General features: G+C 57.3%; 54 protein-coding genes and 1 other RNA gene (1 of these 55 only partly in view). 28 read left to right on the top strand and 27 right to left on the bottom strand.

The window, feature by feature from the left end; all coding sequences use genetic code 11:
* Positions 1–21: 21 nt before the first annotated feature.
* The gene (locus tag B4M48_RS17680; RefSeq protein ID WP_175540481.1) at positions 22–687 is read right to left on the bottom strand and encodes an OapA family protein; all 666 of its coding nucleotides are present in this window, start codon (positions 685–687) and stop codon (positions 22–24) included.
* Between the two features lie 185 nt (positions 688–872).
* On the opposite strand from B4M48_RS17680, the gene fklB reads away from it, so the two are divergent.
* Positions 873–1,493: an FKBP-type peptidyl-prolyl cis-trans isomerase gene (gene fklB / locus B4M48_RS17675; RefSeq protein ID WP_071669180.1), complete on the top strand. Its 621-nt coding sequence runs from the start codon at positions 873–875 to the stop codon at positions 1,491–1,493.
* A gap of 138 nt (positions 1,494–1,631) precedes the next feature.
* On the opposite strand, the gene B4M48_RS17670 is transcribed toward fklB, so the two are convergent.
* The gene (locus B4M48_RS17670) at positions 1,632–3,563 is read right to left on the bottom strand and encodes a bifunctional 2',3'-cyclic-nucleotide 2'-phosphodiesterase/3'-nucleotidase (RefSeq protein ID WP_276524716.1); all 1,932 of its coding nucleotides are present in this window, start codon (positions 3,561–3,563) and stop codon (positions 1,632–1,634) included.
* Positions 3,564–3,857: 294 nt separating this feature from the next.
* On the opposite strand from B4M48_RS17670, the gene cysQ reads away from it, so the two are divergent.
* A complete protein-coding gene (gene cysQ / locus B4M48_RS17665) occupies positions 3,858–4,604 on the top strand; it encodes a 3'(2'),5'-bisphosphate nucleotidase CysQ (RefSeq protein WP_039380590.1) in 747 nt (248 codons plus the stop codon).
* Positions 4,605–4,633: 29 nt separating this feature from the next.
* Here the strand turns inward: cysQ and B4M48_RS17660 are convergent, their stop codons facing one another.
* Positions 4,634–5,191: a YtfJ family protein gene (locus B4M48_RS17660; RefSeq protein ID WP_039380588.1), complete on the bottom strand. Its 558-nt coding sequence runs from the start codon at positions 5,189–5,191 to the stop codon at positions 4,634–4,636.
* 311 nt (positions 5,192–5,502) lie between these two features.
* Here B4M48_RS17660 and B4M48_RS17655 point away from each other — a divergent pair, with 311 nt between their 5' ends.
* Positions 5,503–5,709: a DUF1107 domain-containing protein gene (locus B4M48_RS17655; RefSeq protein ID WP_039380586.1), complete on the top strand. Its 207-nt coding sequence runs from the start codon at positions 5,503–5,505 to the stop codon at positions 5,707–5,709.
* Positions 5,710–5,807: 98 nt separating this feature from the next.
* Here the strand turns inward: B4M48_RS17655 and B4M48_RS17650 are convergent, their stop codons facing one another.
* A complete protein-coding gene (locus tag B4M48_RS17650) occupies positions 5,808–7,145 on the bottom strand; it encodes a hemolysin family protein (protein WP_039380584.1) in 1,338 nt (445 codons plus the stop codon).
* Between the two features lie 451 nt (positions 7,146–7,596).
* Here B4M48_RS17650 and tamA point away from each other — a divergent pair, with 451 nt between their 5' ends.
* The 3 genes from tamA to B4M48_RS17635 are packed head-to-tail and all read left to right on the top strand — an operon-like array spanning position 7,597 to position 13,459.
* Complete coding sequence (tamA, locus tag B4M48_RS17645) at positions 7,597–9,336, top strand: autotransporter assembly complex protein TamA (RefSeq protein ID WP_039380582.1); 1,740 nt, start codon at positions 7,597–7,599, stop codon at positions 9,334–9,336.
* Positions 9,333–13,103 (top strand): autotransporter assembly complex protein TamB, encoded by a 3,771-nt coding sequence (gene tamB, locus B4M48_RS17640; RefSeq protein ID WP_283341419.1) that lies wholly within the window; start codon positions 9,333–9,335, stop codon positions 13,101–13,103. The genes tamA and tamB overlap by 4 nt, the downstream gene beginning before the upstream one ends.
* 2 nt (positions 13,104–13,105) lie before the next feature.
* Positions 13,106–13,459 (top strand): gamma-glutamylcyclotransferase family protein, encoded by a 354-nt coding sequence (locus B4M48_RS17635; RefSeq protein ID WP_039380578.1) that lies wholly within the window; start codon positions 13,106–13,108, stop codon positions 13,457–13,459.
* Positions 13,460–13,531: 72 nt separating this feature from the next.
* Here the strand turns inward: B4M48_RS17635 and ppa are convergent, their stop codons facing one another.
* Together ppa and B4M48_RS17625 are read right to left on the bottom strand one after the other, a co-directional pair.
* Entirely contained in the window at positions 13,532–14,062 is a 531-nt protein-coding gene (gene ppa, locus B4M48_RS17630) for an inorganic diphosphatase (RefSeq protein ID WP_039380576.1), read from the bottom strand.
* A 101-nt stretch (positions 14,063–14,163) separates the two neighbouring features.
* Positions 14,164–14,613: a DUF441 domain-containing protein gene (locus B4M48_RS17625; protein WP_039380575.1), complete on the bottom strand. Its 450-nt coding sequence runs from the start codon at positions 14,611–14,613 to the stop codon at positions 14,164–14,166.
* A gap of 260 nt (positions 14,614–14,873) precedes the next feature.
* Here B4M48_RS17625 and B4M48_RS17620 point away from each other — a divergent pair, with 260 nt between their 5' ends.
* Positions 14,874–16,433: a methyl-accepting chemotaxis protein gene (locus B4M48_RS17620; protein WP_039385652.1), complete on the top strand. Its 1,560-nt coding sequence runs from the start codon at positions 14,874–14,876 to the stop codon at positions 16,431–16,433.
* Between the two features lie 55 nt (positions 16,434–16,488).
* On the opposite strand, the gene fbp is transcribed toward B4M48_RS17620, so the two are convergent.
* Entirely contained in the window at positions 16,489–17,496 is a 1,008-nt protein-coding gene (gene fbp / locus B4M48_RS17615; RefSeq protein ID WP_039380574.1) for a class 1 fructose-bisphosphatase, read from the bottom strand.
* 168 nt (positions 17,497–17,664) lie between these two features.
* On the opposite strand from fbp, the gene mpl reads away from it, so the two are divergent.
* Complete coding sequence (mpl, locus tag B4M48_RS17610; protein WP_039380571.1) at positions 17,665–19,020, top strand: UDP-N-acetylmuramate:L-alanyl-gamma-D-glutamyl-meso-diaminopimelate ligase; 1,356 nt, start codon at positions 17,665–17,667, stop codon at positions 19,018–19,020.
* Between the two features lie 55 nt (positions 19,021–19,075).
* On the opposite strand, the gene yjgA is transcribed toward mpl, so the two are convergent.
* A complete protein-coding gene (gene yjgA / locus B4M48_RS17605; protein WP_065648113.1) occupies positions 19,076–19,618 on the bottom strand; it encodes a ribosome biogenesis factor YjgA in 543 nt (180 codons plus the stop codon).
* 115 nt (positions 19,619–19,733) lie between these two features.
* Here yjgA and pmbA point away from each other — a divergent pair, with 115 nt between their 5' ends.
* The 11 genes from pmbA (at position 19,734) to B4M48_RS17550 (ending at position 29,304) form a co-directional block, all read left to right on the top strand.
* Positions 19,734–21,074 (top strand): metalloprotease PmbA, encoded by a 1,341-nt coding sequence (gene pmbA, locus B4M48_RS17600; protein WP_094111026.1) that lies wholly within the window; start codon positions 19,734–19,736, stop codon positions 21,072–21,074.
* Positions 21,075–21,146: 72 nt separating this feature from the next.
* Positions 21,147–21,533: a cytochrome b562 gene (cybC, locus tag B4M48_RS17595; RefSeq protein ID WP_071669184.1), complete on the top strand. Its 387-nt coding sequence runs from the start codon at positions 21,147–21,149 to the stop codon at positions 21,531–21,533.
* A 254-nt stretch (positions 21,534–21,787) separates the two neighbouring features.
* On the top strand, positions 21,788–22,117 hold the full coding sequence (locus B4M48_RS17590) for a glycine dehydrogenase (RefSeq protein WP_071669185.1): 330 nt from the start codon (positions 21,788–21,790) through the stop codon (positions 22,115–22,117).
* A gap of 17 nt (positions 22,118–22,134) precedes the next feature.
* Positions 22,135–22,491: an SFCGS family glycine-rich protein gene (locus tag B4M48_RS17585; RefSeq protein ID WP_039380562.1), complete on the top strand. Its 357-nt coding sequence runs from the start codon at positions 22,135–22,137 to the stop codon at positions 22,489–22,491.
* Positions 22,492–22,494: 3 nt separating this feature from the next.
* Positions 22,495–22,794, top strand: coding sequence for a DUF4312 family protein (locus B4M48_RS17580; RefSeq protein WP_071669186.1), 300 nt, complete (start codon positions 22,495–22,497; stop codon positions 22,792–22,794).
* 77 nt (positions 22,795–22,871) lie between these two features.
* On the top strand, positions 22,872–23,648 hold the full coding sequence (locus tag B4M48_RS17575) for a DUF4311 domain-containing protein (RefSeq protein WP_071669187.1): 777 nt from the start codon (positions 22,872–22,874) through the stop codon (positions 23,646–23,648).
* A gap of 10 nt (positions 23,649–23,658) precedes the next feature.
* Complete coding sequence (locus B4M48_RS17570) at positions 23,659–24,306, top strand: DUF4310 family protein (protein ID WP_039380556.1); 648 nt, start codon at positions 23,659–23,661, stop codon at positions 24,304–24,306.
* Between the two features lie 90 nt (positions 24,307–24,396).
* The gene (locus B4M48_RS17565; protein ID WP_071669188.1) at positions 24,397–25,530 is read left to right on the top strand and encodes an amidohydrolase/deacetylase family metallohydrolase; all 1,134 of its coding nucleotides are present in this window, start codon (positions 24,397–24,399) and stop codon (positions 25,528–25,530) included.
* Positions 25,514–26,635 (top strand): DgaE family pyridoxal phosphate-dependent ammonia lyase, encoded by a 1,122-nt coding sequence (locus tag B4M48_RS17560; protein ID WP_039380551.1) that lies wholly within the window; start codon positions 25,514–25,516, stop codon positions 26,633–26,635. The genes B4M48_RS17565 and B4M48_RS17560 overlap by 17 nt, the downstream gene beginning before the upstream one ends.
* Positions 26,632–27,372 carry a 2-dehydro-3-deoxy-phosphogluconate aldolase gene (dagF, locus tag B4M48_RS17555; protein WP_039380549.1) on the top strand — a complete coding sequence of 247 codons (741 nt, stop codon included), beginning with the start codon at positions 26,632–26,634 and terminating at the stop codon, positions 27,370–27,372. Before B4M48_RS17560 ends, dagF begins: the two co-directional genes overlap by 4 nt.
* A 21-nt stretch (positions 27,373–27,393) precedes the next feature.
* A complete protein-coding gene (locus B4M48_RS17550) occupies positions 27,394–29,304 on the top strand; it encodes a BglG family transcription antiterminator (RefSeq protein WP_071669189.1) in 1,911 nt (636 codons plus the stop codon).
* Here B4M48_RS17550 and B4M48_RS17545 read toward each other — a convergent pair whose 3' ends face one another.
* Positions 29,305–30,210 (bottom strand): LysR family transcriptional regulator, encoded by a 906-nt coding sequence (locus B4M48_RS17545; protein ID WP_039380543.1) that lies wholly within the window; start codon positions 30,208–30,210, stop codon positions 29,305–29,307.
* A gap of 129 nt (positions 30,211–30,339) precedes the next feature.
* On the opposite strand from B4M48_RS17545, the gene B4M48_RS17540 reads away from it, so the two are divergent.
* A complete protein-coding gene (locus tag B4M48_RS17540; protein ID WP_071669190.1) occupies positions 30,340–31,041 on the top strand; it encodes a pirin family protein in 702 nt (233 codons plus the stop codon).
* A 40-nt stretch (positions 31,042–31,081) separates the two neighbouring features.
* On the opposite strand, the gene dolP is transcribed toward B4M48_RS17540, so the two are convergent.
* The 4 genes from dolP to B4M48_RS17520 are packed head-to-tail and all read right to left on the bottom strand — an operon-like array spanning position 31,082 to position 34,654.
* Positions 31,082–31,654, bottom strand: a complete 573-nt coding sequence (dolP, locus tag B4M48_RS17535; RefSeq protein WP_039380536.1) for a division/outer membrane stress-associated lipid-binding lipoprotein — start codon at positions 31,652–31,654, stop codon at positions 31,082–31,084.
* A gap of 14 nt (positions 31,655–31,668) precedes the next feature.
* Positions 31,669–32,256 carry a DnaA initiator-associating protein DiaA gene (gene diaA, locus B4M48_RS17530; protein WP_039380533.1) on the bottom strand — a complete coding sequence of 196 codons (588 nt, stop codon included), beginning with the start codon at positions 32,254–32,256 and terminating at the stop codon, positions 31,669–31,671.
* A 14-nt stretch (positions 32,257–32,270) separates the two neighbouring features.
* Positions 32,271–32,666 (bottom strand): YraN family protein, encoded by a 396-nt coding sequence (locus B4M48_RS17525; protein WP_071669191.1) that lies wholly within the window; start codon positions 32,664–32,666, stop codon positions 32,271–32,273.
* The gene (locus tag B4M48_RS17520) at positions 32,624–34,654 is read right to left on the bottom strand and encodes a penicillin-binding protein activator (RefSeq protein WP_104085392.1); all 2,031 of its coding nucleotides are present in this window, start codon (positions 34,652–34,654) and stop codon (positions 32,624–32,626) included. The genes B4M48_RS17525 and B4M48_RS17520 overlap by 43 nt, the downstream gene beginning before the upstream one ends.
* A gap of 62 nt (positions 34,655–34,716) precedes the next feature.
* Here B4M48_RS17520 and rsmI point away from each other — a divergent pair, with 62 nt between their 5' ends.
* A complete protein-coding gene (gene rsmI, locus B4M48_RS17515; protein WP_039380525.1) occupies positions 34,717–35,580 on the top strand; it encodes a 16S rRNA (cytidine(1402)-2'-O)-methyltransferase in 864 nt (287 codons plus the stop codon).
* Between the two features lie 33 nt (positions 35,581–35,613).
* An RNA gene (rnpB, locus tag B4M48_RS17510) (RNase P RNA component class A) lies at positions 35,614–35,990 on the top strand.
* Between the two features lie 209 nt (positions 35,991–36,199).
* On the opposite strand, the gene B4M48_RS17505 is transcribed toward rnpB, so the two are convergent.
* From B4M48_RS17505 to B4M48_RS17455, 11 genes are all read right to left on the bottom strand, one after another.
* Positions 36,200–37,174, bottom strand: a complete 975-nt coding sequence (locus B4M48_RS17505; protein WP_150018068.1) for a glutathione S-transferase family protein — start codon at positions 37,172–37,174, stop codon at positions 36,200–36,202.
* A gap of 79 nt (positions 37,175–37,253) precedes the next feature.
* The gene (locus tag B4M48_RS17500; RefSeq protein WP_039380520.1) at positions 37,254–37,664 is read right to left on the bottom strand and encodes a DoxX family protein; all 411 of its coding nucleotides are present in this window, start codon (positions 37,662–37,664) and stop codon (positions 37,254–37,256) included.
* 203 nt (positions 37,665–37,867) lie between these two features.
* Positions 37,868–38,155: a YqjK-like family protein gene (locus tag B4M48_RS17495; RefSeq protein WP_039380518.1), complete on the bottom strand. Its 288-nt coding sequence runs from the start codon at positions 38,153–38,155 to the stop codon at positions 37,868–37,870.
* Positions 38,152–38,550, bottom strand: a complete 399-nt coding sequence (locus tag B4M48_RS17490) for a phage holin family protein (RefSeq protein ID WP_039380515.1) — start codon at positions 38,548–38,550, stop codon at positions 38,152–38,154. The genes B4M48_RS17495 and B4M48_RS17490 overlap by 4 nt, the downstream gene beginning before the upstream one ends.
* A 1-nt stretch (position 38,551) precedes the next feature.
* A complete protein-coding gene (locus tag B4M48_RS17485; protein ID WP_039380513.1) occupies positions 38,552–38,857 on the bottom strand; it encodes a DUF883 family protein in 306 nt (101 codons plus the stop codon).
* 35 nt (positions 38,858–38,892) lie between these two features.
* On the bottom strand, positions 38,893–39,264 hold the full coding sequence (locus B4M48_RS17480) for a DUF1090 domain-containing protein (RefSeq protein ID WP_139239686.1): 372 nt from the start codon (positions 39,262–39,264) through the stop codon (positions 38,893–38,895).
* 171 nt (positions 39,265–39,435) lie between these two features.
* Positions 39,436–39,804, bottom strand: a complete 369-nt coding sequence (gene mzrA, locus B4M48_RS17475) for an EnvZ/OmpR regulon moderator MzrA (RefSeq protein WP_039380508.1) — start codon at positions 39,802–39,804, stop codon at positions 39,436–39,438.
* Positions 39,804–40,478, bottom strand: a complete 675-nt coding sequence (locus B4M48_RS17470; RefSeq protein ID WP_039380506.1) for a DedA family protein — start codon at positions 40,476–40,478, stop codon at positions 39,804–39,806. The genes mzrA and B4M48_RS17470 overlap by 1 nt, the downstream gene beginning before the upstream one ends.
* A 558-nt stretch (positions 40,479–41,036) precedes the next feature.
* On the bottom strand, positions 41,037–42,272 hold the full coding sequence (sstT, locus tag B4M48_RS17465) for a serine/threonine transporter SstT (protein ID WP_039380504.1): 1,236 nt from the start codon (positions 42,270–42,272) through the stop codon (positions 41,037–41,039).
* Between the two features lie 229 nt (positions 42,273–42,501).
* The gene (locus B4M48_RS17460) at positions 42,502–43,470 is read right to left on the bottom strand and encodes a TerC family protein (RefSeq protein ID WP_039385651.1); all 969 of its coding nucleotides are present in this window, start codon (positions 43,468–43,470) and stop codon (positions 42,502–42,504) included.
* Between the two features lie 256 nt (positions 43,471–43,726).
* Positions 43,727–44,713 (bottom strand): Gfo/Idh/MocA family protein, encoded by a 987-nt coding sequence (locus B4M48_RS17455; protein WP_039380502.1) that lies wholly within the window; start codon positions 44,711–44,713, stop codon positions 43,727–43,729.
* A gap of 137 nt (positions 44,714–44,850) precedes the next feature.
* On the opposite strand from B4M48_RS17455, the gene B4M48_RS17450 reads away from it, so the two are divergent.
* Positions 44,851–46,539 carry a chloride channel protein gene (locus B4M48_RS17450; RefSeq protein WP_288657503.1) on the top strand — a complete coding sequence of 563 codons (1,689 nt, stop codon included), beginning with the start codon at positions 44,851–44,853 and terminating at the stop codon, positions 46,537–46,539.
* Here B4M48_RS17450 and B4M48_RS17445 read toward each other — a convergent pair.
* On the bottom strand, positions 46,536–47,036 hold the full coding sequence (locus B4M48_RS17445; RefSeq protein ID WP_039380498.1) for a M48 family metallopeptidase: 501 nt from the start codon (positions 47,034–47,036) through the stop codon (positions 46,536–46,538). The genes B4M48_RS17450 and B4M48_RS17445 overlap by 4 nt on opposite strands.
* 82 nt (positions 47,037–47,118) lie before the next feature.
* Between B4M48_RS17445 and rlmG the strand changes: the two genes are divergently transcribed.
* Positions 47,119–48,237 carry a 23S rRNA (guanine(1835)-N(2))-methyltransferase RlmG gene (gene rlmG, locus B4M48_RS17440; protein WP_250341126.1) on the top strand — a complete coding sequence of 373 codons (1,119 nt, stop codon included), beginning with the start codon at positions 47,119–47,121 and terminating at the stop codon, positions 48,235–48,237.
* Here the strand turns inward: rlmG and B4M48_RS17435 are convergent, their stop codons facing one another.
* Positions 48,238–50,235, bottom strand: a complete 1,998-nt coding sequence (locus tag B4M48_RS17435) for an NADPH-dependent 2,4-dienoyl-CoA reductase (protein ID WP_288657502.1) — start codon at positions 50,233–50,235, stop codon at positions 48,238–48,240.
* Positions 50,236–50,931: 696 nt separating this feature from the next.
* Between B4M48_RS17435 and B4M48_RS17430 the strand changes: the two genes are divergently transcribed.
* From B4M48_RS17430 to idnO, 3 genes are all read left to right on the top strand, one after another.
* Positions 50,932–51,630: a response regulator transcription factor gene (locus tag B4M48_RS17430; RefSeq protein WP_039380492.1), complete on the top strand. Its 699-nt coding sequence runs from the start codon at positions 50,932–50,934 to the stop codon at positions 51,628–51,630.
* 159 nt (positions 51,631–51,789) lie between these two features.
* Entirely contained in the window at positions 51,790–52,821 is a 1,032-nt protein-coding gene (gene idnD / locus B4M48_RS17425; protein ID WP_071669196.1) for an L-idonate 5-dehydrogenase, read from the top strand.
* 9 nt (positions 52,822–52,830) lie between these two features.
* Positions 52,831–53,595, top strand: coding sequence for a gluconate 5-dehydrogenase (gene idnO / locus B4M48_RS17420; RefSeq protein ID WP_039380488.1), 765 nt, complete (start codon positions 52,831–52,833; stop codon positions 53,593–53,595).
* Positions 53,596–53,738: 143 nt separating this feature from the next.
* Here idnO and B4M48_RS17415 read toward each other — a convergent pair whose 3' ends face one another.
* Positions 53,739–54,452, bottom strand: a complete 714-nt coding sequence (locus B4M48_RS17415; RefSeq protein ID WP_039380486.1) for a polyphenol oxidase family protein — start codon at positions 54,450–54,452, stop codon at positions 53,739–53,741.
* Positions 54,453–55,383: 931 nt separating this feature from the next.
* Between B4M48_RS17415 and B4M48_RS17410 the strand changes: the two genes are divergently transcribed.
* On the top strand, positions 55,384–55,932 hold the start of the coding sequence (locus tag B4M48_RS17410; protein WP_039380484.1) for a SulP family inorganic anion transporter. Its footprint extends 927 nt past the window's final position; only the first 549 of its 1,476 coding nucleotides appear in the window; its start codon is at positions 55,384–55,386; the stop codon falls past the right edge of the window.

Raw genomic sequence — 55,932 nt, 5'->3', positions numbered from 1 at the left:
CGGCGTTTTTGTTTCCGGCGCTTACTGAGCGCGGATAAAGGTGCCGTCGGGCTGACGGGTAAACAGCACCGGACCGTTACTGCCATCAACGGTAAGACCGGTCACTACGCCGTCGCCATTCTGCCGAATCTTCACCTGCTGACCGCTCTGCAGCGAGCTCAGCGGCGAGCCTTCTCCCTCTACGCGCGCCATCGCAAACACATCATTAACCGGCAGATTATTGTCCCGGAACAGCTGCGCCAGCGTCTGGCCCGAGGCTACGCTGTAGCTGCGCCAGGTGCCCTGCGCATCAATAGCCGGCTGGCCGTTTTGCGGCGCAGAAGCGCTATCCTGATTACCAGAAAGCTCCGCCTGCATTGGTACCTCTTTCGGCTGACTCTCAACCGAACGTTCAACCGGATATTTGCCGTTGCTGGTCGGCCAGAGAAACGCCAGCAGCACGATTATCAGGGCAATAACGATGCCGCGGCGATGAAGCGGCGGCAGGGGATCCATCCAGCGTACATCATCCAGCAGGTGCCAGACGCGCTGCAGGGCAGCAGGCATGCGGGACGGGGTATCTGTGGCCATAGGTGAATCCTCCTCGCCAGCGGTTTTATGCAGTCTGGCTGGCAGCCAGCGTTGCAGCCAGGGTAACAGCGTTCGCGTGGTGCGCGTCCGGCGACGTCGCGGGGCAATCTGGCCCATGTTATCTCTCTTGTTTTACAGTATGGGCAATGACAGCAGGAAGTGCCCGCCAGCATTGAAAAATTTGACCTGCGTATTGTTTCTGTTTCGTCGCCAAATGTCATCACGCACCGCGTGAGATTTTACGCCAGCCGCGTGCGCTGCTATGCTGCCGGTTCAATTTTATCCGGGATTAAGGAATCAAGATGACGACCCCTTCATTTGACAGCGTCGAATCACAAGCAAGTTACGGTATCGGTTTACAGGTTGGTCAGCAGCTGCAGGAGTCTGGACTGCAGGGTCTGCAGCCTGAAGCACTGCTGGCAGGTCTGCGCGACGCGCTGGAAGGGAACTCACCGGCGGTTCCGGTTGATGTGGTACACCGTGCGCTGCGCGAAGTACACGAGCGTGCAGAAGGCGTGCGCCGCGAGCGCACCGAAGCGATGGCCGCACAGGGTCAGCAGTTCCTGGAGCAGAATGCCCAGCGTGAAGGCGTAAGCACGACGGAGTCAGGTCTGCAGTTTAGCGTGATCAAACAGGGCGATGGTCCGATTCCGTCACGTCAGGATCGCGTACGCGTGCACTACACCGGTAAGCTTATCGACGGCAGCGTGTTCGACAGCTCCGTTGCCCGCGGTGAGCCAGCAGAGTTTCCGGTTACCGGCGTTATCGCTGGCTGGATCGAAGCATTAACGCTGATGCCGGTTGGCTCAAAATGGGAGCTGACTATTCCGCACAACCTCGCCTACGGTGAGCGTGGTGCCGGCGCCTCAATCCCGCCATTCAGCACCCTGATTTTTGAAGTTGAGCTGCTGGAAATCCTGTAATAGCTTCGCCGCCAGGGGCGTATAAATGCGCCCCTACGGGTTGGCCGATGTAGGGGCGCCATTAATGGCGCCCTTGTTGCGTGTGGGGATCGAATGTAGGGGCGCCATTAATGGCGCCCTGGTGACAGGCGGGCGGGGTCAGGGATGCTGCAGGTTGACCTGCCAGATAGCAAAGCCCGTCTCGTCTGTGCTTACTGGCTTCATCGGATAGTCGGCATACTGGTTTATAAACTGCGTTGCTTTACTACCCGGTGCCGTTTCAAAGCGAATATCCAGCGGCGTCTGGCTCTTTATGGGCGCTAAACGCCAGTTATGATCTGCCTGCGGCTGCACGGCGCCCTGTTGCTTACTTTGGCTGCTGATATAGGCTGCCACCACGGCGCGATTCTCATCCGGTGAGGCAAAGGCGACAAACGGTTCGCCGGTACCGGCAAACTTACCGCCCCAGGCGCGATAATTATTGGTCGCCACAAGGAAGGTTGCCGCAGGATCAACCGGCTTACCCTGCCACGTAAGCTGGCGGATGCGTGACGCATTTTGATTAATCAGGGCACATTCGCTGTCGTAGCGGGCGGGCTGCGTCACATCAATCTGATAATTCACGCCATCTATTACGTCAAAATTGTAAGTGCGAAAATCCCAGTTAATCAGCGACTGCGGCTTGCTGCTGTGTGGGTCAATCTGATTAAACTGCCCGGCTGAGCACTCCAGCCACTCCTTAACCTGAGCGCCGCTCACTTTCATTACAACCAGCGTATTGGGATAGAGATACAGATCGGCGGCGTTACGAAACGTCAGCTCTCCTTTCTCAACCTCCACATAGCTTGCGGGATCGTTTTTGCGGCCGCCCACCTTAAACGGAGCGGCTGCCGACAGCACCGGCAGACCTCCCAGATCGGGATCGCCCTGAATAAAGCGTTCGGTATAGGCGCGCTGCGCGTTATTCACAATCTGCACGGTGGGATCGTCCTGCACCAGCGCCAGATAGCTGTACATCACATCGGCCGATTTGCCGATCGGTTTGGCGACAAACTCGCGCGTGGCGCGATGATCTTCAGCCAATACCGCAACCAGCGCGGGATCTTCTGCCGCCAGCGATCGTTTCGCCGCTGCGTCATAAATCGGCCGGGCAGCGGCGGTTCCCTGCGTCACCTGCCACGGCCCGCGATCGTTGCTCAGCACCAGATCGACCACGCCAAGATGATCGCCCCACATCCCCGGCATCACCGCGGGGATGCCATTCAGCGTCCCCTGAGTGATATCCGCACCTTTAATGGCAGCAAACTCTTTAGAGGGAAATACGGCATGTGCATGACCAAACATAATCGCGTTGATACCCGGCACCTGGCTCAGATACCACACCGAGTTTTCCGCCATCGCATGATAGGGCTCGCTGCTCAGGCCGGAGTGGGGAATGGCAACAATAATGTCAGCACCTTTAGCGCGCATTTCCGGCACATAGCGTTTGGCGGTTGCGGTAATGTCATCAACCCGCACTTTACCCTGCAGATTATTGCGATCCCATACCATAATCTGCGGAGGCACAAAGCCGATATAGCCAATCTTAAGCGTGTGCTGAGCGCCGCTGCGATCGGTTACCAGGGTCTTTTTAATCAGATAGGGCGTAAACAGCGGCTTACCACTGGCTTCATCAATGATATTGGCATTCACATAGGGAAAGCGTGCACCTGCCAGCGCGCGCTGCAGATAAGGAAGGCCGTAGTTGAACTCGTGGTTTCCCAGGTTGCCGACCGCGTAATCCAGCGTGTTCAGCGCCTTATAAACCGGATGCACTTCGCCTGGCTGCAGCCCCTTTGCCGCCATATAATCGCCAAGCGGGCTGCCCTGAATGATATCGCCATTATCGACCAGCACGCTGTTTTTGCGCCCGGCGCGCGCTTGCTGAATCAGCGTGGCGGTACGCACCAGACCGAACTTCTCCGTGGATTTATCTTTGTAATAATCAAAATCCATCATATTGCTGTGCAGATCGGTGGTTTCCAGAATACGCAGATCCACAGTCGCAGCCTGAGCGGTAGCGGCTGCCAGACACAGCGCCAGTAACGACATGTTCACTCTGAACACGGCTCTCTCCTTGTTTACCAAATAGGCCTCTCAAAATAATGTAAAACCATGACAAATTATCAGTTCAATTTGTGATAGATATCGGGGTTTTGCTTTTTTTCCGCGACCTCAGGCGATTCAGCAATGCGCCATAGTTACCCTTTGCAATCTATGGTATTGATATTACGATCTATTATTGAACACGATGCCGGGCAACAGACAGGCGGGGCTTTACCTGCCAGACTTTGAAGAGCAACAGTCCGGGTCGGAACGTGCATTTCTGCGAAAATGAGGTGAAGCATGTTAGAGAAAATTTGCCAGCTGGCGCGTGACGCAGGCGATGCAATTATGCAGGTCTACGACGGCGCGCAGCCGATGAACGTGACCAGTAAAGCGGATGATTCACCCGTTACCGCGGCGGATCTGGCCGCACATGATGTGATCATGCAGGGCCTGAAGACGATCTCGCCCGATCTGCCGGTGCTGTCTGAAGAGGATCCGCCAGCGTGGGCGATCCGTCAGCAGTGGCAGCGTTACTGGCTGGTTGATCCGCTGGATGGCACCAAAGAGTTTATCAAGCGTAACGGTGAATTTACCGTCAACATTGCCCTGATCGATCAGGGTAAGCCGGTGATGGGCGTCGTTTATGCGCCGGCGCTGGGCGTGCTCTATTCAGCGGCAGAGGGTAAAGCGTGGAAAGAGGAGGCGGGGCAGACTACCCGCATTCACGTGCTGGATGCGCGGCCACCGCTGGTCGTCGTCAGCCGCTCGCACGCTGACAACGATCCGGAGCTGAAGGAGTACCTGACGCAGCTGGGCGAACACCAGACCACGGCTATCGGTTCATCGCTGAAGTTCTGCCTGGTGGCCGAAGGTAAAGCGCAGCTCTATCCGCGCTTCGGGCCTACCAATATCTGGGATACCGGTGCAGGCCATGCGGTTGCGCTGGCGGCGGGGGCCCATGTGCATGACTGGCAGGGGCGTACGCTTGACTATACGCCGCGCGAATCCTTCCTGAATCCCGGTTTCCGCGTTTCTCTGTTTTAATGCATCGGGAGGCGTACGCCTCCCATTATTTACGGCTGCAGCAGAGAGTGAAGCAGCGTCATCACCTCTTTAACTTCATCCTGCGTCAGCGCTCCCTCTTTCGCAAAACGGATATGTGCCGTTTTATCCAGCACCACTACGGTCGACTCCCCTTTTCCCAGCTGCCAGGCTTTTCGCGCGCTGCCGTTGCTGTCGATAATGAACTGCGACCAGGGGAACTGCGCTTTGTTACTTTCAATGCTATTGCGCACAAACATGCCGGTCCCCGGAATGGCGTCATCGGTATCGACCAGCGTGGTGGTCTGATAGCGATCGTGCGGTAGCTGGGCTGCTTTGATCGCCTCAATCAGCGCCGCGTTTTGCTCTTTAGCTGAGATGCGTCCGGCGAGATGCAGGATCACCCGTACTTTGCCGCTAAGCTGAGCGCTGTTCCACGGCTGATAGCTGAACTTATCCTGCTGATACATCAGCTCGCCCCGATCGGCAACACCCACCGGCGGCACGCGTTCGCCGGTTTTAAAAGCGTGTGCTGCTGCCAGGCCAGGCAATAGCAGGGCGATCGCAAGCAGGGGAAGGGCCAGACGCATAGAGTGCTCCTTAGTGATCAGACCAGTTGGTCATATTTTTGTCATGGTAAGCGCGGATGATGCGCCTGTCGCGAAAACCTGGCAGCTTTGCAACCTGCGCCACAAATCTGTAACCAACAAAGGTTTATACTGGATTTTGTGAGCTGAATGACAGAGTTGTCTGTAATGATGTGTCAATTCAGTAAAAAATTCATGTTTCCGGAACCCGGATCAAAAATCCTGTTCTATATTTAGGCCTCATTTGCGCTTCATGAGTTCGTACCCATTTGGCAACGGCGAAGCGTATTACATCTGTTCAGGAGTTAAACAGCATGAAGATCTTCCAGCGATATAATCCGCTGCAAATTGCGAAATATGTGAAAACGCTATTTAAAGGAAGGTTGTATATCAAGGATGTTGGCGCGTTTGAGTTTGATAAAGGCAAAGTGATTTTGCCACGCGTTAAAGATAAACAGCACCTCAGCGTGATGTCAGAAATCAATCGTCAGGTGCTGCGACTGCAGGCTGAGTATAACTAAGCGTTAAAATCAGGCAGTAAAAAGGGCGCCGCTGGCGCCCTTGATGTTTCTGCTGTTTCTGTTTTAGCGCTGTAGTTTCACGGCCATGCGCTTATCGATCAGGAGAGCGATGGATTTTCATCATCACTGGTTTTCACGCTGAGCGCCGGCGGGCGTTCATCAATACGCGTCACCAGCAGCTGATCGATACGGTAACTATCGATATCCACCACCTCAAACTTATAGCCGGAGAACTTCACGAAGTCGGTGCGCTTCGGGATTTTGCGCAGCATATACATCATAAAGCCGCCGATGGTCTCATAGTTGCCGGACTGTGGAAATTCATCAATATCCAGCACGCGCATAACATCATCAATCGGGGTGCCCCCTTCGACCAGCCAGGAGTTTTCGTCGCGCGCGACAATCTGTTCTTCCAGCCCCTGACCCACCAGGTCGCCCATCAGCGTGGTCATTACGTCATTCAGCGTGATGATACCTACCACCAGCGCATACTCATTCATGATCACGGCAAAGTCTTCGCCGGCGGTTTTAAAACTCTCCAGCGCTTCCGACAGCGTCAGCGTATCCGGCACAATCAGCGCCGAGCGGATCTGGACGCCGCTGTTAAGCGCCATGCTCTGATTACCCAGTACGCGCAGCAGCAGCTCTTTAGAGTCAACGTAGCCGACGATATGATCGATATCGCCGTCGCACACCAGGAACTTTGAGTGCGGGTGCTGGGCGATTTTGGTTTTCAGGCTCAGCTCATCTTCACGCAGATCGAACCAGACGATGTTCTCGCGCGAGGTCATGGAAGAGGGAACGGTGCGCGACTCCAGCTCAAACACATTCTCAATCAGCTCATGCTCCTGCTTGCGCAGCACGCCGGCCAGCGCACCCGCTTCTACCACCGCATAGATATCGTCAGAGGTAATATCATCTTTGCGTACCATCGGCAGCTTAAAGAGACGGAAAAAGACGTTGGCGAGGCCGTTGAACAGCCAGACCAGGGGCCGCATGACCAGCAGGCAAAAGCGCATCGGATTGATGATACGCAGCGCGACGGCTTCCGGGGCGATCATGCCGACGCGCTTGGGCGTCAGGTCAGCAAACAGAATGAACAGGCTGGTTACGATAGTAAAGGAGCAGATAAAGCTGAGCTTTTCCGCCAGCTCAGGCTCCACAAAGCGGTTGAACAGGCTGCTGAAAGCGGGGGAGAACGCTGCGTCACCAACGATACCGCCCAGAATCGCTACCGCATTCAGGCCGATCTGCACCACGGTAAAAAACATGCCGGGCTGTTCCTGCATCTTCAGCACGCGCTGCGCGTTGATATTGCCTTCATCAGCCAGCAGTTTAAGTTTGATCTTGCGGGCGGCCGCCAGCGAGATCTCCGAAAGAGAAAAAAAGGAACTGATGACAATCAGTAAAAGTATGACAAGCAGGCTATCTAGCATAAAAGATCCGTTGAGTTAATCACTTGTCATTTTTGGCCTGGGCAGCGCGAAGAGGGGTACGTCCGGTACACACCAGTCTGACAGGGCTATCCGTGCCAAAAATGTCTGCGCCAGTTCGACAATAGAAAGTAACGTCGGGGCAGAATTGAATGCAGGCAGGGCCTGCTGGTCGGTGATTATAGCAGCAGCGCCTGTCATGCCGCCAGAGGCACGATCGGTGACATCAGATTTATCCGGCAGCAGCGCAGCGGCGCACAGAAGCACGGCATCCCGGTTGTATCACCGCGATCAATTACCGACAATAGCGATCAATTTGGCTTAGTCGTGGGTTTAACGTAGCCGCTTGCCCTAAAAGATGGCTATGCTGATGGGTAAATGGGGGAAGTGAAACCCTGCCTGACTGATTAACGCCCCTGCGGAAGGGGGGCAGGCATTGATAACAGGAGTACGCGTGCCGCGATTTCATGCTTATTGTTTGGCCAGCCTGCTGCTTGCTGCGCCTGCCGTTGAGGCAGCGAAAGTGCGACTGCAGGTAGAAGGTCTTACCGGGGATTTAGAAAAAAATGTCAGGGCGCGCCTGTCCACTATTGGCAGCGATGAAGTCTCCAGTGACGGGCGCTTTCAGGCGCGCGTCTCAAATGCCATTAAAGAGGGACTGCGCGCGCTCGGCTACTATGAACCGCAGATTGACTTTGAATCGCGTCCACCCCCGCCACAGGGTGGTCGTCCGGTTCTGATTGCCCATGTGACAGCCGGCGAACCGGTAAAAATCGGCGGCAGCACCATTGTGATCGAGGGTGAAGCGAAAGAGGATCCGGACTACCGGGCGTGGGTAAAGCAGGGCAGACCAAAAGTGGGCTCGCAGCTGAACCACGGCACCTACGATAAATTCAAAAGCGGTTTCTCTAACCTGGCGCTGCGTAACGGCTATTTTGATGGTGATTTCAAAAAGAGCCAGCTCGGCGTCTCCGCAGAGCGGCGGCTGGCTTTCTGGGATATCGATTACGACAGCGGCCCGCGCTACCGCTTTGGCGACGTCAGCTTTGAAGGCTCGCAGATAGATGAAGCTTACCTCCATAATCTGGTGCCGTTTAAGAAAGGCGATCCCTACAGTTCACGCGAGCTGGCTGAGCTGAATCGCCGCCTTTCCGCCACCGGCTGGTTTAACTCTGTCGTGGTGGCCCCGGAGTTTGATAAAGGGCGTAAAACCAAAGTGCTGCCGCTCAGCGCTGCACTTTCGCCGCGCGTGGAAAATACCATCGAAACCGGCGTAGGCTACTCCACTGACGTCGGCCCGCGCCTGAAAGGCACCTGGCGAAAACCCTGGGTTAACGATCGTGGCCACAGTCTTGCGGCCAGCGCCTATGTCTCCGCGCCGGAGCAGCAGCTCGATCTCAGCTACAAAGTGCCGCTGCTGAAAAGCCCGCTGGAGCAGTACTACACCTTTTCCGGCGGCCTGAAACGTACCGATCTCAACGATACGAAATCGGATACCACAACGCTGGCGATGTCGCGTAACTGGGACAGCAGCTCCGGCTGGCAGAAAGCGGTTAACCTGCGCTGGAGTCTCGATCACTTTACCCAGGGTAACGTGACCAATACCACCATGCTGCTCTATCCGGGCCTGAGCCTGAACCGCACGCGGTCGCGCGGCGGGCTGATGCCCACGTGGGGCGATTCACAGCGCTATTCGGTCGACGTTTCTGATACCACCTGGGGTTCCGATGTCGACTTCCTGATCCTGCAGGCGCAGAACGTCTGGATCCGTACGCTGGCGGATAAACATCGCTTTGTGGCACGCGGTAACCTGGGCTGGATTGAAACCAATAATTTTGAAAAAGTGCCGCCCGACCTGCGTTTCTTTGCCGGCGGGGATCGCAGCATCCGCGGCTATAAATATAAAAATATCTCGCCGCGCGACGAAGAGGGCAAGCTGACCGGTGCCTCGAAACTGGCAACCGGATCGCTGGAGTATCAGTACAACGTCTCCGGCAAGTGGTGGGGCGCAGTATTTATCGACTCCGGGGAAGCGGTTAATGATATTAAGCAGAGCAACTTCAAGACGGGTGCAGGCGTAGGCGTGCGCTGGTCTTCGCCGGTCGGGCCCATTAAGTTTGATATCGCCCGGCCCGTTGGCGATGACAAGGAGCATGGATTGCAATTTTATGTCGGACTGGGGCCGGAACTATGAAGCTGTGGAAAAAGGTCCTGATTGGCCTGATTATTTTTCTGGTCGTTCTGCTGGGCAGCGTGGCGCTGCTGGTTGGCACGACGCCGGGTCTGCATCTGCTGCTGAAAGGGGCTGACCGCTGGGTGCCCGGTCTCTCAATCGGCAAGGTTGACGGCGGCTGGCGCAATCTGACGCTGAATAATGTGAAATATGAGATGCCGGGCGTCAGCGTGGATGCCGGGCGCTTTCATCTCGCGCTGGATCTCAACTGCCTGCTGCACTCCTCGGTCTGCGTCAACGCACTCGCGCTGCAGGATGTCAGTGTGGTGGTCGACAGCAAAAAAATGACGCCGGCCAGCGAGCCGCCGCCACCGGAGGAGTCGGGCAGTACTAATCTCAGCACGCCTTACCCGATCGCGCTGCGGAATGTCGCGCTGCACAATATCAACGTTAAAGTTGATGATACGGCGATTTCACTGCTCGATTTCAGCACCGGTCTGCAGTGGCAGGATCGGGCGCTAACGCTCTATCCTACCCGTATCCAGAGCCTGCTGATTGCGCTGCCAAAAGCGGCTCAGGTGGCGAATGAAGAGATTGTTCAGCCGAAAGTTCAGCAGCCGCAGCCGGACGAAAAACCGCTGGGCGAAACGCTGCAGGCGCTGTTTGCCAAACCGCTGCTGCCGGAGCTGCCTGACTTCCGTCTGCCGCTGGATATTACCGTCCAGTCGCTGCTCGGCGAGCAGCTGCGCATTACCGGGGATACGGATCTCACTCTCTCGCGCCTGCTGGTAAAAGCCAAAACGGCAGATACGCATCTGCAGCTGGAGACGTTTGATATCGATTCACCCCAGGGCCAGGTGAGCGCCCGCGGTGACGCGCAGCTGGCGGGCAACTGGCCGGTTAACTTCACGCTGAACGGCGCGCTGAATATCGATCCGGTAAAAGGCGAAAAAGTGAAGCTGACGCTGGGCGGTGAAATGCGCAACGAGCTGCAGCTGGGGCTGAACCTCTCCGGACCGGTGCGCGCGCAGCTTGCGGCGACGGCACAGCCTGCCGTCGCTGAACTGCCGCTGTCGCTGACGCTGACCAGCCCGCAGCTGCGCTGGCCGCTGACCGGACCGGTGCAGTACCAGGCAGATAATTTCGACTATCAGTTCAAAGGCAAAGCCACCGACTATGTGATGTCGCTGCGTACGGCGGTAAAAGGCGAGGCGATCCCACCGGCAACGATTACGCTCGATGGCAACGGCAACGAGCAGCAGTTTACGCTGGATAAACTGCGCGTCGCCGCGCTGCAGGGCAACATCGATCTCTCGGCGCTGGTGGACTGGCGCAAAGCGATTAGCTGGCGCAGCGAGCTGACACTGGCCGGTATCAATACGGCGAAGCAGTATCCTGACTGGCCTGCGAAGCTGGATGGCAAAATCACCACGCGCGGCAGCCTTTACGGCGGCAGCTGGCAGCTGCGCGTACCGCAGCTGGAGCTTAACGGTAACGTGAAGCAGAATGCCGTACGCGCGCAAGGCTCCCTGAGCGGTAACAGCTACAACCAGTGGAAAATCCCGGGCCTGAATGTGGCGCTGGGACGTAACTATCTGGATGTAAAAGGCGAACTGGGCGATACGCTGAATCTGGATGCGATTGTGGATGCACCGCGTCTCGACAATGCGCTGCCGGGCCTTGGCGGCGTCGTTAAAGGTGCTATCAACGCGCGCGGCACGCTGCAGGCGCCGCAGCTGCTGGCCGATCTTACCGCTACCGGCCTGCGCTGGCAGCAGCTGCTGATCCGTCGCGCCACGCTGCAGAGCGACATTAAGTCGGGTGAGCAGGTGGCCGGCAAGCTGCAGCTGCGCGTGGAACAGCTGCAGCAGGAGGCGCTGAAAATCAACCTGCTGACGCTGAACGCCGACGGTAGCGAGAAGCAGCATCAGCTGAAACTCAATGTTCAGGGTGAGCCGGTTTCAGGTCAGCTGGCGCTGAACGGCAGCTTTGATCGCCAGGCTGGCCGCTGGCAGGGGGCGCTGAATAATACCCGCTTTGATACGCCGGTCGGTGAGTGGCGCCTGACGCGCGCCATGGCGATTGACTATCTCAACAGCAAGCAGAGCGCAACCATTGGCCCGCACTGCTGGCAGAACCCCAATGCACAGCTCTGCGTACCGGAACCGATTGAGGCGGGCGCGAGCGGCCGGGCGCACGTTGTGCTGAATCGCTTTGATCTGGCGATGGTGAAGCCGTTTCTGACCGATGCCACCCGGCTTAGCGGTCTGTTCAGCGGGGATGTGCGCGTTAACTGGAGCGCGGACGGCGCGCTGCCAACCGGCACCGTGGCGCTGAAAGGCAGTGGCGTAAAAGTCGTGCAGGATGTGCAGGGCAATGCGCTGCCGATAGCGTTCGATACGCTGAACCTCAACGCGGCACTGCGTGACGGACGCGCGCAGCTCGACTGGTTGATCCGTATTGCTAACAATGGCCAGCTTAACGGCAACGTGCAGATCAACGATCCGCAGAACCGGCGACAGCTCTCCGGCAACATCGGCATCAGCAACATCTCCCTGGCAATGCTGAATCCGGCGCTGTCGCAGGGCGAGAAAGTGCAGGGCAGGCTCAACAGCAATCTGCGGCTGGGCGGGACGCTGCAGCGTCCGCAGGTGTTTGGCCAGCTCGGCCTGAGCGATGTCAACGCCCAGGCAAGCTTTATGCCGGTGACGCTGACGTCGGCTAACCTGAACATGGTATTCAACGGCATGAGCTCTACGCTGAATGGTCTGATTCAGACGCAGCAGGGCAGCCTGAATCTGGGCGGAAATGCTGACTGGAGCCAGCTCGATAACTGGCGTGCGCGTGTCACGGCGCAGGGCAGCCGCATTCGCGTTACCGTGCCGCCGATGGTGCGCATGGATGTCTCGCCGGATCTGGTTTTTGAGGCGACGCCTGCCGCGTTCAGCCTGGACGGTAAAGTGGATGTGCCGTGGGCGCGTATCACCGTACAGGAGGTGCCGGCGAGCGCTACCGGCGTCTCATCGGATGAAGTGATGCTGGATGAGAACCTCAAACCTATAGCGCCAAAAACGGCTGCCATCCCGATTAACAGTAATCTGGTGATCCACGTCGGCAATGATGTGCGCCTCTCCGCGTTTGGCCTGAAAGCGCGCCTCAGCGGCGACCTGAAGCTGGTACAGGATAAAACCGGACTCGGCCTTAACGGGCAGATCAATATTCCGTCAGGCCGTTTCCACGCCTATGGGCAGGATCTGATCGTCCGCAAAGGTGAGCTGCAGTTTGCCGGCCCGCCGGATCAGCCGTATGTTAATCTGGAAGCGATCCGCAACCCGGATGCCACTGAAGATGATGTCACGGCGGGTCTGCGCGTGACCGGTCTGGCGGATGAGCCGAAAGTGGAAGTATTCTCCGATCCGGCCATGTCGCAGCAGGAAGCGCTCTCTTACCTGTTACGCGGTCAGGGACTGAACAGCGACGGTGACAGTAATGCATTAACCTCCGCGCTGGTGGGGCTGGGGGTTGCACAAAGTGGGCAGGTTGTGGGTAAAATCGGTGAGACGTTTGGCGTCAGTAATCTTGCGCTTGATACCACAGGCGTAGGTGACAGCCAGCAGGTTCAGGTCAGCGGCTATGTGCTGCCGGGGCTGCAGGTGAAATATGGCGTAGGTATCTTTGACTCACTGGCGACGCTGACTCTGCGTTATCGCCTGATGCCAAAACTCTATTTGGAAGCTGTGTCTGGTCTCGATCAGGCGCTGGATTTGCTCTATCAGTTTGAGTTCTAGCAATGCGAATAATTGTCTACGGCAGTTTACGGCGCAAGCAGGGAAATAGTCACTGGATGACCAATGCGCAGTGGCTCGGCGAGCACCAGATTAAGGGGTTTGACCTCTATAATCTGGGGCTTTACCCGGGTGTGGTGGAGGGCGAAGGAACCGTCCTGGGTGAGGTATACCGCATTGATGCCAGCACGCTCGGTGAGCTGGATGCCCTGCGCTGCAAGAACGGCGAGTATAAGCGTCAGCTTATTCAGACGCCTTACGGCAGCGCCTGGCTGTACGTCTACCAGCGCTCAGTCGCGGGGCGACCGCACATTGCCAGCGGCGACTGGCTGCAACGCGATGACGCTGCAGATGCATAAATAAAAACACCGCCGTAAAGGCGGTGTTTTTTTATCGGTAACGCGCATCTCAGCCGGTCTGCCCGGCAAAGATTATTTCTGCTGCGCGCGCTCGAAAGAGGTGATGATTTCAGCTTTGGCCGCTTCTGCGTTATCCCAGCCGTCAACCTTCACCCACTTGCCTTTTTCCAGATCTTTGTAGTGCTCAAAGAAGTGGGTGATCTGCGCTTTCAGCAGCTCTGGCAGGTCGTTCACATCTTTGATGTGATCGTACTCTTTGCTCAGTTTGGTATGCGGCACCGCCACCAGTTTGGCATCTTCGCCAGACTCATCGGTCATCTTCAGAACGCCAACCGGACGGCAGCGGATCACTGAACCCGGCACCAGCGGATAAGGGGTTGGCACCAGCACGTCAACCGGGTCACCATCCAGTGACAGCGTGTTGTTGATGTAGCCGTAGTTGCACGGATAGAACATGGCGGTAGACATAAAGCGGTCTACAAACAGGGCGCCAGACTCTTTATCCACTTCATATTTGATCGGATCGGCATTCGCCGGGATCTCAATAATTACATAGATATCTTCTGGCAGATCTTTACCTGCAGGCACCTGGTTCAGACTCATCTGGCTTTCCTTCATTAGTCGTATGTTGAGTGACGGCTATTATAGCCAACTGACTCTGAAAGTATGCCCCCTTTTTGGCGTTTCGGAATGCTCCAAGCCCGCTACTTCGCCGTCACAAATAGCGAGACAATGCCCGCCGCAATCAGCGGCCCTACCGGCACGCCGCGAAAGAACGCCACGCCAATCACGGTACCAATCAGCAGCCCGGCAACCACCGATGGCTGAATGCTCATAAAGCTGACGCCGCGCCCGCCGAGCCACGCAACAAATACGCCAACCAGAATTGCCACGATGGACTGCCAGCTGGCAAATGATTTCAGCAGGGCGCTCACCGGCAGGGTGCCGCTCGCCAGCGGTGCCATGACGGCGACGGTCAGAATAATAATTCCCATCTGAATACCCTGTTTCTCCACGTAAGGGAAAAACTGCGCCAGCGGCGTGAGCTTGATGGCCAGCAGGATCAGAATCGAAATCGTCACAGCGCTGTTATGAACAAAATAACTCAGTATGGCGAGACAGATAAGGATCAGCGTTGAGGCGTAGGGGGCCATGATTTCTCCATAAATAATCAGCAGGCTGACAATGAGCCATGCAACGGTTTGTCTGCTGTCCTTTATCAACCATCAGAAAAAATGGCGCAACCGGCTTATGCATAATTATCTCTGCTGCAGTAAAGAAAATTCACAGCATGAGCGATCATCATTCGCCCGATCGTCAGGCACCGGTAAAGTTTCCGCACGTCACAGCCGATAATTTCTTCGTTTAGGGTCACTGGATTCTCCCTTTTTTACCGCATACGGGAATTATCATGATTGCTCAGCTCTCGCTTCGCACTGCCTTACTTTCGCTGCTTATCTGCATGACGCTGCTGCTGCTGGCCGTCAGCGGCATGGGCATTTACGCCATCAATGCCGGTAATCAGTCGCTTAACGCCATCAATCGTATTCAGGGAATTGAACTGAACAGCCTTTATCAGAGCAACGCCGACCTGATGCGCGCACGCGCCAGCGCCGCGCTGGCGGTGCGCAAAATTGAGATTGGTCTGCTGGATGAGGGGACCGCCGTCACGAAGCAGGCCGCCGCGGACGTCGCCAGCTCGCAGCGGCATCTGCAGGCGTTTATCGACGCCGGCACCGTAACGGCTCACGGCAAAACGCTGGCGGAGGCGATCGCCGCCGCCTATAAAGCGTATCAGCAGGGTGCAGTTGCGCCGATGATGGCCGCGCTGGAAAAGCAGTATACCGATGAATATTACCAGGTACTGGAGGGCAATGTATCGCAGCTTGCGGCCCGCTATGCCGGTGCGGTTAACGCATTCAGCCTCTACGCCGATGAGGTCTCTGCCGCACGGCTGGCGCAGGCGGCGCACAATGAGTGGCAGATGAAAATCCTGATCGGCATTGCGGTGGCGCTCACCCTGCTGCTGACCGGCCTGGCCTGGCTGCTGCTGCGTCAGGCGCTGCTGCGTCCGCTGGAGAGCGCCGTCCGGCATCTGGAGCAGGTGGCTGCGGGCGATCTGTCGCAGCCGCTGCCGGCTGCCGGTCACAATGAGATTGGCCGTCTGAATCAGGCGCTGGCCGTTATGCAGCGCGCGCTGCGCCACTCTGTCAGTCAGGTGCGCGAAGCCAGCCTGCAGATCGATACCGGCAGCCGCGAGCTGGCGGCCGGTACGGTGCATCTCTCACAGCGTACCGAGGAGTCTGCCGCATCACTGGAGCAGACTGCTGCCAGCATGGAACAGCTCACCGCCACCGTGCGGCTCAACGCCGTTAATGCGCAGCAGGCAAATCAGCTCGCCAGCAGCGTCTCTGACACCGCCGGCCGCGGTGCCGAAGTGGTGTGCTACGTTATGGAGAAGATGCAGGAGATCACGCAGAGTTCCAACCGCATCGCAGATATTCTCAGCGTGATTGACGGTATTGCCTTTCAGACTAATATTCTGGCGCTTAACGCCTCGGTAGAAGCGGCGCGCGCTGGCGAGCAGGGCCGGGGCTTTGCCGTGGTGGCGAATGAAGTACGTACGCTGGCAGGACGCAGCGCCAGCGCGGCGAAAGAGATCCGGACATTAATCAGCGAGTCGCAGACGCGGGTGAAAGAGGGCAGTGAGATGGCGACGCGCGCGGGGGCGACCATGGATGAGATCGCCGGTGAAGTGATGCGCGTAACGACGCTGATGAAAGAGATCTCCGGTGCATCTGACGAGCAGAGTCGCGGTATTGAGCAGGTCAATATGGCGGTGACGCAGATGGATGAAGCGGCGCAGCAGAACGCGGCGCTGGTGGAGCAGGCGGGAGCCGCCACCCGGCTGCTGGAAGCGCAGTCGCAGCAGCTGCAGGCCTCAATGGCGCAGTTCCGCATCGCCGCGGCGTAAGCGCAAACCATAAAAAACCCGCTCAGCGGCGGGTTTTTTTACTGTCCGGCACGGCTCAGGCGCCGTGGTTATCCGGATATTCGCGGATAAAGCGCTCAACATCATCGACCATCGCTTCGTTACCACAGAAGAACGGGCAGCGCTGGTGCAGCGTTTCAGGCTGCAGGTCAAGAATACGGTTTTTACCGTCGCTGGCTTTACCGCCCGCCTGCTCGGCGAGAAACGCCATCGGGTTGCACTCATACAGCAGGCGCAGCTTGCCGTTGGGATGGCTGGCGGTGCTTGGGTAGAGGTAGATGCCGCCTTTCAGCAGGTTACGGTGGAAGTCTGCCACCAGCGAACCGATATAGCGCGAGGTATAAGGACGATGCGTGTCGATATCCTCTTCCTGGCAAAACTTCAGGTATTTCTTCACGCCCTGCGGGAAGCGAATGTAGTTACCTTCGTTAATGGAATAGGTGTAGCCCTTTGCCGGATAGGTCATGCGCTCGTGGCTCAGGCAGAAAACGCCGAGCGACGGATCATAGGTAAAGGCGTGCACGCCGACGCCGGTGGTATAGACCATCATGGTTGAGGAGCCATACACCACATAACCTGCGGCCACCTGCTGATTCCCCGGCTGCATAAAGTCCGCTTCCGTGATCGGCGTACCGGGTTCACTGATGCGGTGATAGATAGAGAAAATGGTTCCGACAGAAACGTTTACGTCAATGTTGGATGAGCCATCCAGCGGATCCATCAGCACCACATATTTGCCATCTTCCGAGCCTTCAAAGATAACAAACTCATCCTCTTCTTCAGAGGCGATGCCGGCAACCACACCACGCGCTTTCAGGGCAGCTTTCAGTTTTTCATTCGCGAAGAGGTCCAGCTTCATCTGCTGTTCGCCCTGCACGTTTTCCACGCCGCTGGCACCCAGAATATCCACCAGACCCGCTTTATTAATATCGCGGTGAATGATTTTAGCGCCCAGCTTAATGGAGGAAATCAGCGCCGTCAGTTCACCTGTGGCGTGAGGAAAGTCGTGTTGCTTCTCGACGATGAATTCGCCTAACGTTTTCATAACACATTCCCTGAATCTACGATGGAGTGGCAGCAGCTGTAACAAACTGCCAACGTATGCGTACGCAGTTTAGCCGATTGAACTTTAAAAACCATAGTCCTAATCCGTTTCTTCCCTTCAGACTCGGGGTTACACTGTGCGCCGAACTTTCAGTTAATGGATCTATTTATGCGCATTCACATCCTCGGCATTTGTGGCACTTTTATGGGCGGCCTGGCTATGCTGGCGCGTTCGCTGGGACATCAGGTAACCGGCTCGGACGCAAATGTTTACCCGCCGATGAGTACGCTGCTTGAGCAGCAAGGCATTGAATTAACTGAGGGTTACGAGGCGTCGCAGCTCGATCCGGCGCCAGACCTGGTGATTATCGGTAACGCCATGACGCGCGGTAATCCCTGTGTTGAAGCCGTGCTGGAGCGCAACATTCCCTACCTCTCCGGGCCGCAGTGGCTGCACGATTTTGTGCTGCGCGATCGCTGGGTGCTGGCCGTAGCCGGAACGCACGGTAAAACCACTACTGCCGGCATGGCAGCGTGGATCCTCGAGGCGTGCGGCCTCGAACCAGGCTTTATTATCGGTGGCGTGCCGGGCAACTTCGACGTCTCGGCAAAATTAGGAAAAAGCCCATTCTTTGTCATTGAAGCGGATGAGTATGACAGCGCCTTCTTCGACAAGCGCTCCAAGTTTGTGCACTACTGCCCGCGTACGCTAATCCTCAATAACCTTGAGTTTGACCATGCAGATATCTTCGACGACCTGCGCGCTATCCAGAAGCAGTTCCATCATCTGATCCGCATCATACCCGGCCAGGGCAAAATCCTGCTGCCGGAACACGATCACAACCTGAAGCAGGTGATGGCGATGGGCTGCTGGAGCGAGCAGGAGACCACAGGCGAACATGGCCACTGGCAGGCGAAAAAGCTGACGCCAGACGCCGCCCGCTGGGAAGTCTGGCTGGAGGGGGAAAAAGTGGCCGAGGTGAACTGGGGGCTGGTCGGCGAACACAATATGCATAACGGCCTGATGGCGATTGCCGCCGCGCGCCACGTGGGTGTGAAACCGGCAGATGCGGGCGAGGCGCTCAGCAGCTTTATCAACGCGCGCCGCCGGCTGGAGCTGCGCGGTGAGGTCAACGGTATCAAGGTCTATGACGATTTTGCCCACCACCCGACGGCGATACACGCCACGCTGGCGGCGCTGCGCAGCAAAGTAGGTGGCAGGGCGCGCATCCTCGCGGTACTGGAGCCCCGCTCCAACACCATGAAAATGGGGGTCAGTAAAAACGATCTGGCGCCGTCGCTGGGTCGGGCAGACAAGGTTTTCCTGCTCCAGCCGCACCATATTCCGTGGCAGGTCTCCGACGTGGCAGACGCCTGTATTCCGCCTGCGCAGTGGAGTGCGGACGTCGATACGCTGACGGAAATGATTGCGAAAGAGGCGCAGCCAGGCGACTCAATTCTGGTGATGAGCAACGGCGGGTTTGGCGGGATCCATCAAAAACTGCTGGAGCGACTGGGACGCTAAGGCCGTGGCGTCCTGCAGGACGCCTCCGGAGAGCGTGCGGCCGGCAGGCCGCCTCTTACGCTTCAGCCAGCTCGCGCAGATACTGGAAGATCTGCCGGGCTGCTTTTGGCGTTTTATTCGCCGCCTTCTCTTTCTGCGCGTTGCGGATCATGCTGCGCAGCTGCTGCCGATCGGCCTGCGGATAGAGCGTGATCACCTCGGTCATCGCGTCGTCACCCTGATCGATCAGGCGATCGCGCAGATGCTCCAGCTTGTGGAACAGCGCCACCTGCTGGTTGTGACGGTTTTTCAGCTTGTCCAGCGCCTGACGGATCGGATCTTCATCGCGCTGGCGCAGCATTTTACCAATCAGCTGCAGCTGGCGACGGCGACCCTCTTTCTTAATACGCTGCGCCAGCTCAATCGCGTTGCGCAGATCCTCATCGAGCGGGATCTTATCCAGGGAGTTTTTCCCCAGATCAACCAGCTCGGCACCGAGGCGTTTTAGCTCTTCGGCGTCACGTTTAATTTCACTTTTGCTGACCCAGATAATCTCTTCATCTTCTTCTTCCTGATTATCCGGTACATCGTCGAGCCAGTCTTCGGGCTGCCTGGTCATCTCTTGGCTCCTTAAAAAAAGAGGCTAATCCTACCAGTTTATCGGGCGACTGCGAAATTGTTCTCTGAGTCTGATAGACTCAACAGATTCACACTTAAGATTAGACGGCAGGTCGATGAACGTATCTACTCAGGTTGCAGAACAACGTAAAGCGCTGGAACAGGCTGTCGCCCAGGCGCTGGAACTCGCTAAAGCTCACACCGATGGTGCGGAAGTTGCGGTGACAAAAACCACCGGCATCGGCGTCAGCACGCGCTATGGTGAAGTGGAAAACGTCGAATTCAACAGCGACGGTGCGCTTGGTATCACCGTCTATCATCAAAACCGCAAAGGCAGCGCCTCATCGACCGATCTCAGTCCCGATGCCATAAAAAGCACCGTGCAGGCAGCGATCGACATTGCGCGCTATACCTCACCCGATCCTTATGCTGCACCGGCAGAGCGTGAACTGCTGGCGTTTGATGCACCCGATCTTGATCTCTACCATCCGTGGGAGATCGACGCCGATCGCGCCATCGAGCTGGCCGCGCGTGCTGAACAGGCGTCGCTGCAGGCGGACAAGCGCATTACCAATACGGAAGGTGGCAGCTTCAACAGCCACGTTGGCATCAAAGTGTTTGGTAACAGTCACGGCATGCTGCAGAGCTACTGCTCCAGCCGCCACTCGCTGTCGAGCTGTGTCATTGCCGAGCAGGATGGCGATATGGAGCGTGACTACGCCTATACTATCGGCCGCTCGATAGACGATCTGCAGAGCGCAGAGTGGGTCGGTAACGAGTGTGCCCGCCGCGTGCTGGCCCGCCTTGCCCCGCGCAAGCTGCCAACCATGAAAGCACCGGTGCTGTTTGCACCTGAGGTCGCCACCGGATTGTTTGGTCATCTGGTTGGTATGATCAGCGGCAGCAGCGTCTATCGCAAATCGACGTTTCTGCTCGACTCGCTGGGCCAGCAGATCCTGCCCTCATGGCTGACGATTCAGGAGCAGCCGCATCTGCTGAAAGGACTCGCCTCGACGCCGTTTGACAGTGAAGGCGTGCGAACCGAAGCGCGCGATATTATCAAAGAGGGTGTGCTGCAGAACTGGCTGCTGACCAGCTATTCAGCGCGCAAGCTTGGCCTGCAGAGCACCGGCCACGCGGGCGGCATACATAACTGGCGCATTGCCGGTCAGGGCCACAGCTTTGATGACCTCGTTAAACAGATGGGACGCGGCCTGATTGTCACTGAACTGATGGGTCAGAGCGTCAGCGCCATGACCGGCGACTACTCGCGCGGCGCGGCGGGCTTCTGGGTTGAAAACGGCGAAATTCAGTATCCTGTGAGCGAAGTCACAATTGCAGGAAACCTTAAAGAGATGTGGCGCAATATGGTTACGGTCGGTAACGACATTGAAACCCGCAGCAATATACAATGCGGATCGGTGCTGCTGCCGGAGATGAAAATCGCCGGACAATAACGACATCGCTTCCAGAAAGCAGCCGGCAAGGCTGCTTTTTTTTTGCCCGATAATAATTAAAAGGAACACGTCATGCGTAAGCATTTAATTGCAATGTTGTCTCTGTCGTTACTGTTCTCTTCTGCCAGCGTGCTGGCGGCAGATCTTGAACAGGATATGGATACGCTGAAAGAGAACCTGAGCGTAGTGAAGAAAACGGATGACGCGCAGGAGATGCATACTGCGCTCGGTAAAATGCGCCAGGCCGCGCAGGATGCCAAAAATTCCACGCCGGACAAGCTGGAAGGGCAGCCGGCGGATAGCGCACAGATCAAAGATTATCACGCCGGTCTTGACGCACTGATTGCGCAGATTGACGTGGTCGACAAGCTCGCTCAGGCCAGCAAGCTGGATGAGGCAAAAGCCGAAGCGAAAAAACTGGAAGATATCCGCAATACCAACCATAAGAAATTCCGCTGATACTCGGGGCCAGCCTGCGTGCTGGCCCGCTTTACCGATCCTCCCCTGCACACTCCTCTGCAAATATATAACTTTCCCGCACGCCTGATGCATGCCAGCCGCTGGCATGCGCGATATGTGCTGTCTGCGATCTGACGCACCGCGCGTTGCCACATTTCCGTTTCAGGGTGGAAAAAGTGCGTCTCCACACGGCCGGACGGAACGCGTAGTTTGTTTTTTAACGCGAATTATCTGCCGTAAACAGGAGTAGAAGGGTGAGGAGTGATGCTGTCCCGCTGAACGCAGAAGCCGTTCAGGCGCTGGCGGATCGCATATTAAGTCAAATCGCGATCCTCTATACCGCGCACCAGATTAGCCCCACACCGGTGCAGCAGCAGATGCTGAATTCGCACGTTCAGGCGATGGCCAGCCGCTCGCTAAACGGCGAGGCGCTGCCGGAGGTAGAAGCGGAGCTGTTTGATGATATTCCGCCTGACAGCCTGCAGCTGGCGCAACAGATCGTCGATCTGTTCGGCAATCTGCCGGTGGAAGAGGCCTGGCTGCTCTCGGTGCATATTGAAGTGGCGAAAAGTAACGACGCATAAACAGAGAGGAAGTGAACATGGTGACAGTGGTGATTGGCGATCGTCTGGGTAAAGGCCAGAAAGTGGCTGCCGGCATTGAAAAAGCGGGTGGACGCGCGGTGGTGGTGCCAGGCGTGGCAGCCGATATGAAGCTGGGTGATGTGATGAAAGCGGAAAACGCTGATTTCGGCATCTCTTTCTGCGGCAGCGGCGGCGCGGGTGCTATCACCGCGCAGAACAAATATGGCTACCGGGCGAAACATGGCATGCGCTCGGTAGACGAGGGCGTAACGGCGATCAACGAAGGGGCAACCGTGCTGGGCTTTGGTTTTATGGACAAAGAGGAGCTGGGCGAACGGCTGGTGCAGGCCTGGAACAAGAAGCACGGCAGCTGACGTATGAAACAGCACTATGAGACGCAGGTTATCGTGCAGGGGAAAGGCGATACCAAAGCAAAAGCCTTTGCCGATGCGCTCAGCAGCGTGCAGCAGCAGGTATTGCGCAACAGCCAGAAGCTGCTGCTGCGCATTGAGCCGCTGGATGTGCGGGTGCTGCACGCCAGGGTGCGTACCCGGCGGGAAAAATTTCTGTTTTTTTTCCTGGCGCGCGAGCGGCATCACTACAGCGTTGAACTGGAAATCAGCGTCAGCGTCACCGTTATCGATATGGAAAGCGTGACATTTACGGCGACACCCTGAACGCGCTGGTCTGGTCGTTATCCCGCCAGGAGAGCGGGCTTACCCGGCGCAACAATGACAATAAAGGGTACAACACTATGTTTCTCATCATTTTGTTTAAGTCGTTAATTATCGGCGGGCTGGTCGGCGTCGGGGTGGGAGCCGGCGCAGCGCGCATGTTCCACGCACCGGTCACACAGGGCATGGGTGCATTTCGTACCCTGGGCGAGCTTAACTCGTGTGAAGGCGACCCCGCTTCCCATTTCTCTTTTGGTCTCGGCTTCTTTTTCAACGCCTGGGCGTCCTCTGTGGCGGCTGGCTCCTTCACGCAGGATGTGGATCACCGCATTCTGCCGAACTGGGGTGCTGCGGCGCTGATGGTCAAAAATCGCAATGTGGCAGAGACGCTGCATAACCCGAAGCGTATGGCGATAGCGTGCGGCATCATCGGCATGATCGTCGTGGCTTTTCTGAACAGCACCGCCTCAGCCGTACCGGCTGCGCTGCAGGTGACGGCAGTCAAAGTGCTGGTGCCGGCGGCTAACCTGCTGGTAAACACCGTCATGCCGGTCATTTTCTGGCTGGCAGCCATCGACGCCGGCAAAAAATCGGGCTTCTGGGCCACCATCTTTGGCGGCCTGGCGCAGCTGATTATGGGTAATGCCGTACCGGGGCTGGTGCTGGGGATCCTGATTGGGAAAGGGGTAGAGGAGAGCGGCTGGAACCGGGTGACGAAAGTCATGATGGCGGCGATTGTGCTGCTGTTTGTACTGAGCGGCTTCTTCCGCGGATTCGATATGAAACTGCTGCAATCTTTCCAGCTCGGCGTCCCTGGCTGGCTTGACATGATCCACAACAGCCTGAGCGGCAAATAAGGAGCCATCCATGAACGAACATGAAAATCGCGGCTTCTGGTATGCCGACTGGTCCTTCCCGATTTTTGTCGGTCTGCTCTCATCCGGCGTATTTGCCGGTACGCATATGTACTACCTCTACGGAATCGGCGCCTTTAACGAAGTGGCGTTTGTGTCGATGCTGCGCGCCGGCATGGAGACCGGCGTCTATGGCGCGGTCGCCGCGTTTGGCGCCAGCTTTCTGTTTGCCCGCATCATTGAAGGCTCGCTGGTCGGTATTCTGGATATCGGCGGTGCGATCCAGACCGGCGTCGGGCTGGGCGTGCCGGCGCTGCTGCTGGGCGCAGGCATTGTGTTTCCGGTCGCGAACTTTGCGGCTTCGCTGGTAACCGGTCTGGTGATCGGGGTGGCGATTGGTTACGTCATTATTCTGGCGCGCAAATTTACCATCAACCAGAGCGATTCCACCTATGGCGCCGATGTGATGATGGGCGCAGGCAACGCCTCCGGACGCTTTCTCGGCCCGCTGATTATCCTGTCGGCGATGGCAGCCTCTATTCCCATTGGCCTGGGCTCGCTCGCTGGCGCTCTGCTGTTTTACCTGTGGAACAAGCCGATTACCGGCGGCGCAATTCTGGGTGCCATGGTGCTGGGCGCGATGTTCCCGATTTCGCTGTAACAGGGCGGGCGCCATGAATGGCGACCCTGGGGTAAGGATGTAGGGAGCGCATTCATGCGCCCCTGGCCGCAAACGCAGTAAGGAGTAACCATGTTTGATCTGATTCTGCGCCGCGCACGACTGTGCGATGAGCAGCTGGTGGATATCGCTCTTCGCGACGGCAAAATCGCCGTCGTCGGCAACGTCACGGGCAGCGCGCAGCAGGAGCGCGATCTGGCCGGGCGCTGGTACGTCAGCGCAGGCTGGATAGACAGCCACGTACACTGCTATGCAAAATCGCCTGTCTACCACGATGAAGCGGACGCTGTCGGCGTTGCGCAGGGCGTCACCACCGTGGTGGATGCCGGCAGCACCGGCGCCGACCAGATCGATGACTTCCGGCAGCTGACGCGCCACGCCACCACCGACGTCAGGGCGCTGCTCAACGTTGCCCGCACCGGGATAGTCACCCAGAACGAACTGGCGGACATGCGTCAGATTGATGAAGCAGCGGTGGTGCAGGCGGTCACGCGCCATCCCGGTTTCATTGTTGGTCTGAAAGCGCGCATGAGCAGCAGCGTGGTCGGGGAAAACGGCATTGCACCGCTGATCCGCGCCAAAGCGATCCAGCACGCTGCCGGCGATCTGCCGCTCATGGTACATATCGGTAACGATCCGCCGGTGCTGGAGGAGATCGCTGAGTTGCTGACCGCCGGCGATATCATCACCCACTGCTTTAACGGCAAACCTAACCGCATTCTCTCCGCGCAGGGTGAGCTGAAAGCGGCGGTCAGTCAGGCGCTGGCGCGCGGCGTCACGCTCGATATCGGGCACGGCAGCGCCAGCTTCAGCTTTGCGGTGGCGCGACAGGCGATCGCCCGCGGCATTCTGCCCGATACCATCAGCTCCGATATCTACTGTCGCAACCGCCTGCACGGGCCGGTACACAGCCTCGCGCACGTGATGTCTAAGTTTCTTGCGCTGGGCATGACGCTGCCGCAGGTGATCGCCTGCGTGACAACCCAGGCAGCAGCGGCGCTGCGCCTCAGCGGCAAAGGCGATCTGACGCCGGGCAGCGATGCCGATCTGACTATTTTCAGTGTGAATCAGGAGACCCGTCCGTTTACCGATGCAGAGGGCGAACAGGTGGCGGGAGAGCACCATTTTTTGCCGGTGGCTGTGACAGTGGCAGGCCAGTGGCATCTGACCGAAGAGGGAAAGCGTCATCATGTCTTCAGTTTATGAAAAATATCACCTGAAACAGGTGATCAATGCGTCAGGCCGTATGACTATTCTGGGCGTCTCGACGCCGGCACCGGAGGTGGTGGAAAGCGTCAGCTATGGCCTGAACCACTACTTTGAAATGAAAGATCTGGTGAACCATACCGGTGACTACATTGCCGGACTGCTGCAGGCAGAAAGCGCCGTCGTGGTTTCCTGCGCCTCGGCGGGTATCGCTCAGTGTGTGGCCGGGGTCATTGTGAAAGATAACGCCTGGCTGCTGGATAACCTGCACGCGGCGCCGCTCACGGTTCCGCATGAGATCGTCGTGCCTAAAGGGCACAACGTGAACTACGGCGCGCCGGTCGGCACCATGGTCGCGCTGGGCGGTGGCCGGCTGGTGGAAGCGGGCTACAGCAACGAGTGTTCCGCCGCGCAGCTGGCAGCGGCGATCACGCCGGCTACGGCAGCGCTGCTCTACGTAAAATCGCACCACTGCGTGCAAAAAAGCCACCTCAGCGTGGCGCAGGCGGCAGAAGTCGCGCAGCAGCATGGCATCCCGCTGATTGTGGATGCGGCGGCAGAAGAAGACCTGCGCTGCTACTACCAGATGGGTGCCGACCTGGTGATCTACAGCGGTGCCAAGGCGATAGAGGGTCCCTCCAGCGGACTGGTGGTAGGACGCAGCCGCTGTGTCGAATGGGTAAAACGGCAGAGCAACGGCATCGGTCGTGCGATGAAAGTGGGCAAAGAGGGGATCCTGGGCCTGACGCAGGCCATTGAGCGCTACCTGTCGCAGCCAAAAACCAGCGGCAGCGAGATGGTTCAGCACATGACGCCATTTATCGACCAGCTTAACCAGCTGCCGGGCGTCACCGCGCGGGTGGTATGGGACAGCGCCGGGCGCGATATTGCGCGTACAGAGATCCATTTCGATGAAGCGCTGACCGGCTGGGCAACCGGCGATCTCGTCCAGGCGCTGAAAAACGGCGACATCGCTATCTATTTTCGCGGCTATAAGGCAAACGAAAGCATTATCGAAGCCGACGTGCGCAGCGTTACTGCCGCGCAGCTGCAGACTATCTTCAGCCGTATTGACGCGCTGCTGGCAGAAAGGAACAACGCATGAAGCTGACCCCCGATTTTTATCAGGATCGTCTCTGTCTCAACGTACTGGCGGGCTCAAAGCAGAACGCACGCGACATCTGGCTGGCAGCAGAAGGGCATGTGCTGGTTGGCGTGCTGTCAAAAAATTATGCCAGCCACGACGCGGCGCTGGCTGACATGCGCGATTACGCCGCGCTGATTGATAACGCGCTCTCTATCGGTCTCGGGGCCGGCGATCCGCGTCAGTCTGCTATGGTGAGCGAACTGGCAGCGGTGCTGCAGCCGCAGCATGTCAATCAGGTGTTTACCGGAGTCGCGACCAGCCGTGCGCTGCTGGGACAGTCGCAGACGGTGGTAAATGGTCTGGTCTCCCCCAGCGGGACGCCAGGGAAAGTGAAGATCTCAACCGGTTCGCTAAGCTCGCAGGCGGCGGAAGCGATTGTGCCGATCGACAGCGCCATCGCCATGCTGCAGGACATGGGCGGCAGCTCGGTAAAATTTTTTCCGATGGGCGGTCTGAGCGCGGTGGCGGAGTATCGCGCGGTCGCAGAGGCGTGCGCCCGGCGCGATTTCTGGCTGGAGCCCACCGGCGGTATCGATCTGCATAATTTTGCGGAGATCGTGCAGATCGCGCTGGAGGCGGGCGTCAGTAAAGTGATCCCGCACGTTTACAGCTCAATTATCGACAGCGCAAGCGGTGAGACGCGCATTGACGATGTGCGCCAGCTTCTGGCAACGTGCAAGGCACTGCTGCAATAACTTCGTTACGGGTGAGGCTTTGTGAGATTTCCTAATCAGCGTCTGGCGCAGCTGTTTGCCGCACTGCAGCATGAAACGCTGCCGCAGGATGAGCTGGCACGGCGTTTCTCGGTCTCTACGCGCACGGTGCGCACCGACATTGCGGCGCTGAACGCGCTGCTGGAGCAGCACGGCGCACAGTTTGTGCTGGCGCGCGGCGCCGGCTATCAGCTGCAGGTGGCCGACGCGGCACGCTTTGATTCGCTGCAGCAGCAAAGCAGCGCGCCGCTGCGGGTGCCGCGCACCTCGCAGGAGCGGGTTCGCTATCTGCTCAGCCGCTTTCTTACTGCGGCCTGGTCACTGCGGCTGGAAGATCTCTCGGAAGAGTGGTTTGTCAGTCGCGCCACGCTGCAGGGGGATATGGCAGAGGTGCGGGAGTGGCTGGGGCGCTATCATCTGCATATCGAAACTAAACCGCGCTACGGCATGAAGCTGTTTGGCAGCGAGACGGCTATCCGCACCTGCCTTACCGATCTGCTGTGGCAGATCGACCAGGAGACGCCCGACAGCCCGCTGCTGAGTATTGAAGTACTGCGCAGTGATATGCTGACGCAGCTGCAGCCGCTGCTGCAGCACTGCCTCAGCCGTTACGCTATTCGTCTCAGCGATGAGGGCGAGCGCTACCTGCTGATCTACTGCGCGGTAGCAGTACGCCGCATCAGCGAAGGCTTTCCGCTCAGCGATCCGGGCGCAGAAGAAGTAGGCGAAGAGGTGCGTGAGGCGGCGCACGCGCTGGTGCATCAGCTGCGACCGCTTACCGGCAAAGCCTTATCGCGGGCGGAAGAGAACTGGCTGCGCGTCAATATCGCCGCGCGTCAGATCCAGGCGCTGGAGCCAAGCACCATCAATGCAGATGACGCTGACGCGCTGGTGAGCTGGCTGCTGAGTTATATCAATACGCATTATGCCTACCAGCTGCAGCACGACGAGCAGCTGCGCGCCGATCTGCTTACCCATATCAAATCGATGATCACCCGGGTGCGCTATCAGATCCATATTCCCAATCCGCTGCTGAGCAACATCAAACAGCACTATCCGCTGGCGTGGGATGTGACGCTGGCCGCCGTCAGCAGCTGGAGCAAATATACCCCTTATACGCTGAGCGAAAATGAGATTGGCTTTCTGGTGCTGCATATTGGCGTGGGGCTGGAGCGGCACTATGACGTTGGCTATCAGCGCCACCCGCGCGTACTGCTGGTGTGCGATAGCGGAACCTCAACGCTGCGGATGATTGAGGCGCTGCTGCTGCGCAAATATCCGCAGCTGGTGGTCACCGCCCGGCTGACACAGCGCGACTACGCGCTGCGGGAGCGGATTGAAGAAGATTTTGTTATCTCTACGGTGCGGCTGCATGAAAAGAACCGGCCGGTGGTAGTGATGTCGCCCTTTCCGACCGGCTTTCAGCTGGAGCAGCTCGGCAAGCTGGTGCTGGTGGACCGCACCCGGCCGTGGATGCTGGAAAAATATTTCTCCGCGCAGCATTTTATGGTGCTGGATCAGCCGCTGACGCAGCAGGCGCTCTTTCAGCTGCTGTGCGATCGCCTGCAGGAGCAGGGCTTTGTTGCAGCAGACTTTTATCCATCCGTGGTTGAGCGTGAAGCGATTGTCAGCACGCTGCTCGGGGATGGCATTGCGTTGCCGCACGCGCTCGGCCTGCTGGCGCAGAAAACCGCGGTCTATACCGTTATTGCGCCGCATGGCGTCAGCTGGGGTGATGAGACCGCCTGCGTGATCTTTCTGCTGGCTATCAGCAAACGTGAATATGAAGAGGCGATGGCGCTCTACGATCTGTTTGTCACCTTTTTGCGCGAACGTGCCATGCCGCGCCTGCGGGAGTGCCGTGACTTTGACCATTTTAAAACCGTGGCGATAGAGTGTCTGGGCCGCCCCTGACTAGGCCTGATTGCGCTTAGCCAGCAGCTTCGGGATTTCACGCAGGCACCAGGCTTTGGCTTCACCCATGCTGTCGCGACGCCAGGCCATAATAATATCCACTTCCCGCGTATACTCAGCGCTGACCACGCGCAGCCGGCCCTCGGCAATATCTTTCTCTACCATCGGATAAGGCATGGTGGCAACGCCCAGTCCCGCCAGCAGCGCCCGCCGCTTGTCATCCATGCTGCTGACCGTAAGACGCTGCTGCTTATCCAGCAGCTGTACCGTCAGCACCGGACGTTCACGCGCCGTGTCAGCGACGGCAATGCCGCGATATTTCACACGCGTGACTTCCGAAAGCGGCTCTGCCTCCTGATGAATAGGGTGGTCAGGACTGGCGACATAGACGCTCATAATGGTGTAAAGCTTGCGGGTATTGATTTCGCTGGAGGCGCGGAAGTGCAGGTCAGGTGCGATGACGATATCCGCCCGGCCCTGCTCCAGACGTTCCCACGCGCCCGCCAGCACTTCAGTGATCAGAGATATCTGCGTGTTGGCTTTTTCTGACAGCTTGCTGACCAGCGGAAACAGCAGGTCGGTGGGGATGAGTGCCTCCGCTACGATAGTCAGCTGCGTTTCCCAGCCGCGCGCCAGCGCTTCTGCGTCGGTGGTGAGCTTGTCTGCGGCCTCCAGCAGGACGCGACCGCGCTCCAGCAGCATCCGGCCAACGTTAGTGAATTTGGTGCGATGACCGGAGCGATCGAACAGCACCACATCCAGCTCCTCTTCCAGCTTCTGCATGGTATAGCTCAGCGCAGAGGGAACGCGACCCAGCTCATCTGCCGCGGCGGCAAAGCTGCCGCGCCGGTCAATCGCATCCATCACCCGTAACGCTTCTAACGTTAATGCACGCTCTTTAGCCATACTGATTCTCTGTCAGTAAATTTGAATATGCCAGGCAGATTAACTGGCTAACATTCCGCCGTCCAGCCTTTTACCATAAACCGATTAAGCCTGCAGTGAGCGTCTCCTGCAGTGCACCGGAGGTATAGCATGATGACAACCCGCTGCGCGTCCGCATGTGGCCAGGCTGATTTTGGCTGGTTGCAGGCGCGCTATAGCTTCTCTTTTGGCCACTATTTTGATCCCAAACTGATGGGATACGCCGCGCTGCGCGTGCTGAACCAGGAGGTGCTGGCGCCGGGTGCCGCTTTTCAGCCCCGCACCTATCCGCAGGTTGATGTGTTGAATCTGGTGCTGCAGGGTGAGGCGGAGTATCGCGACAGCGAGGGACAGCGCCTGACCGTACGGGCAGGTGAGGCGATGCTGCTGTCTGCGCGGCAGGGCGTAAGCTACAGCGAGATAAACCTCAGCAAAGATCGGCCGCTGACGCGCCTGCAGCTCTGGCTGAGCGCCTGTCCGGAGCGGGAAAACCCGCTGCAGCAGCGGATGACGCTCAATGGCGCATCGCCGCTGCTCCTGGCCTCGCCTGACGGGGCAGACCAGAGTTTGCAGCTGCGTCAGGATGCGAGAGTGTATCAGGTGACGTTAGCGCCGGGAGAGGAGCAGATTGTGCAGCTGCGCGGCGCGCGCGCGTATCTGCAGTCGATTCACGGCACGCTGGATGTGCGCAGCAGCAGCGCGAATCAGCAGCAGCTGCAGTGCGGCGACGGTGCGTTTATTCGTGATGAGCAGCAGCTTATTCTGCAGGCAGAGACGCCGCTGCGTGCGCTGGTGATCGATTTACCGGCATAAAAAAGGGCGGCCAGCGCCGCCCTCACAGTAAGAATGAAGATTATTTCAGAATGGTAAAGGCGGTTGTCACGTGCTTCACGCCGCTGACCCGGCTGGCAACATCTGCCGCCGCCGTGGCTTCTTCCTGCGTGACCAGTCCCAGCAGGAAGACTTCCCCGTTTTCCGTCGTCACTTTCACGTTAGACGATTTGACCTGATCGCTGCCCAGCAGCTGCGAGCGGATCTTGGTCGTGATCCAGGTATCGGAAGAAGAGGTGCCAAGGCTGACCTTCTCTCCGGTGCGGATCTCATTGTAGACCTCTGTTGCGCCGTCGACGCCCATAGCGATCTGTTTGGCACGGCTGGCGAGATCGGCAGACGGTGCCTGACCGGTCAGCAGCACTTTGCCCTGGTAAGCGGTAACAATGACCCGCGCCTGCTTCTTAATCTGTTCATCTTTTGCCAGCGCGTTAGAGACGCGCAGCTCCAGCGTACCGTCATCAACCTGCGTACCCACGGTGCGGGGGTCAGTGGCGGTTTTGGTGGCAACAGCGGCACCGCCGGCAACCACTGCCACGCAGCCCTGCAGCAGCATGGCCGTTAACAGCAGGGCGATAGCGTTCAATGCTTTCATGTAAGCTCCTTCAGTCATTCCTGGTGGGGAAAGAGGGTGTTATCGATCAAGTCGCACAGGCAGTTCAGCGTCAGCATATGCATCTCCTGAATGCGCGCACTGTGATGAGAGGGAATGCGGATTTCCACGTCGTGAGGGCCGAGCAGGCCAGCCAGCTCGCCGCCGTCGTGTCCGGTCAGCGCGACAATAGTCATATCGCGCGTCACTGCCGCCTCAACCGCTTTAACGATGTCACGGGTATTACCCCGGGTTGAGATCGCCAGCAGCACATCACCCGCCTGACCCAGCGCCCGTACCTGTTTGGCGTAGATCTCATCATGCAGCCGATCGTTGCCGATGGCGGTGAGCATAACGTTATCTGCGCTCAGCGCCAGCGCCGGCAGGCTGGGACGCTCGGTTTCAAACCGGTTAATCATGCTGGCCGCAAAGTGCTGCGCATTGGCCGCTGAGGCACCGTTACCGCAGCTGAGAATTTTATGACCATTCAGCAGCGACTGCACCAGCGTCATCGCGGCGCGGGAGATCGCATCCGGCAGCGCTTCGGCTGCGGCAATCTGCGTCTGAATACTTTCAGTAAAACACGCTTTAATTCTGTCCTGCACAAGACCACCTGGTTCTATTCATCGGCATTAAAAGCAGCGGGCAGCCACGTCAGTTCGCGCCCGGTAATGGCAATGATGTCAAAACGGCAATTGACCGTCTCAAAACTGCCGCCGCGCGTCAGCAGCCAGAGCGCCGCTGCCCGCAGCAGCTTCTGCTGTTTCTGACGCGTCACGCTGGCGGCTGCTCCGCCGTAGCGCGCATCGCGCCGGTAGCGCACTTCTACAAATACCCAGCAGTCGGCGTCGCGCATAATCAGGTCAAGTTCACCTCCGCGAAAGCGGACGTTACTGGCGACCCACTTCAGCCCGGCGCGCTCCAGATAGTGACGCGCCTGCTGTTCATGCTCCGCGCCGATACGCTGGCGGTTTACTGTACCGGAACGACCTGTCCCTGGCGATACTGGTTCCATGCCAGCTTCCTGTTAATGACACAATCCGTGTCGGCGCTCAGCTTACCGGTGTTGCCATCAATGGCAAAGCCGGCTACCTGCCGCATCTGGTTAAACTGCGTTGCCAGCGTCCAGGCATCGATGCCCATCGCGTAGAGGCGCACCAGCGAATAGTCGTTGTTAAACGTCTTCGCTGCCTGCTGCATCAGGCCAGGGTTAGCGCCGGAGAGCAGCGGAATATCGCTGTACTGCAGGCCTTCCATCTCCAGCCGGAAATCGGGACCGGCGCCCGCCTGCGCGCTGCGCGAGCTGGCATAAAGCGCCGTGCTGTTGCGGCTGCTGGTGCGCATGGCGATCATCGGTTTGATCAGCTGCAGCTCATTCTGGCTGGCGACGATGTAAACGGCGTCCACACTACCGCCACTGCTGTCAGCCGCCGGTGCCGGGGTGCTACTCTGCGGCGCCGGGATCGTCAGGCCTGCAATGGCCACGCTTTGCGGCTGCTCCATTTGTACCGTCAGCGGCGTGCCGCTCAGCGCAATACCGGCTCCGCTGTTAATGCCCTGTTTCAGCTCGGCCACGCCACCAAAGCGCTGCTGCAGCACCGTGGCACCACCCAGCTGCTGCCACTCTTCTGCAAACGCTTTTCCGACCCGGTCGCCATAACTGCTGCGCGGCAGCAGCAGCAGCGGCTGGCGCTTGCCCTGCTCATAGATATGGTGCGCTGCATCACGCGCTTCGTCTTCAGGAGAAAGCGCAAAATAGCAGATATTCGGATGGTTCTGGATCTGTTCCGGCTCGTTTAGCGCCAGTACGTTGAGCGGGGTCTGGCTGTTTGCTACTTCTTCCACATGATTTTTCAGCAGCGGGCCAACGACCAGCGTGGCGCCATCCTGCTGCGCCTGCTGCATGACCTGAGCGATCGGCTGGCTGCTGGTATCGTACACTTTAATCTGTGCGCTGCTGGCGGCTGGCTGAGAGGCTGGTGCAGCAGGCTGCTGCTGCGTGTTCTCCTGCGCAGGCATGCTGGCGGCCGCCGGGCTAACCACGCTGTTGGCCGCTCCGCTATCCGCTGTCGCGTCCGGCGCAGGCTGGGCAGTAGCGCTTTCCGGCGCGCTGCTCTGTGCCGGGGCAGCCGCGCTCAGCACGCCATTTTTTGCATCGTTAAAGCCTTTCTGAATCGCATTCGCAAACACCTGCGCCTGACCGTTCAGCGGCAGCAGCAGGGCGATGGTGCTGGTGGAAGCCTGGCTGAAGTTTTTGACCTGGCTGAGCTGCGCTGGCAGCGTTTTTGCCGCCGGGTTTTGCGGGTAGCGCGTCTGCCAGTCGCTAATGGCCGCCTTCAGCATCTGCGGATCCTGGCTGTTAGCGTGCCAGGTATTGAGCAGATCGAGCCAGCCCTGCAGGGTATTTTCATCGGCATTGATGACAACGCTGTTAAGCTGGTCCTGCGTCAGCTGGGTCAGCGCCTGCCAGGTCGCGTCGATGTTACTCTGGTGTTCGTCACCTTTTAAGAGCGGTTCCTGCGCGATATAGGCGCGCAGCAGCGCCAGCGATGGCCGGTTCTGCGCCGCGGCGATCTGCAGTGCGTAGTAGCGTACCTGCTGATCGGAAGAGAGATCGGCTACCTTAATCGGGCTGAGCTGCTGCTGAGCGCCGCTGTAATTCTGCTGCGCAATCTGCAGCTGCGCGCGCAGCAGCTGCAGCTCCTGCTGCTGCACATCAGAGAGCTGCTGCGGCAGCTGGCCAAGCTGCGTTTGTGCCTGAGGATACTTTCCTTCCTTCAACAGGGCACGGATGGCAAGTAATTGCCAGTCGGTCTTGCTATCATCGCTGCTTTGCTGTGCCTGCTGCAGATAATAGTCAGAGCGTCCGGTTGCGGGCCCCTGAATATTGACGTTAGAGGTTTGCTGCGGACCCTGACCGCTACAGGCGGCCAGAATCAGCCCGGCGAGAAGAACAGGTACAAAGCGTCCTGCTTTACGACGTACGACTTTTGAAGGAAGCATACTGTATCCAGTGATGTTTTTTTCTTGATGCTCAATATTAAATCGGCAATTCGGATGAGACAATGAAACAACTCGATCGGGCAGAGATTTCTGCCAGTACGCTCTATATCGTTCCTACCCCGATCGGTAACCTGGGTGATATCACACAGCGTGCGCTGACGGTGCTGGCGAGCGTCGATCTCGTTGCAGCGGAAGATACACGTCATACCGGGCTGTTGCTACAACATTTCGCCATCAATGCGCGACTGTTCGCACTTCACGATCATAACGAACAGCAGAAAGCGGATGTGCTGCTGGCGAAGCTACAGGAGGGGCAGAGTATCGCCCTGGTCTCCGATGCCGGCACGCCGCTGATCAACGATCCGGGCTACCATCTGGTGCGTCGCTGCCGCGAGGCGGGCGTGCGCGTTGTGCCGCTGCCTGGCGCCTGTGCAGCCATTGCAGCATTAAGCGCGGCGGGATTACCGTCCGATCGATTCTGTTACGAAGGGTTTCTCCCTGCGAAAAGCAAAGGGCGCTGCGATGCACTGCGCGCGCTGAGCGAAGAGCCGCGTACGCTGGTGTTTTATGAGTCGACCCACCGACTGCTGGATACGCTGCAGGATATGGCAGCCGTATGGGGCGCAGCGCGCTATGTGGTACTGGCGCGCGAGCTGACCAAAACCTGGGAGTCGATCTATGGCGCGCCGGTGGGAGAGCTGCTTGCCTGGGTGCGGGAAGATGAGAACCGGCGCAAGGGCGAGATGGTGCTGATTGTTGAGGGACATAAGGCAGATGAGGAGGCGCTGCCAGCCGAGGCGTTGCGTACGCTGGCGCTGCTGCAGGCGGAGCTGCCGCTGAAAAAAGCCGCTGCGCTGACCGCGGAAATCCACGGCGTGAAAAAAAATGCGCTGTATAAATATGCGCTGGCGCAGCAAGAAGAGTGACAAACGTGGTCAGATCGCCTATTATCCTGCGCCGAAGCTGACCAGACAGTCGCCGCTTTGTCGTCGTCCCTTTCGGGGGAGACAGGCAGAGGGGAGGAAAGTCCGGGCTCCACAGGGCAGGGTGCCAGGTAACGCCTGGGGGGCGCAAGCCTACGACCAGTGCAACAGAGAGCAAACCGCCGATGGCCCGGAAACGGGATCAGGTAAGGGTGAAAGGGTGCGGTAAGAGCGCACCGCGCGGCTGGCAACAGTCCGTGGCACGGTAAACTCCACCCGGAGCAAGGCCAAATAGGGGTTCACATGGTACGGCCCGTACTGAACCCGGGTAGGCTGCTTGAGCCAGTGAGCGATTGCTGGCCTAGATGAATGACTGTCCACGACAGAACCCGGCTTATCGGTCAGTTTCGACTTTTCAAATGAAAAGCCCCGCCCCGGCGGGGCTTTTTGTTTTGTGAGCCGCGAGTGCAGGTATTTCCGTTTCTCTCTGCGGCCAGGGGCGCATGAATTCAGCCAGGGACGCATGAATGCGTCCCCTACATCTAAACACCCCGGGGCGCAAGAATGCGCCCCCTACGGTTATGCGTAGGGGCGCCATTAATGGCGCCCGTTTTACATCCGATTAACCGCGGCCGTGGGGTTCATCCCAGTCAAATGCCGGACCGAGTGAAATCACGCCGTTCGGGTTGATGGTTTTATGGCTGCAGTAATAATGATGGCGGATCTGCGGCAGATTCACCGTCTCTGCAATACCGGGCATCTGGTAAATATCGCGCAGAAAGCCATTCAGATTGCGATAGTCACTAATGCGGTGCCTGTCGCACTTGAAGTGAGTAACATACACCGGGTCAAAGCGTACCAGCGTGGTCCACAGGCGCAGATCGGCTTCAGTCAGGCGATCGCCGGTGAGATAGCGATGCTGTCCCAGGATCTGCTCCAGCCGCGCCAATGAATGAAACAGGGCGGTAACGGCTTCATCGTAAGCGGCCTGAGAGGTAGCAAAACCGCTCTTATAGACGCCATTATTGACCGTATCGTAAATCCAGCCGTTAAGTTCATCGATCTTATCGCGCAGATCGGCAGGATAGTAGTCGCCGGCTCGTGCGCCCTGGGCATCAAATGCGCTGTTGAGCATGCGGATAATGTCGGCCGACTCATTGCTGACAATGGTGTGCTGCTGCTTGTCCCACAGCACCGGTACGGTCACGCGGCCGCTGTAGTGCGGATCGGCATGCAGATAGAGCTGGTAGAGAAACTCATGCTGATACAGCGTGTCGCCGGTTGCCTCCGGGAAGCTGTCATCAAACGTCCAGCCGTTCTCCAGCATCAGCGGATGAACCACGGAAACCGATATCATCTCTTCCAGCCCTTTAAGCTTGCGCATCAGCAGCGTGCGATGCGCCCACGGGCAGGCAAGTGAAACGTACAGATGGTAGCGATCGCGCTCTGCTGCAAAGCCGGGCTTACCGTCAGGACCGGCGCTGCCATCAGGCGTGATCCAGTTACGCCATGCTGACTCTGAGCGTTTGAAACGCCCTCCGGTTGACTTTGTATCGTACCAGGTATCGTGCCAGACACCCTCAATCAGCTGTCCCATATGCCCTCCATAGAAAAAAGGGGCGAGGATGATCCTCTGCCCCTGTATTCAGTATATCTGCTGTAAGCTACCTGCGCGCTTAACGGGCGGCGGCGGGCGCCATGCGCTGGCGGATCAGACGATCAATACTCCAGGCGCCTGGTCCCACCAGACCCAGAACCAGGAAACCGCCAGCAATGCTGAGGTTTTTCATAAACATCAGCTGGTTTACGCCTTCTGCAAAGTTGCTGTGAAACAGAAACGCGGTCAGCAGAGTAAAGCCTGCGGTAAACAGCGCGGTAAAGCGCGTCAGGAAACCAAACAGAATAGCCAGGCCGCCACCCAGTTCCAGCAGGATCACCAGCGGCAGCATAAAGCCCGGCACGCCCATTGCCTGCATATACTGCTCAGTACCGGCATAGGCGGTAATTTTGCCCCAGCCGGCCGTAATAAACAGAATAGTCATCAGTACACGCGCGGCTAACAGTCCTGCATCTTCGAATTTTTTCATCATCTACTCCAGCGTAATTTTGTGGCAGGCTGAAAACCTGTCCGTTAATTTCCCGCTGCAACGCAGATAAACGTTCACCGGGCTGATGGAGAGAGATAATAATCGCGGCGCGAAAGGGTTGTAAGCAAGATAAACTGTCGAAGTTATTCAGGAATTCTGACGAAAAAAAACCGGACCTGCTGGTCCGGTTTTTTATAGAGCGGTTAGCGCCCCGGCATGGAGGATTTAATCATGCGCCAGGTGCTCCACAGGCCGAAGCCGCGTTTAACGAGGCGCAGCAGCCGGTTAGGACTGCGCACTGACCAGATGGCCAGCGCGCTGCTGCCTATTGCCAGATAGCGGCGACAGCTGACCAGCGTCAGCCAGCCGCGGTCATAGCGGGCTGTATTTTCCAGCCAGTCACGTCCCGCTGCGCTCAAATCGAGACGCTGCTGCTGAACCGTATTAAGGAGTTCATGAATGCGGGCTTCGCGTTCATGGCGACTGCTCATGAGCGGTCCTCCTCCAGTAGTTTACGATCGGAATCGAGCTCTTTACGGGTATGACGCAGCAGCGTCGACTGACGCGATTTACGCAGCGTCCACAGACCAAAAATCAGCGCAAGCAAAAACAGTACGCCTGTGGTCACTCCGATTGCCATCAGCCGGTATTGTGCATCAACCGCCCAGATGATTAATACCATCAGGCTCATCAACCCAAATGCCGTAAACAGCATGGTCAGGCCAATCATGATCAGCATCTGGATCAGATTGGCTTTCTCTTCTTCCAGCTCAACAACGGCCAGCCGGACACGCGTCTCGACCATACTGACCAGCGTAGTTACCACGCGCTGACCGATGTTAAAGACCCCTTTGCCCGGGCCGTGGCTTTGCTGAGAATCGTTCATATCAACGACGCGAAATCAGAATGCCAATCAGCACGCCCACGGCTGCGCCAACGCCAACGCCGTGCCACGGGTTCTCACGCACATAGTCTTCCGCTTTCTCTGCGGCTTCACGCGTGGATTTGGCAATACGCTCACCGGAATCACCCAGACGCTCGCGTGAACTTTCCAGTGCGCCGCGCGCTTTGTGACGCAGGCGATCCAGCTCGCTACGGGATTTGTCTGCAGAGCTGCTTAATACTTCTTCCAGGGTGTCGGCCAGATTTTTCAGTTCGGCGCGCAGATGTTCAGATGTGGTGTCTTTAGCCATGAGAGTTCTCCATTACTTCAATTATTTATGTCCGATTAGTAAGGCTCTGCAGCAAGCTTTTTCAGCTCCTGTCGTGCCTCATCCAGCTTGCGTTCACGTTTTTCAATTTTGTCTTTGTCATCCCTGTCGTCGCGCGCTTTCTGCAGCTCCTGCTCGCGCTCGGCCACCTTGTTCTGCTGCGACTTCAGACGCTCTGAGTGCGCTGATTTCAGCTGCCGATCGCTGCAGCTGGCGCGAACTTCTGTCAGCGCCCGTTCCAGTCCGTTTACCCGGCGCTGATTATCATGCTGTTTTGCCATCGCAATCTCATGCCGGATATCGCGCTCTTTTTGCTGACACAGCGACTCTGCCGCCAGCAGAGAGCCAGAGCAGGAGATAAGCATGGCACCCAGAAGAAGTTGTTTCATCACGTTCACACCTTCCATTGTTGATGAACTGCCGTCTGCCAGACAGGAGCGTATCCCGGCGTCGCGTCGGCGTGTGCTAACGTTAAGCATAGTCAGCCGGGGCAAAAATTCAAAAAAGACGAAGAGATAGCGGAGAAAAAGTATCGTCTGACCGCAGGTCAGACGATCGGATTAGCTGTAGGTCGGGGGATTGGTGTCGCGCGGTTGCTGTGAGGCCTGCGGGCCAGCGGCCACAACAAAACCCTGTGGTAATAAGCGGCGTAATACCTTCTGCGCCGCCAGACTCTGTTCTTCATCTTCAAAGTGGATCACCAGCGCATCTCCTGCTGGCGTAATACTTTTAATGCGCACGCCCTGGGCAGAGAGCTGCTGATAAAGATAAAAGCCATCCGGCAGATTGGTGCCGCTATGCGCCACGCGAATTTGTACCACGGTTTCATGTTGCCACAGCAGTGGAGCAGCCCCGGCCGCGAGCAGCAGCAGCAGGCCGCCGCACAGCCACGGCAGCAGCGGTCGGGTAAAGAGACGTCCTGTTTTCATTACTGCGCTTTCCCGTTTTGTCCTGCCTGACGCTTACGCCACAGTACGACCAGCGAGCCGATCAGGCCGATGACCAGCAGCGCCAGCGGCAGCATCATCAGAAAAAACATCAGCTCATCTTCATAACGGCGAAACAGCGGTGTTTTGCCCAGTGCAAAGCCAAGTACGGTCAGGATCAATACCCACAGGAAGCCACTCATCCAGTTAAAGAACTGAAAGCGCGCATTACTCAAACCAGATAACCCTGCAATGGTGGGCAGCAGCGTGCGTACAAACGCAATAAAGCGCCCAATCAACAGGGCAGAGAGACCGTGACGATGGAACAGGCTGTGGGCGCGCTGGTGGTATTGTGCCGGCAGGTGCGAAAGCCATTTCTGTACGGTAGGGGTATTACCCAGCCATCGCCCCTGGATATAACTTACCCAGCAGCCGAGGCTGGCACCTGTGGTGAGAACCAGCAGCGTCAGGGGAAAACTCATTGTGCCTTTGGCAATCAGCACGCCGACAAGGATCAGCAGGCTGTCACCGGGCAGGAAGGCGGCAGGAAGCAGGCCATTTTCAAGAAACAGGATCATGAACAGTAAGCCGTAGATCGCCCACACCAGCGTGGGGTCAGAGAGCATCTCATAATCCTGCTGCCACAGGGCATGCAGCAGTGCTTTCAAAATATCCATCAATCTTTCCCGAACATCATTGTTAAACGAGCCCATCAGGGGCTAAAGCGCAGGCAGAGGTGAGTTATACATTTTGGGTATGCCACCTGAGCAGGGGTCCGTATCCATGCGGCTATGCGTGTTAAATCAGCGACTTTCTGACGCCCTTGTCGCAAATGGTAAAAAAAGGGCGATAACTGTAACAAATACTTCCCAATTCAGACAGTGCATTATGTCCGTTGTAGTGGAGTTTTACCCTTTGCTGCCAGGAGTAAAAGGAGCTTTACACGAGCTGACACTATTGCAGATTATCTGACCCCGTCTGCAGGTTCAGAATGTACAAACGTGGCCGTTTTTACGCTGTTCGGCTTGATTCGCCGGCCTGCGGCAAACAAGTTGCAGTTACGGGCAGAAGCCGTGTGATTTAGCGTAACGTTGCGCCGCCACCGCTTAGTATTTTCCAGATATGGCAACATTGCCAGTTTATGGCAGCAGTTTGTTACATGAGGCAGAAGGGAAGGATGGCAGCACAGCGGCTATGAAAGCGCGCGGCGCACAGTGTGCGCCGCAGAGGAGAGGTCAGGTCGCGGCGCCGGGCTGGCGTTCCGCTTCTGCCTGGCAGACAGCCGCAGTAAACAGAATGTCGGTTGAGGAGTTCAGGGCCGTTTCTGCTGAATCCTGCAGCACACCGATAATAAACCCAACGGCCACCACCTGCATGGCCAGGTCGTTAGGAATGCCGAACATATTGCAGGCCACCGGGATTAACAGCAATGAGCCACCCGCTACGCCGGAGGCACCACAGGCGCACAGCGTGGCAACCAGGCTTAGCAGAATCGCTGTCGGTACATCGACATTGATGCCCAGCGTATGCACCGCAGCCAGCGTCAGTACGGTAATCGTAATAGATGCGCCCGCCATGCTGATCGTCGCACCCAGCGGAATTGATACGGAGTAGGTGTCTTCATCAAGGTTGAGTCGTTTTGCCAGCGCCATGTTCACCGGGATATTGGCGGCCGAGCTGCGGGTAAAGAAAGCCGTCACGCCGCTTTCACGAATGCAGGTAAATACCAGTGGATAGGGATTACGCCGGATTTTCTGATACACCAGCAGCGGGTTCACAATCAGTGCCATGAACAGCATGCAGCCAATCAGCAGGACCAGCAGGCTGCCATATTCCCACAGCGCCCCAAAGCCGGTAGAGGCCAGAATGGAGGCGACCAGGCCAAAGATGCCCAGTGGCGCGCAGCGGATCACACAGCGTACGACCCAGGTTGCCGCGTGTGAGGCGTCATTTAAAAAATCTTTGGTGCCGGGACTGGCATGACGAAATGCAAGGCCAAGGCCCAGCGCCCAGACCAGAATGCCGATGTAGTTCGCGTTCATCAGCGCTTCGAACGGATTAGCCACCATGCTCATCAGCAGGCCATGCAGCACCTCGGTGATCCCGGAAGGCGGCGTAATTGTCGTGTTACCGGCGGCGAGTGACAGCGTCTGCGGAAAGAGGTGGCTGAAAATCACCGCGATCATCGCGGCAAACAGGGTGCTGAGCAGATAAAGCATAATGATGGGACGGATATTGGTTTTCTGTCCCTGCTGATGGTTAGCAATGGACGCGATGACCAGCACCAGAACCAGCAGCGGCGCGACGGCTTTCAGTGCCCGGACAAAGAGTTCACCCAGCAGGCCGGCGGCTAATGCGGCATCGCGCGACAGCCACGCCAGCGCTACGCCAGCGACCAGGCCCACCATGATTTGTTTGACCAGGCTGCCTTTAAACAGCACGCCTGCCACTCTGGAAAGGTTATTTTGCATATCGTGATCTTTTACTATCGGTCATGAGTGTGGTGCGCGTTTATTCCGCGCCAGAGGGTTTGCCCGGCGGAGTATAAGGAAAAGTGCTGGTGAGAAAAGCGATAATTCCGGCTTTGCGTGCGGGATCGATTTTTCAATCTGCTAAACAGAGGAAGTGTGACAGAGATAAAAAAGGGAAAGTTTCATTGAGGCGAAATAAAGCAGGGGCGATTTACGCCCCTGCAGAAGATTATGGCGAGATGCGCCGGCGGTCATTTCGCCGGTTAACCCAGGCGTTGATCAGCAGCGTTCCACCCAGAATAATGCCCACCACGCTGAGTGAGACAGCGACCGGAATGTGGTAAAACTCGACGATGAGCATTTTGATGCCGATAAACACCAGCACGATAGCCAGCCCATATTTCAGCATAGAGAAGCGCTCAGCCACATTCGACAGCAGGAAATACATGGCGCGCAGGCCGAGTATGGCAAATAGGTTAGAGGTCAGCACAATAAAGGGATCGGTGGTTACCGCAAAAATAGCCGGAATACTGTCGACAGCAAAAATCACATCGCTGAGCTCGACCATAATCAGAACCAGCAGCAGCGGGGTGGCAAACAGTACGCCGTTACGGCGAATAAAAAATTTCTCACCCTCCAGCGAATCGGTCATGCGCAGATGCTGACGCAGCCAGCGCACCACCGGCTTATCACCCACGGCCGTGTCATCCTCGCGCGCCAGCGCCATCTTAATGCCGGTAAACAGCAGAAACGCGCCGAAAATATAGAGGATCCAGCTGAACTGCATGACCAGCCAGCTGCCGGCAAAGATCATGATGGTACGCAAGACAATGGCACCCAGCACGCCGTAAATCAGGACGCGCCGCTGCAGCTGGGGCGGAATAGCAAAGTAGCTGAACAGCATCAGCCAGACAAAGACGTTATCCACCGCCAGCGCTTTTTCCAGCACGTATCCGGTCAGGAAAGCGAGCGTCTGCGTAGTGGCAACCTCGCGCCCGGCGTGCGTATCGAGATACCACCAGAAAGCGGCAGCAAACAGCAGTGAAACGGAAACCCAGATCAGCGACCAGATAGCCGCCTGTCTGAACGACATAGTTTGTGCGCCGCGCCGGCCCTGCAGCAGCAGATCGATCGCCAGCATAATCAGCACAACAACGGTAAAGCTGCCCCAGAGTAACGGTGTGCCTATCGATTGCATAATGGTGTCCTGTGCGAAAGTTAAAAAAAACGGCTCCGTCAGAAGACGTAAGCCGCTTTCATTACGCTGCAAGCGCTCCTCGCCTTCCGGCAAGGTCTCACTTACAACACAGAATCACTTCCGGGTTGCCTGACGACCGGATGCGCTACACATCGTAATGACGATCAATCAGCTGACAAGTTACTCCCCTTTGCTTAGAAAAAAATAGCGCAGCCGCACTCCGATGCAATGCAGGACCAGTCATATTTAGCAATATTTACACTTCCTGGCGATCGGCGGGAAATATCACGCCGGTCTGCTGGCGGATGGTGGTCAGCAGCGCTGCTGTCAGCCGCGAAATTTCAAGGCCAGGGTGTGCGGTCTGCTGCGTTTCCACCAGACTGGCAAACACCTCTGCTTCATAGCGCATCGTATTGCTGTGCTGCGGCTGCGTCAGATTCTGCTCAACACCGCTGCGTGGCAGTAGCCGCAGCTGCTGGCACTCTGCCAGTTTCTCAATAAGCAGCGAACCCTCCTCTCCCTGAATTTCGCTCGGAATAGCGGAGTTGCTGACTTTGGAGTGCAGCAGAGTGACGTCGAACTCGCCATAGTGAAGTATCACGGTGCCGTGCGCATCTGTGCCGCTCGCCAGCAGCGTGGCTTCAGCCGTGACGCGCTGTGGCGCACCCCACAGCGTGACGGCAGCAGCGAGGCAGTAATAGCCGATATCCATGATGGAGCCATTGGACCAGCGCGGGTCAAACGTATTCGGGTTTTCACCGGCAAGATAGCGCGGGTAACGGGAAGAGTACTGACAGTAGCTGAACAGCGCCTTACGCAGCGTGCCCAGCTGCGGCAGGGTGCGCTGCAGCTGCAGAAAATTAGGCAGGCTGGCGGTTTTAAAGGCTTCAAACAGCACAACCTGATGCTGTTGAGCGCAGGCGATCATCGCTTCGGCTTCACGCAGCGTGGAGGCCAGCGGTTTCTCGCAGATTACATGCTTACCGTGAGACATAAACAGCAGCGCCTGTTCGCAGTGCAGTGCATTCGGGCTGGCGATATAGACCGCGTCGATATCCTGGCATGCCGCCAGAGCCTCCAGTGAGGTGAACGTGAGCGGACAGGCGTAATCTGCGGCAAAGGCGTCAGCCTGCTGCTGGCTGCGTGAATAGACTGCGCTGAGCGTAAACCTGCCGCTCTCATGTGCTGCGTCAATAAACTGACGGGTAATCCAGTTGGTGCCGACAATGGCAAAGCGAATCACAGGTCTGCTCTCCAGACAAAATAAAGCCGCAGGGTAGCACGCGGCGGCAGGAAACCTGCCGGCACTATTTGATCCTGCGATCCGCATTCCAATATAGTGAGCCCCTGTGTCTGAAAGCCTGCGAACGGGAGAGCCGGGTGAGCGGAAGCAAACATGCATTAAACTGGACCACGCTGCTGATCGCCATTCCGGTGGGGCTGATGGCCTCGCTGGTGACGCTGGCGTTTCGTGGCATTATCGATGTGATTAACCAGCTGCTGTTTAACAGTGACCATGAGATCACCGTGGCGATGCACGTCTGGCCGTGGATCTTCTGGCCGCTGCTGGTGGGCGGCGGCGGCGTACTGGCGGGCTGGTTCCTGCGCTATGCCGTCGCAATTGAGCAGCAGCAAACGGTAAAAACAGACTACCTGGAAGTGATTAACGCCAGGCTGGATGCCGTGCCGACGCGCACCTCACTGTTTCGCGCGCTCTCTTCAATCGCCAGCATTGGCAGCGGCGCTTCAATCGGTAAAGAGGGGCCGATGGTACAGCTCTCAGCGCTCAGCGGCAGTCTGCTGGGACGCTGGCTGCCGGCATCGCTCAATCTGCGCAACAGCGACATTGTCGCCATGGCGGCAGCAGCGGGCCTCTCCTCGGTTTACCACGCGCCACTTGCCTCGGCGATCTTTGTTGCTGAAATTGCTTTTGGTATTTCAGCCCTGCAGCGACTGATCCCGCTGATTGTCGCCTCTGCGGTGGCGGTGATGACCATGTGGGCGCTGGGTTTTCGCAATGCGCTTTATCCGCTTGCCGATACGCTGTTTCAGATGGATGGAGTGAGCCTGCTGATGACAGTGCTGATTGGTCTGGTAGCAGGCGTTGCCGGCTGGCTGCTGATCGCGCTGATTGGCCGCAGCCGGCGGCTATTCAGCCGCGTGCGATCGCTGCCGCTGCGGCTTGGCGCAGGAGGCGTCGCTGTCGGCCTGCTGGCGCTGCTCTCCACGGATATTCTCGGCAACGGCTATGAAGTGATTGTGAAGATCATTGAGGGGCACTATGTCATCACCGGACTGCTGCTGCTGCTGCTGCTCAAAACCCTGGCGACAACCCTCTCCGTAGGCTCAAATGCCGTCGGCGGACTGTTTACGCCCTCGCTGCTGATTGGCGCCCTGCTCGGGGTGATTCTGGCGCAGAGCGCAGCCGCGCTGCAGCTGCCGGTGGGCGATACGCTGCTCTATGCAGCAATAGGCATGGCCGCCGTGCTGGCCGCTGTCAGTCAGGCTCCGCTGATGGCGATGCTGATGGTACTGGAGATGACGCTTAACAGCAGCCTGCTGTTTCCGCTGATGATCGCCTCGGTCCTGGCTTCAATGGTGGTCTACCGCCTGCAGTCCGCCAGCACCTATCCGGTGGTCAGCCATCACCTGAGCCGTTCTGAAGCCTGGTATGATTTTGACCATATGCGTGTCGACCAGCTGATTATTCCCGGTGCAGCGCTGCAGCCGGAAGAGTCGATCGGACAGGCGCTGGCGGTCAGCTCGCTGAAGCGTGAACGCTATGTTTACGTACTGAATCAGGCGGGGCAGTTTCTGGGCGTGGTCTCCATTCACGAGATCTCGCGCAAGGTACTGGCGCAGGAGATCACTCTGGACTCGCCGGTCAGCACCGTCATGGATAGCAACTTTCCCTGCATTTTTCAGGGACAGAGCATGCGCGAAGGGTGGGAGGCATTTTCACGCGTGACGCTCGAGCGGCTGCCGGTGCTGAATAATCCGCAGGAGCGTCGTTTTATGGGCGCCCTGACCAAAACCAGTCTGATTCAGAAAGCACAGGAGTTTCTTTAAGCTGCGTTGCCGCGCATCGCCTGATCGGTCATCCACAGGCGCGCGTCAAATTCCAGCTGATGATAGTCAGGCTCCATATGGCAGCAGAGCTGATAGAACGCTTTGCTGTGATCTTTCTCTTTGAGGTGGGCGAGTTCGTGCACCACAATCATGCGCAGGAAAGGCTCAGGAGCAAGGCGGAAAAAGGTGGAGATGCGGATCTCCGCTTTAGCTTTCAGGTTGCCGCCCTGTACGCGGGAAATGGCCGTGTGCAGCCCCAGCGCATGCTTCATCACTTTGATTTTATTATCCCAGAGGATTTTGCTTACCGGAGGTGCGCTGCGCATATAGCGATTTTTTATCGCCTGCGTGTAGTCATACAGCGCGCGATCGCTGACCACATCATGCGTCTCGGGATAGCGCTGCTGCAGGAACGCGCCTAATCGCTGATGATCAATCAGCATTTGCACCTGTTCGAGGATATTTTCAGGGTAACCCTGCAGATAAATTAATGACATTGGGATTCCTGACGAAAGACAGTATACTGCGCCCCCCTTTTCAGGGCGAAAATTGCGCAAAGTGTACCACGCCGGAGATCCCATGAGCCAACTTGAACTGACCCATAGCACCCTTACGCTGGAGCGCTTTCCGCCGATGCGCGAAGAGAGCCCGTTACAGGCGTGGGATGCTGCCGATGAATATCTGCTGCAGCAGACGCTGCCGGAAGGTCCGGTGCTGGTGTTCAATGACAGCTTTGGGGCATTAACCTGTGGCCTGCAGGATCGGGAGATCTGGCACGTCAGCGACTCCTGGCTGAGCCAGCAGGCAGCCAGACAGAATCTGCGCTTAAATGGTTTGTCTGACGATCGCATTCACTTTATTGACAGCCTGAGCGCGCTGCCTGCGGCGCCTGCTGCTGTCTTAATCAAAATTCCCAAAGCGCTGGCGCTGCTGGAGCATCAGCTGCGTGCGCTGCGCAGCGTGGCCACGCCAGAGACGCTGATTCTGGCGGCAGCCAAAGCAAAAGATATTCATAACTCTACCCTGCAGCTGTTTGAGCGAATTCTGGGTGAGGGTAAAACGTCGCTGGCCTGGAAAAAAGCGCGTCTGATCTACAGCCGTTACAGCGCCCCGGCGCTGGCTGAGGCGGCGGACACTACCGTCTGGCCACTCGATGAGACGCCTTACCAGATCCATAACCACGCCAACGTCTTTTCACGCACTTCGCTGGATATTGGCGCGCGGCTGTTTATGCAGCATTTGCCACACAATATTGAAGGCGAAATCATGGATCTCGGCTGCGGCAACGGCGTGATTGGCTTAATGGCACTGGAGCAGAATCCGCAGGCTGAGGTACTGTTTTATGATGAATCTTATATGGCGGTCGCCTCCAGCGAGCTGAACGTCAGGGTTAACCGCCCGCAGGATCTGTCGCGCAGTCAGTTCCGCGTTAATAATGTGCTGAGCGGCTTTCCCTCCGACCGGCTGCATGCGGTGTTGTGCAATCCGCCGTTCCACCAGCAGCATGCGGTTACCGATCACCTGGCGTGGCAGATGCTGCGCGACGCAAAGCGCTGCCTGCAGTATGGCGGTGAGCTGCGCATCGTGGGCAACCGGCACCTCGGCTATCACCAGAAGATGAAGAAGCTGTTTGGTAACTGCGAACTGGTGGCGTCCAGCGCCAAGTTTGTGGTGCTGCGCGCGGTCAAACTGCGCTGATCACAGACTCAGCGCCAGCGCGGTAGCCTGTGCAATAGCCCGCCGCGCGTCCAGCTCCTGCGCCACATCTGCGCCGCCGATCACCCGCACCGGTTTGCCGCGTGCGGTCAGCTCGTCAGCCAGCAGGCGCAGCGGCTCCTGACCGGCGCAAACCACAATATTATCCACGGCCAGCGTGACCGGTTTACCCTGGTGACGCAGATGCAGCCCTGCATCGTCAATGCGCAGATATTCCACATCCCCCCACATCTCTACGCCGTGCGCCTGCAGGCTGGCGCGGTGGATCCAGCCGGTGGTTTTCGCCAGGCCCGCTCCGGGCTTCCCGCCTTTACGCTGCAGCAGCCAGATTTGCCGGCCGGGAGAGGGTGGCCGGGCAGGAACAATGCCACCGCGCGCCTGCAGCGTGCGATCGATTCCCCAGCGCTGGTAAAAATCCTCTGATGAATGGAGTAAATAGGCGGCCGTATCAAAACCGATACCGCCTGCGCCGATAATGGCGATGCGCTGACCCACCGGTTTTTTATGGCGCAGAAGATCCAGATAGCCGATCACGCTGGCATGATCGATGCCAGGAATAGAGAGCTGACGCGGCGTTACGCCGGTAGCAATGATAATTTCATCCGCGTCTGTCAGCTCTTCGGCACAGACCCGGTGGTTAAGCCGCAGCGTCACCTTCGCTGCCGCAAGCTGATGGCGGAAGTAGCGCAGGGTTTCGCTAAACTCCTCTTTACCCGGGATCTGTCGGGCGATACCAAACTGCCCGCCAATCTCCGCCTCCGCTTCATAGAGCGTTACTTGATGCCCGCGCTGAGCCGCCTGCAGGGCAAAAGCCATACCTGCCGGACCGGCGCCAACGACAGCCAGCTGCTTCGGCTGCGTGGCTGGTACAACCGGCATCAGAGTTTCGTGGCAGGCGCGCGGATTGACCAGGCAGGATGTCACGTTGCCTGCAAAAATCTGATCGAGGCACGCCTGATTACATGCAATACAGGTATTGATAGCTTCAGGCTGACCCTGCGCTGTTTTGGAGACAAACGCGGCATCCGCCAGAAACGGCCGTGCCATTGAAACCATATCAGCAGTCCCGTCGCGCAGCAGGGCTTCAGCCACGTCAGGGTGGTTGATCCGGTTGGTGGCAATCACCGGTACGGATACGCGTTCGCGCAGGTGGCGGGTTACCCAGGCAAAGCCGGCTCGCGGGACACAGGTGGCTATCGTCGGGATGCGCGCTTCATGCCAGCCAATACCGCTGTTGAACAGCGTCACGCCACACGCTTCCAGCGCTTCAGCCAGCATCAGCGTTTCATCCAGCGTGCTGCCGTGCTGCACCAGGTCGAGCAGCGACAGCCGGAAAATAACAATAAAGTCTTCGCCTGTGGCGTGGCGTACCGCCTGCGTCACTTCACGGGCGAAGCGCTGCCGCCGCTGCACATCGCCTCCCCAGGCGTCAGTGCGCTGGTTAGTCTGCGCCGTCAGAAACTGATTAATCAGATACCCCTCGGAGCCCATGATCTCTACGCCATCATAGCCCGCCTGCTGTGCCAGACGGGCGCAGCGGGCAAAATCGGCAATCGTCTGTTCAATTTCTGCTTCGCTCAGCGCATGCGGAGTAAAAGGATTAATAGGCGCCTGGAGTGCGGAAGGGCCTACCAGCGCACGCTGATAGCTGTAGCGTCCGGCATGCAGTATCTGCAGCGCGATTTTTCCGCCCTGCGCATGGACCGCCGTCGTGATCTGACGATGCCAGCCGAACTGACTTTCATCGGTCAGCATCGCACCACCCTGTGCCACCACACCCTGCGCATTCGGCGCGACGCCGCCGGTTACAATTAGCGCCACGCCCTCGCGTGCGCGCTCAGCATAAAAAGCGGCCAGTCGCTCCGCCCCGTCAGGGTGCTCCTCCAGTCCGGTATGCATTGAGCCCATCAGAAAACGATTTTTTAACCGGGTAAATCCCAGATCGAGAGGCGTAAATAAGCAGGGGTAGTGCTCGATCATGATCGGGTACTCGAAAGTGGTCGGATGAGTTAACTCTAACGGTAATCGCGCATGATGGAAGAGGGGGACGCTGAGCTTGTGAGAGACGTCAAAAAAAGCAGGGCGGCAGGTTACGTACGAAGTATCAGCTTGTCTTCGTTACGCACGGGAAGGACCGGCGCGCCCTGAAAGGGCCAGAGTACAGGGCTAATGACTTAGCACTTTTTATATATCATCATGGATTCCTTTTTCCGGAAACGCCGGGTAATTATCAGACCGCGGCAACCTGTGTTCATCGCAACTCGCCTGAGTTTTAAATATTATAGCGGGAAAGTAATCTGGAAATAAGTCTTCAGATAGAGTCAGACAGAGAATTTATCATTTTAACCGCTATTTTAATGTTATTAATGATGCTTGTTAATCATAGCGCGCAGCTGAATGGTGCGATCGGATGAGTGATATATTTATTGCGCGCCAGCCCGCACAGTTAGCGGCAGCCAGCAGCCAGGGTGCCTCTTTTTCTGGATGGATTATCCTTTATTTTATTTGTGAAGCAGTTAATTCCATATCTTAATAATTTTTTATTTATCGGTTTTATATAATTACCTGAATAATCACATTGTGAAGGTGATTTTCCTGCTATTACCACTGAGTTAACTGAAAAGGTTAAACGATATAGCCCTTTTACCTGTCATATACTTTTAGAGGAGAGGCAGATTGGATTTAAACACTCAGCCAGTCCGTATTGCTGTTCTTGACGGTCATCCTATGATTCGTCTGGTTTTTGAGCTATGTCTGAAAAACCATCCCGATATTCACCTTGTTGCTGCCTGGTCTTCCGGCAGCGAGCTTTTCAGCGCGTTAAGTACACACAGTGTTGATGTTCTGATTCTGGATTTCCTGCTGGGCGAGCGTGAAATTGATGGCCTGACGCTAATAAAGCAAATACGTAATCACTATCCGATGCAGAAAATGCTGGTTTTAACCTCTGCCGAAAGCCCGGCGGTAGCAAGAATGGTACTCCGGGCCGGCGTAAACGGGTTTATCGGTAAAAGCCATCCCTTTGAAGAGGTACTGGCGGCGGTCAGATCCGTTGCTGAGAATAACCTGTTTTTAGCCACGCACCTTGCTGAAGAGATCCAGACGCTGTATGCCATTTCCGGAAAAAAGGCGGACGATGATTTCTGTATCAGCTGTAAGCCGGTTCTTCACGAAAAAATAAGATTATTAAGCCCGCGTGAAGCAGAAGTGATCCGCTGCTTTCTTGATGGCATGAGCGTTTCACAGATTGCGGCCAAGTTCAGACGAAGCCGGAAGACGGTAAGCGGGCAGAAGCAGTCGGCGCTGAAAAAGCTCGGCGTCCGTTCAGATTCGGAACTATTTAAATATAGCCGGGAGCTGCTGTCAGCCCGGTAATCGCGCAGGGCGGCCGCGCCCGAGCGCAGCAACCTGATAGCCAGTTCACGTTCCCGGTAACATCTTTTCTGTAACATCGTTCTGAGTGATGTTCATCACAGTTTTATCCTGTTTAACCCGTTTTTATAGTCGTCACATCATCAGACTCACAGGATAAACATGAATATTGAAACGCAATCCTGCGTTATTACCGGCAAAAAGCAGGTCAGTGTCGCACAGCAGCAGGTGCAATGGGATGGCTCCGGCACGCTGGTGCGCATTACGCGCGGCGGAATCTGCGGCTCCGATCTGCACTACTACCAGGAGGGAAAAGTGGGCAGCTTTGCGCTGCAAATGCCCATGATACTCGGGCATGAAGTGATTGGTTACGTCATTGAAAGCGACGATCCCCGCCTGCAGCCGCAGCAAAAAGTGGCTGTCAATCCGGCTAAACCCTGCGGTGAATGCAAATATTGTCAGCGCCAGCAGGAGAACCAGTGTACCGCCATGCGCTTTTTTGGCAGTGCAATGTATGTCCCGCACGTCGATGGCGGATTTACCCGGCACAAAGTGGTGGCGAGCAGCCAGTGCGTGCCTTTTCCACAGGATGCTGATGAAAAGGTGATGGTGTTTGCTGAGCCGCTCGCGGTCTGTATTCACGCCACGCATCAGGCTGGCGATCTTACCGGTAAGCGTATCTTTATCTCCGGCACCGGGCCAATTGGCTGTCTGATTGCCGCTGCCGCGCAGGCGCGTGGTGCTGCAGAGGTTGTCTGCAGCGATATCAGTGAACGTTCGCTGGAGATGGCGCAGCAAATGGGTGCCACGCAAATAGTTAACGCGGCAAGCGGCGATTTCACCGGCTGGATGGCGGATAAGGGCTACTTCGATGTTACGTTTGAAGCGTCCGGCCATCCGGCGTCACTGCAGCGCTGCCTGGAAGTTGTGTGTGCCAGAGGCACGGTGGTGCAGGTAGGAATGGGCGGCGCATTTCCTGATTTCCCCCTGATGACGCTGATTGCCAAAGAGATAAATCTGACGGGATCGTTCCGTTTTACGCATGAATTCAATACGGCAGTTGAGTGGCTGGCGCAGGGCGTTATCAACCCGCTGCCGCTCTACAGCGGGGAATACCCGCTTCAGGATATCGATGCGGCGCTGCAGTTTGCCAGCGATAAAACCCGCGCGGCAAAAGTTCAGCTGACTTTTTAGGGAGATACTATGAACGCACTCTTTTCTCTGGCCGGCAAGCGTGTACTGCTGACCGGTTCAGCACGCGGTATCGGGTTTCTGCTGGCGCAGGGCCTGGGTGAAGCCGGCGCCGAAGTGATTATTAACGCGACCACAGCTGAAGGGGCAGAGCGCGCCGCCGCCGCCCTGCGCGAGCAGGGGATCGTCGCCCGGGCCAAAGCGTTTGACGTAACCGATTCCGGCGCGGTGCATCAGGCGATCGATGAAATTGAAGCACAGTGGGGCGCCATCGATATTCTGGTAAATAACGCCGGCATCCAGCGTCGGCGGCCTTTTCTGGAGTTTCCTGAACAGGACTGGCACGACGTAATTGCGGTAAACCAGACCGCCGTGTTTTTTGTCTCGCAAAAAGTGGCGCAGCAGATGGTAACGCGCCAGCGCGGCAAAATTATCAATATCGGTTCAATGCAGAGTGAGCTGGGCCGCGACACCATCACGCCTTATGCGGCCTCTAAAGGGGCGGTCACCATGCTGACGCGGGGAATGTGCGTCGAGCTGGCGCGCTACAACATTCAGGTTAATGCGATTGCGCCGGGCTACTTTGTCACCGAGATGACGCAGCCGCTGGCTGACGATCCCGCGTTTACCGGCTGGCTGACTAAGCGTACGCCTGCTGCGCGCTGGGGTAAGCCGGAAGAGCTGATTGGTGCCGCCATCTTTCTGGCCTCTGCCGCCTCAGATTTCGTTAACGGACATCTGCTGTTTGTCGATGGCGGTATGCGCGTAGCCGTGTAGTGCGTGGCCCGAGAGCCTGCCTGGCAACATTTTAAACAGTGGAGATTCAGAAGGAAGCGCCAATCTCGCCGCCTGGAGCCGCGGCTCTGCTGACGCTTAGCGCGCTTATCCACGGGCCGGCTGCTCACAGGGCAGCAAAGCGATTAACGACGGCGGATCCACGAAAAGCGCGACTGGTATCCACTACTGAAGTGGGTATTGCGCCGGTAGCTGGATCCCGCCTCGGCCATACAGTAGGTACATACGTTGACCGCATCAATCTGTGCCGGCCCGAGTCCGCGCTCTAGCAGGATGCTGCGCGCCAGCCCGGGCAGGCTGAACCACGCCCCCTGCTGCTGCGCCTGCGCCTGCGCACGTACCGCCTGCGGATTCACGGGTTGCTGATGCGTCCACTGCAGCGGCGGCAGATCGCTGCGCTGCTGCATCTGGCGGATACGATCCTCGCCCAGCTCATAACAGCAGGGGCCAATGGCCGGACCGATAGCGACGCAAAGCGTATCGATACTCGCGCCGCGTGCCAGCAGGGCATCCAGCGCGCTTTGCAGAATTCCGCTAAGCGTGCCGTTCAGCCCGGCATGGATCGCCGCCACCTGCTGCTGCACGGGATCGGCAAACAGCACCGGCAGGCAGTCGGCAGTATAAACCGCTACCGGACGGTTATCTTCAGCAATCACACCGTCAGATTCACAGCTTTTTGGCGGCCGGTTTTGTCCCGATAACACCACGCGGGCGCTGTGACGCTGATGTCCGTAAGCGGCAGCCTCAGGTGCAGGCAGACCCGCAGGCTGAAAGGCATACTCCAGCCATGTCAGGCTATCCAGCAGCGCTGAACGCGGACCGCAGATTTTACTCTCCATACTTCTCTCCTGTGACCTGAACGTAACCGGCGACTGCGCACAGCTTACGTTAACCGGTACGTTTTTACAGCGCTCCGGCAGATATCTTTCTCATCACGGCTAACGTCATGCGTTCAGCTTATAGCTGCCCGTATCACAGCGCTGTGTTTCACGATGGCCTGCGCTGAGATTGCCGGGCAGAGCCGGAGTAACTGCATAAAAGAGTGGAACGGTAAATAATTTGACCACTGAAAAAACACCCGGCGGCGCAGGGGATTACGTTTTACCGTCAGAGCCACGCATATTTACATTTTGCGTTAGCTGCCAGGCGCTGGCGGCATTTCATGATATATAACCTGATTTTACGCCAGCGATGAGTGGATAATTTTGATGTTTTCCGGGTAATACAGATTATTGCGCTAAGCATTAATTTTAATAACTAAGAACTATCCTGGTTATAGTGCGATTATTAGCCAGCGCGGTGCACGCTGCTGCCAGATAATATGTATATTTTTGTCAGCCAGCTTCTTGCGTTATTTTTTATAGATTTTTATCCATTGAAATATAATCGCTTTAACTAATTATCCTCTTTTAAATATGCTTGCTTAAACTGACTTATTAATTACCTTTCCTGACTTTTATTTTACAAAACGGCTGCCGTCCCGCGGCGTTAAATAATAAAGATGCAACTTAAATCTTAAGCGGCTATAACCAATTTTTGTGAGGTGAAGCTGCTTTGTCTCCGCTGCGGAGGTTTACGGCCTCCTGCTCAGAGGGCATTTATTATCTGCAAATCAGATACGCAGGCATAAAGAGAAGATGATTGTGATGATACAAAAACCGTTATCAGTGAAATATCGCGGCGCCGTTTTACCCTGTCATGAGCACCGCTCAGGCTATGTTAAATACCCTCTGCGTCATCTGTACCGCAATCAGCTAAGGAGCATGTGCCATGAACGTTAAAACACTGCGGCAGGATATTCCGGCCGGGCTGGTGGTATTTCTGGTGGCGCTGCCGCTTTGCCTGGGCATTGCTCAGGCCAGCGGTCTGCCGCCTTTCGCCGGTCTGCTTACCGGTGTAATTGGCGGGCTGCTGGTAACCGCGCTGAGTCCGTCGCGCTTTGCGGTCAGCGGCCCGGCAGCAGGGCTGGTAACGATTGTGGTGGCGTCCATCCAGACGCTGGGCAGTTTTTCTGCTTTTCTGACCGCGCTGATTCTGGCGGGTGTCCTGCAGTGCCTGCTGGGCCTGCTGCGCGCCGGGCGGTTTATCGCGCTGGTGCCCGGCAGCGTGATTAAAGGCATGCTGGCCGCAATCGGCATTTTGCTGATTATGCAGCAGATCCCGGTGGCGCTGGGCGCAGCCGGAGAGGGCGGGCTGGGGGCGCTGATGTCAGGCAATGTAGCGTTCTCAGCCAGTGCTATTGGGGTAGCAGCCGCGGGCCTGCTGACGCTCTGGCTCTGGACCACGCCGCTGGTTAAGTCAGTCAGGGTGCTCAGCTGG

Origin of the sequence: Pantoea sp. UBA6567 (genome assembly GCF_002434165.1) — a bacterium.
Taxonomy (GTDB): domain Bacteria; phylum Pseudomonadota; class Gammaproteobacteria; order Enterobacterales; family Enterobacteriaceae; genus Pantoea; species Pantoea eucrina.
Note: the sequence above shows the minus strand (reverse complement) of the source record. Positions and strands in the feature narration are given on the sequence as shown.

What these genes read in the sequence shown, in the direction of transcription:
- B4M48_RS17680 (WP_175540481.1), bottom strand. Translation starts at nt 687, where the DNA reads ATGGGCCAGATTGCCCCGCGACGTCGCCGGACGCGCACCACGCGAACG.
- fklB (WP_071669180.1), top strand. Translation starts at nt 873, where the DNA reads ATGACGACCCCTTCATTTGACAGCGTCGAATCACAAGCAAGTTACGGT.
- B4M48_RS17670 (WP_276524716.1), bottom strand. Translation starts at nt 3,563, where the DNA reads ATGTCGTTACTGGCGCTGTGTCTGGCAGCCGCTACCGCTCAGGCTGCG.
- cysQ (WP_039380590.1), top strand. Translation starts at nt 3,858, where the DNA reads ATGTTAGAGAAAATTTGCCAGCTGGCGCGTGACGCAGGCGATGCAATT.
- B4M48_RS17660 (WP_039380588.1), bottom strand. Translation starts at nt 5,191, where the DNA reads ATGCGTCTGGCCCTTCCCCTGCTTGCGATCGCCCTGCTATTGCCTGGC.
- B4M48_RS17655 (WP_039380586.1), top strand. Translation starts at nt 5,503, where the DNA reads ATGAAGATCTTCCAGCGATATAATCCGCTGCAAATTGCGAAATATGTG.
- B4M48_RS17650 (WP_039380584.1), bottom strand. Translation starts at nt 7,145, where the DNA reads ATGCTAGATAGCCTGCTTGTCATACTTTTACTGATTGTCATCAGTTCC.
- tamB (WP_283341419.1), top strand. Translation starts at nt 9,333, where the DNA reads ATGAAGCTGTGGAAAAAGGTCCTGATTGGCCTGATTATTTTTCTGGTC.
- B4M48_RS17635 (WP_039380578.1), top strand. Translation starts at nt 13,106, where the DNA reads ATGCGAATAATTGTCTACGGCAGTTTACGGCGCAAGCAGGGAAATAGT.
- ppa (WP_039380576.1), bottom strand. Translation starts at nt 14,062, where the DNA reads ATGAGTCTGAACCAGGTGCCTGCAGGTAAAGATCTGCCAGAAGATATC.
- B4M48_RS17625 (WP_039380575.1), bottom strand. Translation starts at nt 14,613, where the DNA reads ATGGCCCCCTACGCCTCAACGCTGATCCTTATCTGTCTCGCCATACTG.
- fbp (WP_039380574.1), bottom strand. Translation starts at nt 17,496, where the DNA reads ATGAAAACGTTAGGCGAATTCATCGTCGAGAAGCAACACGACTTTCCT.
- mpl (WP_039380571.1), top strand. Translation starts at nt 17,665, where the DNA reads ATGCGCATTCACATCCTCGGCATTTGTGGCACTTTTATGGGCGGCCTG.
- yjgA (WP_065648113.1), bottom strand. Translation starts at nt 19,618, where the DNA reads ATGACCAGGCAGCCCGAAGACTGGCTCGACGATGTACCGGATAATCAG.
- pmbA (WP_094111026.1), top strand. Translation starts at nt 19,734, where the DNA reads ATGAACGTATCTACTCAGGTTGCAGAACAACGTAAAGCGCTGGAACAG.
- cybC (WP_071669184.1), top strand. Translation starts at nt 21,147, where the DNA reads ATGCGTAAGCATTTAATTGCAATGTTGTCTCTGTCGTTACTGTTCTCT.
- B4M48_RS17585 (WP_039380562.1), top strand. Translation starts at nt 22,135, where the DNA reads ATGGTGACAGTGGTGATTGGCGATCGTCTGGGTAAAGGCCAGAAAGTG.
- B4M48_RS17580 (WP_071669186.1), top strand. Translation starts at nt 22,495, where the DNA reads ATGAAACAGCACTATGAGACGCAGGTTATCGTGCAGGGGAAAGGCGAT.
- B4M48_RS17575 (WP_071669187.1), top strand. Translation starts at nt 22,872, where the DNA reads ATGTTTCTCATCATTTTGTTTAAGTCGTTAATTATCGGCGGGCTGGTC.
- B4M48_RS17570 (WP_039380556.1), top strand. Translation starts at nt 23,659, where the DNA reads ATGAACGAACATGAAAATCGCGGCTTCTGGTATGCCGACTGGTCCTTC.
- B4M48_RS17565 (WP_071669188.1), top strand. Translation starts at nt 24,397, where the DNA reads ATGTTTGATCTGATTCTGCGCCGCGCACGACTGTGCGATGAGCAGCTG.
- B4M48_RS17560 (WP_039380551.1), top strand. Translation starts at nt 25,514, where the DNA reads ATGTCTTCAGTTTATGAAAAATATCACCTGAAACAGGTGATCAATGCG.
- dagF (WP_039380549.1), top strand. Translation starts at nt 26,632, where the DNA reads ATGAAGCTGACCCCCGATTTTTATCAGGATCGTCTCTGTCTCAACGTA.
- B4M48_RS17545 (WP_039380543.1), bottom strand. Translation starts at nt 30,210, where the DNA reads ATGGCTAAAGAGCGTGCATTAACGTTAGAAGCGTTACGGGTGATGGAT.
- B4M48_RS17540 (WP_071669190.1), top strand. Translation starts at nt 30,340, where the DNA reads ATGATGACAACCCGCTGCGCGTCCGCATGTGGCCAGGCTGATTTTGGC.
- dolP (WP_039380536.1), bottom strand. Translation starts at nt 31,654, where the DNA reads ATGAAAGCATTGAACGCTATCGCCCTGCTGTTAACGGCCATGCTGCTG.
- B4M48_RS17525 (WP_071669191.1), bottom strand. Translation starts at nt 32,666, where the DNA reads ATGGAACCAGTATCGCCAGGGACAGGTCGTTCCGGTACAGTAAACCGC.
- B4M48_RS17520 (WP_104085392.1), bottom strand. Translation starts at nt 34,654, where the DNA reads ATGCTTCCTTCAAAAGTCGTACGTCGTAAAGCAGGACGCTTTGTACCT.
- rsmI (WP_039380525.1), top strand. Translation starts at nt 34,717, where the DNA reads ATGAAACAACTCGATCGGGCAGAGATTTCTGCCAGTACGCTCTATATC.
- B4M48_RS17505 (WP_150018068.1), bottom strand. Translation starts at nt 37,174, where the DNA reads ATGGGACAGCTGATTGAGGGTGTCTGGCACGATACCTGGTACGATACA.
- B4M48_RS17500 (WP_039380520.1), bottom strand. Translation starts at nt 37,664, where the DNA reads ATGAAAAAATTCGAAGATGCAGGACTGTTAGCCGCGCGTGTACTGATG.
- B4M48_RS17495 (WP_039380518.1), bottom strand. Translation starts at nt 38,155, where the DNA reads ATGAGCAGTCGCCATGAACGCGAAGCCCGCATTCATGAACTCCTTAAT.
- B4M48_RS17490 (WP_039380515.1), bottom strand. Translation starts at nt 38,550, where the DNA reads ATGAACGATTCTCAGCAAAGCCACGGCCCGGGCAAAGGGGTCTTTAAC.
- B4M48_RS17485 (WP_039380513.1), bottom strand. Translation starts at nt 38,857, where the DNA reads ATGGCTAAAGACACCACATCTGAACATCTGCGCGCCGAACTGAAAAAT.
- B4M48_RS17480 (WP_139239686.1), bottom strand. Translation starts at nt 39,264, where the DNA reads ATGAAACAACTTCTTCTGGGTGCCATGCTTATCTCCTGCTCTGGCTCT.
- mzrA (WP_039380508.1), bottom strand. Translation starts at nt 39,804, where the DNA reads ATGAAAACAGGACGTCTCTTTACCCGACCGCTGCTGCCGTGGCTGTGC.
- B4M48_RS17470 (WP_039380506.1), bottom strand. Translation starts at nt 40,478, where the DNA reads ATGGATATTTTGAAAGCACTGCTGCATGCCCTGTGGCAGCAGGATTAT.
- sstT (WP_039380504.1), bottom strand. Translation starts at nt 42,272, where the DNA reads ATGCAAAATAACCTTTCCAGAGTGGCAGGCGTGCTGTTTAAAGGCAGC.
- B4M48_RS17460 (WP_039385651.1), bottom strand. Translation starts at nt 43,470, where the DNA reads ATGCAATCGATAGGCACACCGTTACTCTGGGGCAGCTTTACCGTTGTT.
- B4M48_RS17445 (WP_039380498.1), bottom strand. Translation starts at nt 47,036, where the DNA reads ATGTCATTAATTTATCTGCAGGGTTACCCTGAAAATATCCTCGAACAG.
- rlmG (WP_250341126.1), top strand. Translation starts at nt 47,119, where the DNA reads ATGAGCCAACTTGAACTGACCCATAGCACCCTTACGCTGGAGCGCTTT.
- B4M48_RS17435 (WP_288657502.1), bottom strand. Translation starts at nt 50,235, where the DNA reads ATGATCGAGCACTACCCCTGCTTATTTACGCCTCTCGATCTGGGATTT.
- idnD (WP_071669196.1), top strand. Translation starts at nt 51,790, where the DNA reads ATGAATATTGAAACGCAATCCTGCGTTATTACCGGCAAAAAGCAGGTC.
- idnO (WP_039380488.1), top strand. Translation starts at nt 52,831, where the DNA reads ATGAACGCACTCTTTTCTCTGGCCGGCAAGCGTGTACTGCTGACCGGT.
- B4M48_RS17415 (WP_039380486.1), bottom strand. Translation starts at nt 54,452, where the DNA reads ATGGAGAGTAAAATCTGCGGTCCGCGTTCAGCGCTGCTGGATAGCCTG.